55 protein-coding genes and 1 riboswitch (2 of these 56 running past the window's edge) are annotated in these 56570 nt (G+C 71.2%); of the genes, 21 read left to right on the top strand and 34 right to left on the bottom strand.

The genetic code is table 11. The features are described 5' to 3' along the window. From DK412_RS23755 to DK412_RS23735, 5 genes are all read left to right on the top strand, one after another. A protein-coding gene (locus tag DK412_RS23755; RefSeq protein WP_109973976.1) for an NADH:flavin oxidoreductase crosses the window boundary here: on the top strand, positions 1 to 79 show its 3' portion. Its footprint begins 1064 nt before the window's first position; 79 of the gene's 1143 nt are visible here — the last part of the coding sequence; its start codon lies off the left edge, out of view; its stop codon occupies positions 77 to 79. A gap of 364 nt (positions 80 to 443) precedes the next feature. Continuing rightward, the gene (locus tag DK412_RS23750; RefSeq protein ID WP_093568437.1) at positions 444 to 653 is read left to right on the top strand and encodes a cold-shock protein; all 210 of its coding nucleotides are present in this window, start codon (positions 444 to 446) and stop codon (positions 651 to 653) included. A gap of 86 nt (positions 654 to 739) precedes the next feature. Beyond that, entirely contained in the window at positions 740 to 955 is a 216-nt protein-coding gene (locus DK412_RS23745) for a hypothetical protein (RefSeq protein ID WP_109973975.1), read from the top strand. A gap of 3 nt (positions 956 to 958) precedes the next feature. Next, on the top strand, positions 959 to 1360 hold the full coding sequence (locus DK412_RS23740; protein WP_204165433.1) for a DUF6481 family protein: 402 nt from the start codon (positions 959 to 961) through the stop codon (positions 1358 to 1360). Positions 1361 to 1398: 38 nt separating this feature from the next. Beyond that, positions 1399 to 1596, top strand: coding sequence for a hypothetical protein (locus tag DK412_RS23735; RefSeq protein WP_109973974.1), 198 nt, complete (start codon positions 1399 to 1401; stop codon positions 1594 to 1596). Positions 1597 to 1651: 55 nt separating this feature from the next. On the opposite strand, the gene DK412_RS23730 is transcribed toward DK412_RS23735, so the two are convergent. From DK412_RS23730 to DK412_RS23675, 12 genes are all read right to left on the bottom strand, one after another. Continuing rightward, positions 1652 to 1897 carry a hypothetical protein gene (locus DK412_RS23730; RefSeq protein WP_109973973.1) on the bottom strand — a complete coding sequence of 82 codons (246 nt, stop codon included), beginning with the start codon at positions 1895 to 1897 and terminating at the stop codon, positions 1652 to 1654. A gap of 646 nt (positions 1898 to 2543) precedes the next feature. After that, on the bottom strand, positions 2544 to 3695 hold the full coding sequence (locus tag DK412_RS23725; RefSeq protein ID WP_109973972.1) for a heparan-alpha-glucosaminide N-acetyltransferase domain-containing protein: 1152 nt from the start codon (positions 3693 to 3695) through the stop codon (positions 2544 to 2546). Then, positions 3692 to 3931, bottom strand: coding sequence for a hypothetical protein (locus DK412_RS23720; RefSeq protein WP_109973971.1), 240 nt, complete (start codon positions 3929 to 3931; stop codon positions 3692 to 3694). The genes DK412_RS23725 and DK412_RS23720 overlap by 4 nt, the downstream gene beginning before the upstream one ends. Beyond that, on the bottom strand, positions 3931 to 6072 hold the full coding sequence (locus tag DK412_RS23715; RefSeq protein ID WP_109975454.1) for a TonB-dependent siderophore receptor: 2142 nt from the start codon (positions 6070 to 6072) through the stop codon (positions 3931 to 3933). The genes DK412_RS23720 and DK412_RS23715 overlap by 1 nt, the downstream gene beginning before the upstream one ends. Before the next feature lie 198 nt (positions 6073 to 6270). Further along, positions 6271 to 6480, bottom strand: a riboswitch (cobalamin riboswitch). Between the two features lie 99 nt (positions 6481 to 6579). Then, the gene (locus DK412_RS23710) at positions 6580 to 7515 is read right to left on the bottom strand and encodes a TAXI family TRAP transporter solute-binding subunit (RefSeq protein ID WP_109973970.1); all 936 of its coding nucleotides are present in this window, start codon (positions 7513 to 7515) and stop codon (positions 6580 to 6582) included. Between the two features lie 213 nt (positions 7516 to 7728). Continuing rightward, positions 7729 to 8655 (bottom strand): SGNH/GDSL hydrolase family protein, encoded by a 927-nt coding sequence (locus tag DK412_RS23705; protein ID WP_109973969.1) that lies wholly within the window; start codon positions 8653 to 8655, stop codon positions 7729 to 7731. Next, complete coding sequence (locus DK412_RS23700; protein ID WP_109973968.1) at positions 8616 to 9713, bottom strand: OpgC domain-containing protein; 1098 nt, start codon at positions 9711 to 9713, stop codon at positions 8616 to 8618. Before DK412_RS23700 ends, DK412_RS23705 begins: the two co-directional genes overlap by 40 nt. 141 nt (positions 9714 to 9854) lie before the next feature. Then, positions 9855 to 10238: a hypothetical protein gene (locus DK412_RS23695; RefSeq protein WP_109973967.1), complete on the bottom strand. Its 384-nt coding sequence runs from the start codon at positions 10236 to 10238 to the stop codon at positions 9855 to 9857. Positions 10239 to 10251: 13 nt separating this feature from the next. Next, positions 10252 to 11790, bottom strand: coding sequence for a peptidase S10 (locus DK412_RS23690; RefSeq protein WP_109973966.1), 1539 nt, complete (start codon positions 11788 to 11790; stop codon positions 10252 to 10254). A 402-nt stretch (positions 11791 to 12192) separates the two neighbouring features. Continuing rightward, positions 12193 to 12645 (bottom strand): DNA polymerase III subunit chi, encoded by a 453-nt coding sequence (locus DK412_RS23685; protein WP_109975453.1) that lies wholly within the window; start codon positions 12643 to 12645, stop codon positions 12193 to 12195. Between the two features lie 63 nt (positions 12646 to 12708). Further along, the gene (locus tag DK412_RS23680) at positions 12709 to 14526 is read right to left on the bottom strand and encodes a methylmalonyl-CoA mutase family protein (RefSeq protein WP_109973965.1); all 1818 of its coding nucleotides are present in this window, start codon (positions 14524 to 14526) and stop codon (positions 12709 to 12711) included. A gap of 98 nt (positions 14527 to 14624) precedes the next feature. After that, positions 14625 to 15428: an undecaprenyl-diphosphate phosphatase gene (locus DK412_RS23675; protein WP_109973964.1), complete on the bottom strand. Its 804-nt coding sequence runs from the start codon at positions 15426 to 15428 to the stop codon at positions 14625 to 14627. A 426-nt stretch (positions 15429 to 15854) separates the two neighbouring features. On the opposite strand from DK412_RS23675, the gene DK412_RS23670 reads away from it, so the two are divergent. From DK412_RS23670 to DK412_RS23660, 3 genes are read left to right on the top strand one after another with little or no spacing between them, the layout of a single operon-like run. Further along, entirely contained in the window at positions 15855 to 16547 is a 693-nt protein-coding gene (locus DK412_RS23670) for a glutathione S-transferase family protein (protein ID WP_109973963.1), read from the top strand. Next, positions 16544 to 17719 (top strand): tRNA epoxyqueuosine(34) reductase QueG, encoded by a 1176-nt coding sequence (queG, locus tag DK412_RS23665; protein ID WP_280953995.1) that lies wholly within the window; start codon positions 16544 to 16546, stop codon positions 17717 to 17719. The genes DK412_RS23670 and queG overlap by 4 nt, the downstream gene beginning before the upstream one ends. 36 nt (positions 17720 to 17755) lie before the next feature. After that, the gene (locus tag DK412_RS23660) at positions 17756 to 18592 is read left to right on the top strand and encodes an SDR family oxidoreductase (RefSeq protein WP_109973961.1); all 837 of its coding nucleotides are present in this window, start codon (positions 17756 to 17758) and stop codon (positions 18590 to 18592) included. Between the two features lie 679 nt (positions 18593 to 19271). Here the strand turns inward: DK412_RS23660 and DK412_RS23655 are convergent. After that, positions 19272 to 19736, bottom strand: coding sequence for an Lrp/AsnC family transcriptional regulator (locus tag DK412_RS23655; RefSeq protein ID WP_245447215.1), 465 nt, complete (start codon positions 19734 to 19736; stop codon positions 19272 to 19274). Between the two features lie 190 nt (positions 19737 to 19926). Between DK412_RS23655 and DK412_RS23650 the strand changes: the two genes are divergently transcribed. The 6 genes from DK412_RS23650 (at position 19927) to DK412_RS23625 (ending at position 26500) form a co-directional block, all read left to right on the top strand. After that, positions 19927 to 20181, top strand: coding sequence for a hypothetical protein (locus DK412_RS23650; RefSeq protein ID WP_109973960.1), 255 nt, complete (start codon positions 19927 to 19929; stop codon positions 20179 to 20181). A 59-nt stretch (positions 20182 to 20240) separates the two neighbouring features. Continuing rightward, positions 20241 to 21473 (top strand): 3-methyl-2-oxobutanoate dehydrogenase (2-methylpropanoyl-transferring) subunit alpha, encoded by a 1233-nt coding sequence (locus DK412_RS23645; RefSeq protein WP_109975451.1) that lies wholly within the window; start codon positions 20241 to 20243, stop codon positions 21471 to 21473. A gap of 1 nt (position 21474) precedes the next feature. Continuing rightward, positions 21475 to 22488, top strand: a complete 1014-nt coding sequence (locus tag DK412_RS23640; RefSeq protein WP_109973959.1) for an alpha-ketoacid dehydrogenase subunit beta — start codon at positions 21475 to 21477, stop codon at positions 22486 to 22488. A gap of 3 nt (positions 22489 to 22491) precedes the next feature. Continuing rightward, entirely contained in the window at positions 22492 to 23883 is a 1392-nt protein-coding gene (locus DK412_RS23635; protein WP_109973958.1) for a dihydrolipoamide acetyltransferase family protein, read from the top strand. A 3-nt stretch (positions 23884 to 23886) separates the two neighbouring features. After that, a complete protein-coding gene (gene lpdA / locus DK412_RS23630; RefSeq protein WP_109973957.1) occupies positions 23887 to 25275 on the top strand; it encodes a dihydrolipoyl dehydrogenase in 1389 nt (462 codons plus the stop codon). A gap of 538 nt (positions 25276 to 25813) precedes the next feature. After that, a complete protein-coding gene (locus tag DK412_RS23625) occupies positions 25814 to 26500 on the top strand; it encodes a hypothetical protein (protein WP_109973956.1) in 687 nt (228 codons plus the stop codon). A 1-nt stretch (position 26501) separates the two neighbouring features. On the opposite strand, the gene DK412_RS23620 is transcribed toward DK412_RS23625, so the two are convergent. Beyond that, complete coding sequence (locus DK412_RS23620) at positions 26502 to 27572, bottom strand: IS630 family transposase (RefSeq protein WP_204165432.1); 1071 nt, start codon at positions 27570 to 27572, stop codon at positions 26502 to 26504. A gap of 58 nt (positions 27573 to 27630) precedes the next feature. Here DK412_RS23620 and DK412_RS23615 point away from each other — a divergent pair, with 58 nt between their 5' ends. From DK412_RS23615 to DK412_RS30335, 4 genes are all read left to right on the top strand, one after another. Beyond that, positions 27631 to 28089, top strand: a complete 459-nt coding sequence (locus tag DK412_RS23615) for a hypothetical protein (protein WP_109973955.1) — start codon at positions 27631 to 27633, stop codon at positions 28087 to 28089. 83 nt (positions 28090 to 28172) lie between these two features. Continuing rightward, positions 28173 to 28496 (top strand): hypothetical protein, encoded by a 324-nt coding sequence (locus tag DK412_RS23610; protein ID WP_109973954.1) that lies wholly within the window; start codon positions 28173 to 28175, stop codon positions 28494 to 28496. Between the two features lie 173 nt (positions 28497 to 28669). Next, positions 28670 to 29677 (top strand): DUF3616 domain-containing protein, encoded by a 1008-nt coding sequence (locus DK412_RS23605; protein WP_245447213.1) that lies wholly within the window; start codon positions 28670 to 28672, stop codon positions 29675 to 29677. Between the two features lie 653 nt (positions 29678 to 30330). Beyond that, the gene (locus DK412_RS30335; protein WP_162596284.1) at positions 30331 to 30801 is read left to right on the top strand and encodes a hypothetical protein; all 471 of its coding nucleotides are present in this window, start codon (positions 30331 to 30333) and stop codon (positions 30799 to 30801) included. 215 nt (positions 30802 to 31016) lie between these two features. Here DK412_RS30335 and DK412_RS30330 read toward each other — a convergent pair whose 3' ends face one another. The 20 genes from DK412_RS30330 to bchF all read right to left on the bottom strand — a co-directional run bounded on the left by DK412_RS30330 (position 31017) and on the right by bchF (position 53267). Next, on the bottom strand, positions 31017 to 31166 hold the full coding sequence (locus DK412_RS30330) for a hypothetical protein (protein WP_162596283.1): 150 nt from the start codon (positions 31164 to 31166) through the stop codon (positions 31017 to 31019). Further along, positions 31163 to 32242 (bottom strand): phytoene/squalene synthase family protein, encoded by a 1080-nt coding sequence (locus DK412_RS23600; RefSeq protein ID WP_109973952.1) that lies wholly within the window; start codon positions 32240 to 32242, stop codon positions 31163 to 31165. The genes DK412_RS30330 and DK412_RS23600 overlap by 4 nt, the downstream gene beginning before the upstream one ends. Continuing rightward, positions 32223 to 33749: a phytoene desaturase family protein gene (crtI, locus tag DK412_RS23595; protein WP_109973951.1), complete on the bottom strand. Its 1527-nt coding sequence runs from the start codon at positions 33747 to 33749 to the stop codon at positions 32223 to 32225. Before crtI ends, DK412_RS23600 begins: the two co-directional genes overlap by 20 nt. 12 nt (positions 33750 to 33761) lie before the next feature. Continuing rightward, entirely contained in the window at positions 33762 to 34700 is a 939-nt protein-coding gene (bchO, locus tag DK412_RS23590; RefSeq protein ID WP_109973950.1) for an alpha/beta fold hydrolase BchO, read from the bottom strand. A 3-nt stretch (positions 34701 to 34703) separates the two neighbouring features. Then, entirely contained in the window at positions 34704 to 36434 is a 1731-nt protein-coding gene (locus tag DK412_RS23585; RefSeq protein ID WP_109973949.1) for a magnesium chelatase subunit D, read from the bottom strand. Next, complete coding sequence (gene bchI / locus DK412_RS23580; RefSeq protein WP_204165635.1) at positions 36431 to 37453, bottom strand: magnesium chelatase ATPase subunit I; 1023 nt, start codon at positions 37451 to 37453, stop codon at positions 36431 to 36433. Before bchI ends, DK412_RS23585 begins: the two co-directional genes overlap by 4 nt. A gap of 423 nt (positions 37454 to 37876) precedes the next feature. Continuing rightward, entirely contained in the window at positions 37877 to 39088 is a 1212-nt protein-coding gene (hemA, locus tag DK412_RS23575) for a 5-aminolevulinate synthase (RefSeq protein WP_109973947.1), read from the bottom strand. A gap of 44 nt (positions 39089 to 39132) precedes the next feature. Then, positions 39133 to 39915, bottom strand: coding sequence for a putative photosynthetic complex assembly protein PuhE (gene puhE / locus DK412_RS23570; RefSeq protein ID WP_109973946.1), 783 nt, complete (start codon positions 39913 to 39915; stop codon positions 39133 to 39135). Positions 39916 to 39922: 7 nt separating this feature from the next. Beyond that, complete coding sequence (acsF, locus tag DK412_RS23565; protein ID WP_109973945.1) at positions 39923 to 40984, bottom strand: magnesium-protoporphyrin IX monomethyl ester (oxidative) cyclase; 1062 nt, start codon at positions 40982 to 40984, stop codon at positions 39923 to 39925. Next, complete coding sequence (locus DK412_RS23560; RefSeq protein ID WP_048432793.1) at positions 40981 to 41280, bottom strand: hypothetical protein; 300 nt, start codon at positions 41278 to 41280, stop codon at positions 40981 to 40983. The genes acsF and DK412_RS23560 overlap by 4 nt, the downstream gene beginning before the upstream one ends. Continuing rightward, complete coding sequence (puhC, locus tag DK412_RS23555; RefSeq protein WP_109973944.1) at positions 41280 to 41744, bottom strand: photosynthetic complex assembly protein PuhC; 465 nt, start codon at positions 41742 to 41744, stop codon at positions 41280 to 41282. Before puhC ends, DK412_RS23560 begins: the two co-directional genes overlap by 1 nt. Before the next feature lie 10 nt (positions 41745 to 41754). Then, positions 41755 to 42378: a photosynthetic complex putative assembly protein PuhB gene (puhB, locus tag DK412_RS23550; protein ID WP_245447211.1), complete on the bottom strand. Its 624-nt coding sequence runs from the start codon at positions 42376 to 42378 to the stop codon at positions 41755 to 41757. Further along, positions 42375 to 43166 carry a photosynthetic reaction center subunit H gene (gene puhA / locus DK412_RS23545; protein ID WP_109973943.1) on the bottom strand — a complete coding sequence of 264 codons (792 nt, stop codon included), beginning with the start codon at positions 43164 to 43166 and terminating at the stop codon, positions 42375 to 42377. Before puhA ends, puhB begins: the two co-directional genes overlap by 4 nt. Positions 43167 to 43267: 101 nt before the next feature. Further along, complete coding sequence (locus DK412_RS23540; protein WP_109973942.1) at positions 43268 to 44674, bottom strand: MFS transporter; 1407 nt, start codon at positions 44672 to 44674, stop codon at positions 43268 to 43270. Beyond that, positions 44671 to 45372, bottom strand: coding sequence for a magnesium protoporphyrin IX methyltransferase (bchM, locus tag DK412_RS23535; protein WP_109973941.1), 702 nt, complete (start codon positions 45370 to 45372; stop codon positions 44671 to 44673). Before bchM ends, DK412_RS23540 begins: the two co-directional genes overlap by 4 nt. After that, positions 45372 to 46262 (bottom strand): ferredoxin:protochlorophyllide reductase (ATP-dependent) iron-sulfur ATP-binding protein, encoded by an 891-nt coding sequence (gene bchL / locus DK412_RS23530; RefSeq protein WP_093570012.1) that lies wholly within the window; start codon positions 46260 to 46262, stop codon positions 45372 to 45374. Before bchL ends, bchM begins: the two co-directional genes overlap by 1 nt. After that, positions 46259 to 49975: a magnesium chelatase subunit H gene (locus DK412_RS23525; RefSeq protein ID WP_109973940.1), complete on the bottom strand. Its 3717-nt coding sequence runs from the start codon at positions 49973 to 49975 to the stop codon at positions 46259 to 46261. The genes bchL and DK412_RS23525 overlap by 4 nt, the downstream gene beginning before the upstream one ends. Continuing rightward, complete coding sequence (gene bchB, locus DK412_RS23520) at positions 49950 to 51485, bottom strand: ferredoxin:protochlorophyllide reductase (ATP-dependent) subunit B (RefSeq protein WP_109973939.1); 1536 nt, start codon at positions 51483 to 51485, stop codon at positions 49950 to 49952. Before bchB ends, DK412_RS23525 begins: the two co-directional genes overlap by 26 nt. A 4-nt stretch (positions 51486 to 51489) precedes the next feature. Then, a complete protein-coding gene (locus tag DK412_RS23515) occupies positions 51490 to 52779 on the bottom strand; it encodes a ferredoxin:protochlorophyllide reductase (ATP-dependent) subunit N (protein ID WP_109973938.1) in 1290 nt (429 codons plus the stop codon). Then, positions 52776 to 53267, bottom strand: coding sequence for a 2-vinyl bacteriochlorophyllide hydratase (gene bchF, locus DK412_RS23510; protein ID WP_109973937.1), 492 nt, complete (start codon positions 53265 to 53267; stop codon positions 52776 to 52778). Before bchF ends, DK412_RS23515 begins: the two co-directional genes overlap by 4 nt. 383 nt (positions 53268 to 53650) lie before the next feature. Here bchF and DK412_RS23505 point away from each other — a divergent pair, with 383 nt between their 5' ends. The 3 genes from DK412_RS23505 to chlG form a co-directional block, all read left to right on the top strand. Then, positions 53651 to 54424 carry a cobalamin B12-binding domain-containing protein gene (locus DK412_RS23505; RefSeq protein ID WP_245447209.1) on the top strand — a complete coding sequence of 258 codons (774 nt, stop codon included), beginning with the start codon at positions 53651 to 53653 and terminating at the stop codon, positions 54422 to 54424. 80 nt (positions 54425 to 54504) lie between these two features. Continuing rightward, on the top strand, positions 54505 to 55917 hold the full coding sequence (gene ppsR, locus DK412_RS23500; RefSeq protein ID WP_109973935.1) for a transcriptional regulator PpsR: 1413 nt from the start codon (positions 54505 to 54507) through the stop codon (positions 55915 to 55917). 80 nt (positions 55918 to 55997) lie between these two features. Next, on the top strand, positions 55998 to 56570 hold the 5' portion of the coding sequence (gene chlG / locus DK412_RS23495) for a chlorophyll synthase ChlG (RefSeq protein ID WP_109973934.1). 342 nt of this gene lie beyond the right edge of the window; 573 of the gene's 915 nt are visible here — the first part of the coding sequence; its start codon is at positions 55998 to 56000; its stop codon lies off the right edge, out of view.

The following is a 56570-nucleotide window of genomic DNA, read 5'->3' as shown; positions in this document are numbered from 1 at the left end:
TTGGGGCTGGTGGCTGCGCAACTTCCGCGCCCACGAGGCCTGCATCGGCTGGCCCGCCCCGGGGGCGGTCACCGCCTAAGTGATGCGCGGCCGGGACTCGCGGAGCGGGTCCTGGGACCCCGTCCGGGCGGTCCGGCAGACGGGCGACGTCGCGCATGAGAGCAGCGTTTTACAGGATGATTTTCCGGAAATTCCTTCGCTCTCGCGTGATTTTTTAGTCGTTCCGACCGGCTCGCCTGATATTTTTTCGAGAGCCTTGCACTCTGTCGCAAACTGAATTAAATATCTGGAATCGATTGTTGGCCTGATTACCGAGCCTCTCCGCCGCGTTGTCGCCGGCGCATGCTCTGCCACTCGCTCCAAATCCGTCGATTGATCCGAGTCTTGGCGCTGCCGACGGCGTGCCGAGCTCCACCATGCGCTTGCAGATTATGGATACGACAATGACCATCGGCACCGTGAAGTGGTTCAACGTCCAGAAGGGTTTCGGCTTCATCCAACCGGATGACGGCGGCAAGGACGTGTTCGTGCACATCTCCGCCGTCGAGCGGTCGGGCATGCAGACCCTGTCGGAAGGACAGAAGGTCTCTTACGAGATGGAAACCGACCGCCGCAGCGGCAAGCAATCGGCCGGCAACCTGCGCGCCGCGTAACGCTCCGGTACCGGGATGCGGATGGTTTCGTCCGCATCTCCCGCCCTGCGCCACGGCGCAGGCCTGACCTCCATCGGATCACTTGAGTGAATTTCACGTTCAGTTCGCATTCCACCGGCGCGGCGATCGAGCCCGCGACCTTCCAGGTGCAGCAGATCTGGCAGCAGGTCGACGACCAGAGCCACGACGTCAGCCACCTGATCGACCGGACCTACCGTTATCATTCCGTCCGGGAACTCCATTGGCACCTCGCCGACCGGTTCTCGCGCCCGATCCGCTCCGTCGCCCTGAGCCGGGTCTGAGCGATGGCCAAGTTCAAGGAAGCGTCCAAGTTCAAGGAAGCGTCGCTGGGCGACCGGCTGGGCTCGGCCGCGGCGGCCCGGAACGGCGCGCTCGCCCGGTTCCAGGCGCGGCCCACCGAGGACGACCCGGCCTTCGCGGCGCGGCGCGCAGTACGCCAGGCGATCACCGCGGCACGGACCGTCCGACTGGCCGAGCGCGAGGCCGAGCGGACCGCGCTGGAGGCCGCCCGGGTGGCGCGCGAGGCCGAGGCGCAGGCCGCGGAGGCGCGCCAGCGCGAGACCGAGGCCGCCGAGGAGGCGGAACGCGCCGCCGAGGCCGTGCGGACGAATGCGGCGCTCCAGGCCGATCAGAAGGCTGCGCGCGACGCCCGATACGCGGCCCGCAAGGCGCGCCGTCGCGGGTGAACGGCGCCGCGTCGCCGGATGTCGGAAGGAGTGGCGCGATGTCACACAAGTTCAAGCTGAACCAGCGCGTGCGGATGCTGCGGACCGGATCGTCCGTCAGCCTTGCCAGCGACATGGATGCCTTCGAGGTCGTCCGGCTGATGCCGGAGGACCGCAGCGGAGAGGCCGCCTATCGCATCCGGTCGCGGATGGGCGAGCGCGCCGTGCGGGAGAGCGAGATCGTCGCCCTTCCCTGATGCGGCAGCGGACCGTTGAGGCGGTCCGCTGCGCCTGTCGATCGAAGACCTGACGTCAGTTGCAGCCTTCCTTGTGCACGGTCTTCGAGTTGCCCATGCCGTCCTCCTTGTGGACGGTCTTGGAGCCGCAATCGACGCTGCCGGTGGTGATGTCGCGGTGCTCGACGACGCCCTCGCGATGCTCGACCGCGATGCCCGGCGCCCGGTCGCGATGGATCACGGTGGTTTCCTCGGCCATCGCCGAGACCGAGAACCCGGCCAGGACGAGCGCGGTCGCACCAGCTGTGAAGACTGTCCGCATCGGTGATCTCCCTAGTTCATCTGGCGCTAACAACTTCGTCGCAGCAGAAAGGGTTCCGGCTTTCCGGGGCCGTCGGCGCGCCGAATAGCCTGGTAGGACAATCATCCTCATCGCACGGCCCGGAGGATGCAACCGCGCCCCGGCGCGGATCATCGATAGACTATCGACACCGTGCGTGGCGCGCGTGTTCGTGGCGCGCTCGCAACAGGGGTGAAACCTTGTCGGCGTGCCGGCAATAACGCGCTGCGCCTCGTCGTTTGTCCTTAGGGTCTGCTTGGGTGCGCCGATCACATTTACATCACCCGCGTCATCCCGGGGCCGCGGAGCGGAACCCGGGATCCATAACCGCCGACGGTTGAGAACGAAGCGGAAGACGTCCCGACCCATCCGGGAGCGTCAGCGGTTATGGATCCCGGGTTCCCGACTGCGTCGAGTCCCGGGATGACGTGGTGAGTTGTCGGTGTGCGTGCAGGATCGATCGACGTAACCGCTCGAATGCGCTCTGCGTGTTCTTACGGCCGAAGCTTGGATTCGGGCCGCGACGCTCTCGCCGCACAGGGTCATTCCGGGGCCGCGCAGCGGAGCCCGGAATGACGAGGTGGGTGTCAGTTCCGCCGATGAGAGACCTAAATCCGGGGCTGACTTCCTACAGATAGCTCAGCACCGGATGCCGCCCCCGCCGCTTCAGCCCCACCATCCAGCGGCACGCCCCGTAGAGCGGCAGGCTGAGGAGCGCCGCGATCAGCCAGAGCTGCGCCGGCGACCCGGCCTCGACCCTCCCTGACATGCCGGCGAAGCCGAGGGCCAGCGCGAGATGATGAAGCCCGCGCAACAGCCAGAGATGGACGACGTAGAAGAACAAGGGCGTCCCCCCGAACACCCGCAGCCAGGCAAGGCGCGCGGCCGGCAGCGCCTCGAACAGGGCGAGGAGCCAGAGCCCGAGGCCCAGAGTGAGCAGCAGGAAGCAGGCGGAGGGCGGGTACTTGGTGAGATTGAGGAAGGACAGGACCGTCGCCCCGATCGTCGGGCCGGCCTGCCAGGGCACCGGCTCGCCGTAGCCGTCGAGCCCCCGCAGCACCAGGAACCCGGCGAGCGCCGCCGCCCCGAGGGCGAGGAGCCGGCGCCGCCGGGCATCGGGATCGAGGGCGAACCACGGTCCGAGGGCGTAGCCCGCCGCCGCGACGCCGATCCAGGGCAGTACCGGATAGGAGGTGCGGGCCACCCCCCAGGGCAGGTCGATGAGGCCGCGCTGGTGCAGGATCGACCACGGCACGTAGCCGGCCTGGCCCGGCGCCAGCACGATCCCGTCGAGGAGGTTGTGGCCGAGCATGATGACGAGGGCGACCGCCGCCAGGGCGGGGCGCGGCAGCCGCAGCAGGCCCGCGAGCGCGACCATGCTGAGGCCGATGGCCCAGATCACCTGCAGGTAGAGGACCGGCGGCAGGAGCCGGCCCGTCCAGGCGAGGTTCACGAGCGTGACCTCGAGCCCGATCAGGAACAGGCCGCGGGTGAGCAGGAAGCGCGAGGCCGCGCCCGTGCCGTGCTTGCCCGCGTAGAGGCAGGCCGAGAGGCCGGTGAGCAGCAGGAAGACCGGTGCGCAGAGATGCGAGGTCAGCCGCGTCGCCACCAGGTCGGGGGCAGTGACCGCGAGGTCCATCGGATCGCGGAGCTGGGCGTGCAGGAAGACGGTCTCCCGCACGTGGTCGACCAGCATCAGCAGCATGACGAGGCCGCGCAGGGCGTCGATCGCGCCGATGCGCGGGGCGGTCGTGGGCGTAGATGTGGACGCTGACGTCATGATCCGGTCTCGGCGGCGAGGCGGGCGAGGAGCCGGCGCACGTCCGGCGGCGTCCAGATCGGGCCGCCGCGGGGCTTGCGCACCCCGCGCCGGGTCAGCGAGGCGGCGATGCCCTCGGGGGTCCCGCCGGTCTCGGCGGCGATCACCGCCAGGACCGGCGCGAGGTCCCGGCGGTAGCGCCGGGCGCGGGCGGCGGCGGCATCGCGGCCGGCATCGCCCTTGCGGAGAGCCACCATCAGAACCGCACCGACAGGGTTCCGGTGAACCGGCGCGGCGCTCCCGGATAGACCCGGAGCGCGCTGAGCGAGCTTTCGTAATACGTGGTGTCGAACACGTTCTCGACGTTCAGGCCGAACCGGACATTCTCCCAGCGGTAATAAGCGAGGGCATCGACCGCGATGTAGCCCGGCAGCCGGAAGCTGGCATTGGCGTCGCCCGCCCGCTCGCCGACGGCGCGCACGCCGCCGCCGAGGCCGAAACCCTTCCACGGGCCCGCCTGCACCTCGTGGACCGCGAGCAGGCTGCCCGAATGGCGCGGCACGTTGATCAAGGGCGCGCCGACCGGCAGCACATTGTCCTTGGTGATCACCGCGTCGGCGAAGACGTAGCCGGCCAGGACCTTGATCTCCGGCGTGATCTGGCCGGACGCGGTGAGCTCGAAGCCCTGGCTGCGGACGCCGCCGGCGGCGAGGGAGAAGCCGGAATTGTTGGGATCGGCGGTCAGCACGTTCTGTCGCTCGACCCGGAAGGCGGCGCCGGTGAGGCTCAAGGCGCCTCCGAACAGGTCGAGCTTGGTGCCGACCTCGTAGCCGAGGCCGCTCTCCGGCGCGAAGGGAGCACTCCGTGCCGCCGCGAACGCGTCGGGCCCGGTATTCGGCCGGAAGCTGGTGCCGACATTGGCGTAGAAGGAGAGCGCCTGTAGCGGCTGGTAGACGAGCCCGGCCCGGGGCGAGGCGGCGAAATGGGTCTGGTCGGTCTGGAGCCCGGTGGTCCGCTCCCGGAACGACTGCTCGAAGACGTCGAAACGCGCGCCGACGAGCGCCTTCCATTCCGGGGTCAAGCTGATCTGGTCCTGGGCGTAGAAAGCCGTGTTGGTGACCTGCTCGAATCCGTTGGTCTGGAAGGCGAAGGGCGGCAGCGGCCGGCCGTAGACCGGGGCATCAATGTCGAGGGAATAGGGCGTCTGGCGGAAGCGCGAGCGGACCTGCTGGTAGCGGGCATCGGTGCTCTCGCGCTCGACACCGAGGAGCAGGGTGTGGCCGATCCCGGCGGTGTCGAAGCGTCCGACCAGCTCGGCCTGGCCGATCGCCACGTCCCAGCGGTAATTGCGCAGGTTGCGGTCGCGCAGGACGGTGCGGTTGTCGGCGGCGATCCCCCTCACCTCCACCGCCTCGCCGGTCAGCGCGCCGGTGTTGAAGTAGGTCGCGAGCCGCATCTGCCAGTCGGCATCGAAGCGGTGGTCGACCCGCACCTGCATCGTGTCGCTGGATTGATGGATGCTCTGGCCCGGCTCGCCGAGGAAGCGGGAGATCGGCAATGCGCCGAGCTGCCCGTTGATCGCCACGATGCCGCGGTCGAACACCGCGCGGTTGCGCAGAAATTCGGTCTCGACCGTCACCCGCGTATCGGGCGTGACCTGCCAGCTCACCACCGGGGCGACGAGGAGCCGGTCGCCGTCGACGAAATCCCGGAAGCTGCTCTGGCGTCCAGCGGCGAGGTTGAAGCGGTAGAGGAGCGTGCCCTCCTCGTCGAGGCTGCCTCCGGCATCGACCGTGCCGCGGGCCTGTTCGAACGAGCCCCAGAGCCCGCCCATCTCGACGAAGCGCTCCCTCGTCGGCTGCTTGGTGATGATGTTGACGAGGCCGCCCGGGTCGCTGCGGCCGAACAGGCCGCCGCCGGGGCCCTTCAGCACCTCGATCCGCTCGATGTTCTGGGTGTCCTGCTGGGGCGGGAACCCGCGGGCGAGGGGAAATCCGTTCTTGTAGATCTCGGCCGTGGCGACGCCGCGCACGGCGTAGCCGAGGGGCGAGAGCCCGCCGAAATTGTTCTGCTGCACGATGCCCGGCGTGTAGGCGAGGACCTGCTCGGCCCGCGTCGCCGCCAGATCGGTGATGACCTCGCGGGGGGCGACGGTGACGACCTGCGGCACGTCGCGCTGGGGCGTGTCCGTCTTCGTGCTGCTGACGGCGCGGTCGGCGCGAAAGCCCGGGGTCGGGCCGACGAGGCCGATCGTGCCGGCGGCGGTGGTCGGCAGCACCGGCAGGCTCGGGCCCGGCACGGGCGGGCGCGGGCCCTCCACCACGACCTCGTCGAGGGCGATGGTCTCCTCGGCCCGGGCCTCGGGCGCCGCGGCGCCGAGAGCGAGCGCGGTCGCCAGGGTCGCACCGTACCGACGCCGGTGGGGCGCCGGGTGAGCGGACGGAACGCTGGGGGACGGCGGACGGCGTTTCACGGAGCGTACTCGACTGTTGCCGCGCGACGCGATCCGGGCGAGCGGCAGGCTGAGTCCGCGCGTCCGCGCGGCGCATGCCCGAGCGCTCCTCCGGGCCGTACCGCCCGCGGGACGTGACCGCGCCAGACGGCGCGCGCTCAAGGCAGGTCTCCTGGCTCGCGGATCGTCGGACCCGCCTGGCCTTCCCGGTGCAGGCGCACCAGTGGCCGTCGGCGGCGGGACCTCTCCGCTCACAGTTGCGGGGGCAGCCTCGGCTTCGTCCCGTCAGGACTCACCGAGTTCCCTCTTCGCCCGCGGGCTCGCGCCCCAGGAACCTTGGCGGCACCATCCATGGCAGCCCGCCCACCGGGGAGCAACATCCAGAAACGCAATGTAATAATGTTGCGATCGCTGTGGCTGCGGGATCACACTGTCCGGCAGGGCCTCCCGGCCCTACTCCCCGCGCAGGAAGGCCGCCGTCGCGGGGTGCAGCCACGCCGCCGGGACGGCGTCCTTCAAGTCGCGCGGGTCGCTCGGCCGCTCGTGCGGCAAGAGCCGGGCGAGGGCCGGCTTCGCCTTGTCGATCGCCGCGACGAGGCGGGTCACCGCGGCCGGGTCGAGGCCGGGCCGGCCGAGAACGAAGCTCCACGACCCCACCGTCTCGATCGCCGCGTTCTGGCCCGGGAAGGTGCCGGGCGCGACGGTGATGCGCCGCAGGGACGGGCTCGCCGCCAGGATCGCCGGGATCGCCGCCGCCGAGGGGCCGAGGAAGCGGGCGCCGCCCGGCGCTTCGGCCATGGTCCGGAAGCCCGGCCAGCCGGTGCCGCCGCCGAACAGGGCCGCGGCCCGTCCGTCGCGCACCATCGCCGGGCCGTCGCCGGCGTGCTCAAGGAGGATCGGGCGGATGTCGTGCTCGGGGTCGATGCCGGAGCCGCGCAGCACGGTTCGGCCCATGGCGGTGAGCCCGGAGCTCTTCGTGCCGAGGGCCACCATTTGCCCGCGCAGGTCGTCGATGCGCGTCACCGGGCTCCCCGCCGGCACCACGAACAGGCCGGGTGCGGCGTAGACCGGCGCGACCACCGTCACCGCCGGTGCGCCCTGGCCTTCGAGCGCCTCGTAGGCGTACTCGCCCTGGACGAGGCCGAGATCGACGTGGCGATCGCGCAGGAGGACTAGATTCTCGGTCGAGCCCTTGCTGGCGCGCAACTCCAAGGTGAGATCCGGATCCACCTCCCGGAGCGCCGCCGCCAGCGCCTCGCCATAGGCCGGAAACCCGCCGCCGGGCGTCGCGGTGGCGAGGACGAGGCGTAGGGGTTCGGCGGCGCGGGGGGCGGGGATCGCGGTGAGGAGGGCGATGCAGGAGGCGGCGATCAGCCAGGGTTTCAGCATTGCTTGGTGTCCTGCATTCTCTCGACGACTCTGCACCCCGCCATGTCATTCCGGGGCCGCGCAGCAGAGCCCGGAATCCAGACGCTCAGGTGATACAGGATGAAGCGAAATGTAATCCGCATTCTTCTGCAAAACCTGCGGTTCTGGACTCCGGGCTCCGCTGCGCGGCCCCGGAATGACGTGGCGGATGGAAAAATGTCGTGGAGCGATGTCTCAATTCGCCGGCACTGGCGCCGCCGCCTTTGCGGGCGCCACGTCCGGCTGGAGCAGCGAGACGGTGATCGCCCGGGTGACGTGCTCGGCCATGCAGCGATAGCCGAGATCGGCCAGGCGGAAGCCGGCGCCGGACTGCGCCGTGTCGCCCCGCGATTCGCCTTTCAGCGCGCTGATCGCCCGCGTGGCGAGGTAGCGCATCGCCTCGTAGCGCTGGACCAGGGGCACCTGCGCGCGCTCGGCGACTTTCTGGATCGCCTGGACGAACTGGCGGTAGTAATCGTCCTTGGCGAGGCTCGCGGTGTATTGCGGATCGACCAGGACCACGTCGATCCCGTGCGACTTGATCCAGGCCACGGTCTCGGCCAGCGACTGCGAGAAATCCTCGATGTCGACGCGGGCGAGCGCGTCGTTGCCGCCGACCTGCCAGACCACGAGGTCGGGCTCGATCTCCGCCACCTGGTTGCGCAGGCGCTCGGCCGCCCCGAAGGCGATCTCGCCCGACACGCCGCGGCTCTCCACCGTCACCTCGATGTCGGGCAGCGAGCGGGTGAGCGCGTCCTCCAGGCGAACCGGGTAGGTCGCGGCGGTGCCGATGCCCCCGGAATTGGAGCCGATGGTCAGGACCTGGACCGCACGGTGCTCGACCAGCGCCTTCTTCACCGCCTTGAGCTTGGCCAGGGTGTAGAGCTTGGAGCCCGGCACCCGGCACTCGGGCGAGAGGCTGGGATCGGGCGCGTCCAGCCCCGGCGCGGTGGCCTGGAGCGCCGGGATCTCGGCATGCGCCGGCTGGGCCGGTTGAACCTGTCCGGGTTGCACCGGCGCGGGTTGGGGCGTCGTCGACTGCGCCTGCACGGCGAAGCCGAGGCACGAGACCAAGGCGAGGCTCACGCCGCCGAGGAGGGACGGGGAGAGCGAGAGCGCCATTCGACGAACCATGCCGTGAACGAGAGTGAGGCCAGCCCGCATCCTACGACGAATATGTCCGTCGCGAAACCTCCCCCGCTCCAGAAACGAATCAGCTGTGCACCGAGGCTGGCGACCGAGCCGACCGAGAACACCGCGAGCGAATTGCGCCCGAGGCCGGCGAGCTGGCGGGTGAGCCAGCGCGCCCGCGGCTGAACGAGGCCGAACACCGCCTGGAAGGCGAGGAGCACGCCGAGGAAGTGCACGAGGCGCGCCGGCGACAGGTAGGACTTGTCGAAGATGAAGAGCAGCCGCGGCTCCGGCACCGCCAGGGGGTCGGGCCGCAGGTTGAACCAGGACAGGACCGCGCCGACGATCACGATGACGATCCCGAGCGGCATCAGCTTGCGGCGCCACGCCAGGAACCGCTCCGAGCTGCGCCGCCACTCGTGCGCTGCGAAGCCCAGCACCAGCAGCAGCTGCCAGCACAGCGGGTTGAAGAACCAATGCCCCTCCACCGGCCAGCTCGGGATGTTGATCTCGAAGACCAGGCTCACCGCGTAGAGCAGGGCCGAGATCCCGACCGCGAGGCCGAGATGCACCCGCGACAGCAGCACGAAGGCCGGCGCCAGGCCGAGCAGCACGACGTAGAGCGGCAGGATGTTGAAGAAGCCGAGCTGGTGCAGCAGCGTCACCCAGCCGACGGTGGCCTGGATCGGGTCGCTGAAGATCGGCCCGGCATTGTGCCACTCCACCAGCAGCGGATTGTCGAGGTAGAGGGCCGCGCCCGCCAGCATCGCCAGCGCGATGGCGGTGATGACGAGCTGCGCCCGGTACACCTCGACCATGCGCGAGATCAGCCGCAGCACCGTGCGCAGGGCCGGCTCCGGCACCCCGTCGCGCCCGCGGGTGGCGATGCCGATCGACCAGCCGGCCAGGAACACGAACAGCTCGGCCGCGTCAGAGATCCCGTACTGGGAATAGGTGTAGTTCTGGAAGACGTTGCCCGGGATGTGGTTGATGAAGATCGTGATCAGGGCGATGCCGCGCCAGAAGTCGACCGCATTCGGTTCACGCATGAGGCTCGTGGTCCCTTTTGCCGGCCTGCGGACGTCCCCGGACCGATGGGGAGTGCCTGTCGTCGTTGAATTTAGCGCATGAGGAGGCCACCGCGCATCTCCCGCGCGGCGGCCGGCCGGGATCGTGGAGGGCGCCCTGCCCTACTTCACGATCCGGTCGAGGCGGTTGTTGACGAAGAAGTACAGCTCCTTCGCGCCGGGCTCAGTGTAGAGCACCTGGACCTCGCGCTGGCCCCGCCCGCTCTCGCCGACGAGCACGTCGGTCGGCGGCTTGCCCTTCAGCCGAACCAGTTCGCACTCGGCGATGCCGGGAGCGATCCCGGTCGCGGTCGCCGGGACCGATCCGGTGCAGCTGCCGTCCGGCGCCAGGACCGGGCCCCAGGCCGGGGCGGGCGGCGGGGGCGGCTTGACCGGGGTCGCGAGGTTCACCGGCGGGGCGGCCCGGTCGGTGCTGCTGCAGCCGGCCAGAGGCAATGCCGCCGAGGCGAGTCCCATCAGGGCGATCCCGATCACCGTCCGCCGCATCGTGCCCCGCCCGTCATCGTCCGTCGTTGCCGCCCTGCCGCGCGGCCAGGGCCGTCTCGTAGAGGCGGAGCGCGTCCCCGCGCAAGGCCGCCCGCGAGGCTTTGCGGAAATAGAACATGTGGCCGCCGGGATAGACCGACAGGGAGAGGCGCGTCTCGCGGCCGTAGGGCGGGATCTGGTCGAGGATCAGCTTCGAGGCGAAGTAGGGCGTGACGAGGTCGGTGTAGCCGTGGGCGACGAGCACCCGCATCGCTCCGTCGAGGGCCAGCGCCTGGCGCAGCTCGCTCACCACCTCCGGCGGCGAGCGGCCGCCGCCCCAGTTCCAGCCGCCGTTGACCGCGTTGCTGAGGAGCTCGTAGCGCAGGTTCGGCACCCGCCAGTTCAGGGTGCGGGCGGTGAGATCGACGATGGCGCTGGTGAGCGGCGCCTGCATGGCGGAGAGGATCGGATCGACGAACCGGCCCGACGCCGCGCTCGGGTCTGGGTCCCAGCCGGTGACGCCGGTGTCGTAGGCGCTCGACACCCGCCCCGACTCGCGGTCGGCCTCGCGCTGATAGCTCGATCCGGCGACCCGGCCGGCCTGGCGGCGCACGAGCGCAGGATCGAGCCCGGTCAGCGCCGCGACGCGCTCGGTCATCCGCCCGGTGGCGGCGGCATCGGCGGGCCCGCGCAGGAGGTCGGCGAGGTAGGGCCCGGCGGCGTAGGCCTCGGCCTCCTGCATCCGGGCGGGGTCGGGCGTCTGTCCGCGCCGCTCCAGGCCGGCGGCGGCGAGCGAGGGCAGCCGCGTCACCGCGCCGAGGGGGTTGTGCCGCGGCGGCTGGAGATAGCCGAAATCGAGCACGGGCGAGAGCAGCACCAGCCCCGAGAGACCGACGCCGACATCGTCCTGGAGCTTGCGGGCGATCAGCGGCCCGCGAAAGCCGCCGTAGCTCTCGCCGAGGAAGAATTTTGGGGAGGCGAGCCGGTCGTTGGTGCGCAGCCAGCGGGCGATGGCGGCCGACAGCACGGCCGCGTCGCTCTCCACGCCGTAATAGCGCTTAGCCTCGTCGCCGGCGGCGCGGCTGTAGCCGGTGCCGACGGGATCGATGAAGACGAGGTCGGTGAAGTCGAGCCAGGTCTCGTCGTTCGGGACCGCCGTCGGCGGCATCGAGGGGCTGATGCTCGGTCCGTCGAGCGGCAGGCGCCAGGGCCCGACCGCCGCGAGGTTGAGATAGGCCGAGGCCGCGCCCGGCCCGCCATTGATCGCGAAGGTGACCGGCCGCCTGCCCGCCTCGCGCTCCGGCAGGGTGAAGGCCGTGAAGGCGATCTCGGCCTGGAGCTTTCCGGATTCGTCGACCAGCGGCAGGCTGCCGGCGACCGCGGTGAAGCTCAAGGAGCGGCCGTCGGAGAGGGTGAGGCTGTGCTGCGTCGTGGCGTCGGGCGGCAGGCGCCGGCCCTCGGGCTGGCGGGATTCCTGGCGGTTCTCCTGACGGGCGGGCTGCGCCAGCAGCGGTGACGGCCCGAGCAGCAGAGCGGCCGCGAGCGCGAGGATGCGGGTCGTGAGGTAGGTCATGACGTCTCCTCGCGGGCCGGGGCCCTGGTTCATCCAAAGGTCCCCGCTCCCTCTCCTTTGAAGATTGGGCGCGGGTTCCCCCTCTCCCCGCGGGCAGCAGGGCTGTCCGGGGAAAGGAATGGCGCGAGTTTAACCCCTCCCCCCTCTGCGGGGAGGGTGGCCCCCGCGTCAGCGGGGGTCGGGAGAGGGGAACCACGCTTCAGGATAAGACAGAGCCGTTCTGACGGGCGCCAACCTGGATCAGCGTCGCGCCGCCCCTCTCCCGCCCGGCTCCGCCGGGCACCCTCCCCCGCAGAGGGGGGGAGGGGAAACCCGCGCCATTCCTCGCCCCGGACAAGTCTGCCCACACGGTAGAGACGAGATGCGTGTCATATCGGCAGCACAGAGGACACAGATCCCGCCTCACGCCTTCTTCTGCCAGCGGCCGCGCTCGTCCTGCTGCCAGTAGGCGACGCTGTGGCCGGCCTCCTTGGCGCCCCGCCACTGCTCGCGGGCGTGGAGCAGGGCGTCCTGGTCGGTGCCGTCGAACAGGATGCAGATGCGCTGGTAGCTCGCCACGTCGTCGGGCAGGGCTGCGCCCTCGACCAGGAAGCGGATCGAGGCGCCATTCGGGTTGGCGTCGCGCAGGGTCAGCACCACCGGCTGGGTGGCGCAATCGGGGTCGCGGTCGGTGCCGTGGGGCAGGAAGCTCTCCTCCGAGAACACCCAGAGGTGGTCGTCGAGGGCCTGGAGCCGCTCCTCGCTCGTCGCCTGCACGGCGACGCGCCATTGCCGCTCCAGGGATTTCTCCAGGAGGCTCGGCAGCACCGTCTCCAGGGGCTGGCGCTGCATGTGGTAGAACAGGATCTCGGTCACGGTGCTCACGAGATAGGGCATCCCGGGCCGGACGGCACCGGCCCGGGATGCGATGTCCGGCCTTCAGGCCTTCGCCGCCTCTTGCGCCTGCCCCAGCAGTGTCACCAGGTCGCAGCCGGCATAGAGGTCGTGGGCGACGCCCGCCGCCCGCAAGGGGGCTTCGAGCTCGCCCGGCTTGCCGGCGAGGAAGAGCGTGGTGGCGCCGGCCGCCTTCAGGGCTTCGGCGGCGGGCACCGCCTCCTCGGCATAGACCGCGTCCGAGGAGCACAGGCAGGCGAGCGTCGTGCCCGACGCCCGGAAGGCCTCGACCAGGGCGGCGTGATCCGCAAAGCCCTCGTTCGTCACCGCCTCGAGGCCGCCGGCCTCGAAGGCGTTGCGGGCGAAGGTGGCGCGGGTGTTGAAGGCGCTCAAGGGTCCGAGATTGGCCAGGAAGACCCGCGGGCGCCGGCCGGTGCGGGCCAGGATCTCGTCGGAGGCCTCGCGCAGGGCCTCGTAGGGCTCCGCGAGGCGCCGGGACGGCAGCGCCCCCTCCGGCAGGGCGTCGGCGACCGGGGCTGGGCCGAGCACCGCCACGGGTGCCTCGTGCAGGTCCGGGAACTCGCTGGTGCCGGTGATCGGCTGGCGGCGGGTGGCGAGATCCGTGTCGCGGGCGTCCCGCAACGCCGCGAGGCGGCCGGCGAGCGCGCCGGAGCGCAGGCTCTCCGCGATCCCCCCTTCCCGCTCGATCGCCTGGAAGAGCGCCCAGGCCTCGGTGCAGAGCGCGTCGGTCAGCGCCTCGAACCCGCCCGCACCCGCGGCCGGATCGGCGACGCGCCAGAGGTTGGCCTCGTCGAGGAGGACGTGCTGGGTGTTGCGGGCGCAGCGGCGCGCGAAGGCGTCGGGCAGGCCGATCGCCGCGGTGAAGGGCAGCACCGTGATCGCGTCGGCCCCGCCCAGGCCCGCCGAGAATACGGCGGTCGTCGCCCGCAGCATGTTGACCCAGGGGTCGCGCCGGGTGGTGCTGCGCCAGGCGGTCTCGGCATGCAGGCGGATCGGCGCCGGCGTCAGGCCGCAGGCCTCCTCGACCCGTGCCCAGAGGCGGCGCAGGGCCCGGGTCTTGGCCACCGTCAGGAACTCGTCGGCATCGGCCACGAGCAGGAAGGCCAGGGCGGCGCGGGCGCGCTCCAGGCTGTGCCCGCCGGCCTCGAGCGCCCGCAGGGTCGCGAGGGCTCCGGAGAGGAGGCAGGCGAGCTCCAGCGCCTCGCCGGCGCCGGCCTCGTGGAAGGGGCGGCCGTCGGCCAGGAAGGCGCGGCCGGAGAAGCCCTGCGCCTCGAATTCGCGCAGGAGGTCGGCGAGACCGGGCCAGGACGGCACGGTCCCGGTGGCGGCCTGCACGGCGACCGGGTCGAGGCCGAGATCGATGTCGAGGGCGCCCGTGTCGTCGCCCCTTGCCGTTGCCAGGGCGAGGAGGGCCCTGGCGGTCTCGGGGGCCGCCGGGCCAGCATCGAGCCGCAGCCCGATCAGCGGCAGCATCACGCCGTCGAGCGCCGCCTCCAGGGCCTGGGGCCCGGGAAGACCGAAGCCGCGGGCGGCAGGGCTGCCTGCCATCACCAGGGTCAGGGCGTCGGCGCCGCCGTCGAGGTCGGTCAGCGCGAGCGCGTTGGCCTCGGCGGGATCCGGATGGTCGACCCGCTGGCTCACCCGCCAGCGCCCGGGCGCCGCGCGCCCGGGCTGGGGGGCGGCGTCGGCCGGCGGATAGAGCGGCTGGACCGGGATGCCGTCCGGCGTGCGGCGCACCAGCCGCTTGCCGAAATCGGCGCCCTTCAGCACCCCGTCCACCAGGGCACGCCACTGCGCCTCCGTGGCGGCCGGAAACGCGGCGGCGAGCGTCGTATCGTCCATGGCGGGTCCTCGTGGCGCGGGTCGTTTCCTGACCACGACATAGCCGCGCGACCCGCCCATGGTCGAGTGCCGTTGCGGGGACGTCGGTCCCCTTGTCGTCAGCCGAACACGATCAATCCGGCGAAGCCCGCCGCGCCGACGATGATGCGCCACCAGGCGAACAGCGAGAAGCCGTGCCGGGAGACGTAGTTGAGGAGCTTGCGGACCACGAACAGGGCCGACAGGAACGCCACCACGAAGCCGATGGCGATCAGCCCGACATCGTCCTTCGACAGGTTCTTGTAGTTGTCGAGCAGGTCCTTGGCGAAGGCACCGGCCATGGTCGGCATGGCGAGGTAGAACGAGAACTCGGTGGCGGCGCGCTTGCCCGAGCCCATCAGCATGGCGCCGACGATGGTGGCGCCGGAGCGCGACACGCCGGGGATCATCGCCAGGCATTGGAACAGGCCGATCTTCAGCGCCATCGGCAGCGAGAACTGGTGCACGTCGTCGTATTTCTGCTCGATCTCGGTCTCGTCGATGACGAGGAGCACGAGGCCGCCGGCGACCAGGGTCGAGCAGATGATCCAGGGGTTGAACAGGTAGAACTTGATGTACTTCGAGAACAGGCCGCCGATGATGGCGGCGGGCAGGAACGCGATCAGGATCGCCAGGATGAAGCGGCGGGCGTTCGGGTCGCTGGGCGCACGCCGCAGCAGGTCGAGCAGCTGGCGGAAATAGACTCCGACGATCGCCAGGATGGCGCCGAGCTGGATCAGCACCTCGAAGGTGTTGTTGGGCGATTCGAAGCCGATGAAGTGGCCGACGAGGAGCTGATGCCCGGTCGAGGAGACCGGGATGAACTCGGTCGCGCCCTCGACGAGGGCGAGCAGGACGGCCTTGCCGATGCTGGCGACGTCCATCACCGCACTCCCCGCTCAGAGATCATGCCACGCGCGGGCCCGCCCACCCTCGATGTCGCCGTCGTCATGTCGTCTGCTCTCGTGGTCGCGCCGCGGGCGGTCGCGACCGCGTCCGGCGGAGATTGGAAACGGGGCCCGGCGTCGTGCCGCGCTCTCGCCGGCGGTCCAGCGCCACCTCTATGGCAAGTCTGTGGTGGAGTGCCTGTGGTGAAGGGCGTGCCGGGGTTCTCACCCTCTCGGAGGAGCCTCGCACCAACAAGGTTGAGGCTCGGTTACCAGCCCCGGTCACCCGTGTTAAGGATGCCGAAAGTTTTCTATGAGCCGGTGACCGGACGTTAATCACGTCGGGGTCAATCCTGACACACACGACCCACCGCGAGCCGACCTTCAAGGCCAGCCAACAGACGAAGCGCGAAACGGCCCCGCATGGCGACGCTCCACCACTCCCCGTTCTGCCCGCATTCCCGCTTCGTGCGCCTGATCATGGCCGAGATGGGCATGGAGCCCCAGCTCGTCGAAGAACGCCCGTGGGAGCGCCGGGAGGACTTTTTGATGATGAACCCGGCCGGCACCACCCCGGTGCTGGTCGAGGAGGGCGGGCTCGCCGTGCCGGGCGGCGGCATCATCGCCGAGTATCTCGACGAGACCCGGGGCTTGGGGCTAGGCGGGTCGCGGCTGCTGCCGGAATCCCCGGCCGCCCGGGTCGAGGTGCGCCGGCTGCTCGACTGGTTCCTGCAGAAGTTCGACCAGGAGGTGACCGGCTACCTCGTCACCGAGAAGATCCACAAGCGCTTCATGACCTCGCAGCACGGCGGCGGCCCGCCGGACATGAACGCGATCCGGGCGGCGCGCAGCAACGTGCGCTACCACCTGAAATACATCGGCTACCTGATCTCGCGGCGGAACTGGCTGGCGGGCAGCCAATTGACCTATGCCGACCTCGCCGCCGCGGCGCACCTGTCCTGCGTCGACTATCTCGGCGACGTGCCGTGGGACGAGGACGAGATGGCACGGAACTGGTACGCGCGGGTGAAGTCGCGCCCCTCCTTCCGCAGCCTGCTCGCCGACCGGGTGGCCGGGATGGCGCCGGCCGACCATTACGCGGATCTGGACTTCTGACGCGCAAAGCCCCGCTCACCTCCGAAGCCCTTCGCCGTTTCCTCGAGACCCGCGCCCGGGCGCTGGGCTTCGACACCCTGGCGATCACCCGGCCCGATGCGGTGCCGGCTCTGCCCGAGCGCCTGGCCGCCTGGCTCGCCGCCTCGCACCACGGCACGATGACGTGGATGGAGGAGCGGACGGGGGAGCGGGCCGATCCGGCGCGCCTGTGGCCGGAGGTGCGCAGCATCGCGATGCTCGGCGTCAATGCGGCGCCCGACGGCGACCCGCTGGCGGCGCTCCAGGATCCGTCCCGCGGGTCGATCGCCGTCTATGCGCGGCGGCGCGACTATCACGACGTGATCAAGGGCAAGCTGAAGGAGCTGGGCGGTGCCTTCGCGGCCAAGGCCGGGGCCGGGGTCAAGGTCTTCGTCGACACCGCGCCGGTGATGGAGAAGCCGCTCGCCGCCGCCGCCGGACTCGGCTGGCAGGGCAAGCACAGCGTGCTGCTGTCGCGGGATTTCGGCAACTGGCTGCTGCTCGGCGCCATCTACACCACCGCCGAGCTGCCGGTGGACGCGCCCGAAAGCGACCATTGCGGCCGCTGTCGGCGCTGCCTCGACGCCTGCCCGACGAACGCCTTCCCGGCGCCCTACCAGCTGGATGCACGACGCTGCCTCGCCTACCTGACGATCGAGCATGCGGGGCCGATCCCGCCGGAGTTCCGGGTGCCGATGGGCAACCGGGTCTTCGGCTGCGACGATTGCCTGGCGGTGTGCCCGTGGAACAAGTTCGCGACCGCCACGCGGGAGACCCGGCTCCTCGCCCGCGAGGACCTGGTGGCCCCTCCTCTCGCCGAGCTCGCCCGGCTCGACGACGCGGGGTTCCGCACGCGCTTTGCCGGAACGCCGATCAAGCGCACCGGGCGGGACCGCTTCCTGCGCAACGTGTTGATCGCCATCGGCAATTCGGGGGATGAGGCGCTTGCCGGCGAGGCGGCGCGCCTGCTCGGCGACGCCTCGCCCCTGGTGCGCGGCACGGCGGTGTGGGCGCTCGCCCGCCTCGGGCGCCTGCCCCCCGCCCCGCCGCCCGACGAGGGGGATCCCGACGTGCTGGCCGAGTGGGCCTTGGCGAAAAACTCCGGAGTCCAGAGGGCGAGCCCTCTGGCGGGTGCAGGGCGGCACCCTGCATAAGACGGCATCTCCCGTGAGACAGGGCTTTTGAGCCACATGAACCTGTTCGTCTTCGGGCTCGGCTACACGGCCGGCCATTTCGTGGCACGCGAGCGCGCCCGCTTCGGCAGCGTCACGGCGACCCGCCAGGCGCCCGCCACCATCGACGGCGTGACGCTCCGGGTGTTCTCGCCCGACGAGACCGATCCGCGCATCGCCGACGACCTCGGCCGCGCCGATGCGATCCTGGTGTCGATCCCGCCCGATTCCGGCGCCGACCCGGTGCTGTCGGCCTTCGCTGACGCGATCGCCGCCGGCCCGGCGCGCTGGATCGGCTACCTCTCGACCATCGGGGTCTACGGCGATCAGGGCGGCGCCTGGATCGACGAGGCGACGCCGCCGGCGCCGACCCACCAGCGCACCCGCGACCGGGTGGCGGCGGAGGAATCCTGGCTGGCGCTCGGCGCGCGGACGGGCAAGGCGGTGCAGGTGTTTCGGCTGTCGGGCATCTACGGGCCGGGCCGCAACGCCTTCGAGAAGCTGCGCCAGGGCAAGGCGCAGCGCATCGTCAAGCCGGGCCAGGTGTTCAACCGCATCCACGTCGACGACATCGCGACCACGCTCGCCGCCTCCCTCGACCGGCCGCGGCCGGGGGCGATCTACAACGTCACCGACGACGAGCCCGCCCCGCCGCAGGACGTGACGGCCTACGCGGCCGAGCTCGCCGGGCTGCCGCTGCCGCCGGCGGTGGATTTCGACACGGCCAGCTTGAGCCCGATGGCGCGCAGCTTCTACGGCGAGAACAAGCGGGTGCGGAACCGGCTGATCCGGGAGGAGCTGGGGGTGGAGCTGGCCTGTCCGACGTACCGGGAGGGGTTGCGGGGGGTGATGTAGGGGGTGGCTACCGCTGATGGCGTCGCTTGTTCCTCCCAACCGTATGGACACTCTCTATGTCATCCCGGGGCCGCGTAGCGGAACCCGGGATCCATAACCGCTGATGTTCGAGGCCGAAGCGGACTGTGCTCAGTCTATTCCGGGGTCGTTAGCGATTATGGATCCCGGGCTCTCGACTTCCTCGAGTCCCGGGATGACGTGGAGAGATGGCGGTCTGTATGCCCGTACGATCGATGTATCGGTCAAACAGGCTTGCGGGCAGATTGACAGCTGTGGAGCGGGAGCAATCCTGATCCGCTGCAATGCCGATGCGTGCGGAACAAGACACTGGCCTATAGCGAAGGTTGGATACGGCTGGGATTGAGAGTAGCCGAGAGCCATTGGGGATACATTTCCTTCCGCTTCTTCCCCTTTCCCGGACGACTGGAGCGGTAGCGAAAGGAGATCCGGGATCCAGCGCAAAAAGTCGCGAAGCGTCTTTGTGTCTGCAACGGTGCAAACTTCAGAGCCGCTTCGCGGCCCTTTTCGTGCTGGATCCCGGATCTCCTTCCACTTCGTTTCAGTCGTCCGGGAAAGGGGGAGAAGCGGAAACGGAGTTGCTGGCCCACGGACCTCAGTCGCGCTGAATCTTCGCTATAGGCCAGTGTCGTGTACCCTGGCCGATGCGTCGGCGCTCATGTCACGCCTGCCGGGCGATGGCGACTGGATCGACCGAGACCTCCTGCTTCAGGGTGCGCAGCGCGAAGACCGAGCGCGACTGGCGGATACCGCGGATCCGGTAGAGCTTTTCGCGAAGGAACCGCTCGTAATGCGCGGTGCCGCTGACCGCGACCTTGATGATGTAGTCGTACTCGCCCGTCACCAGATGCGCCTCCAGGACTTCCGGGATGCGCAGGATCTCGACGCCGAAGGCCTCCAGCACCGAATCGTCGTGCTTGTCGAGGGTCACCTCGACGAAGACCACGTCGGGGATGCCGAGCGCCCGGTGGTCGAGCACCGCGACGTAGTCGCGGATCAGCCCCGCCTCCTCCAGGCGCTTGAGCCGGGTCCAGCACGGCGATTGCGACAGGCCGACGCGCTCGGCGAGGCCCGCGATGGTCAGCCGGCCGTCCGCCCGCAGGGCGCCGAGGATCCGGCGGTCCATGTCGTCGAGCCGGTGCGGCTCCGCGCCCTTCGCGGGGGCCTGTGCGCGCCCGGAACGCCTGTTCGGCGAATCTGCCTTCGATGCCATCATCTGTTCTCCGGAAGCCGGCTTTAGCGTCGAAAATCGGCGAGGACCATCCGGCCGGACCGGGCTACAAGGGAGCCAAATCAAGCGTCGCGGGAGGACGCGCATGGCTCGTGAGCAAGGCCACATCATCGAGATCCGGGCCCGGATCCTGCACGCCTTCGACGGCGTGACGCGATTGCTCGGCGAGGTCGAGCGGGCCGGATACGCCCTGCGCAACCTCGCCCTCGACGCTGAGGGCGCCTCCTCCGCCGTCACGCTGTCGATCCTGGTCCCGGACGGGACGGACCTCTCCTTCCTCGCCGCCCGCCTGTCGCGCCACCCGGCGGTGGTCGAGGCGCGGGTCGGCGCGCCGTCCTGACCTCCCCTCACCCAAGGGACTCCCTCATGCCGCCAGACGCCCCGAGCCCCGAGTCTCCCCTGAACCTGCATGCCCCTTTGAGCCTTCACGTCCCCGAGCCCGCCGTCCGCCCGGGCGGCAACCCGAGCTTTTCCGATCTCGACATCCCGGAGGCCGGTGCCGTCCGCCGGCCCGAGGTCGATGTCGCGGCGGCCGACATCCGCGACCTCGCCTACACGCTGATCCGGGTGCTCGATGCCGAGGGCAAGGCGGTCGGTCCCTGGGCCGGCTCGCTCACCGACGAGGAGCTGCTCGCGGGCCTTCGCGACATGATGAAGCTGCGCGCCTTCGATGCGCGCATGCTGATGGCCCAGCGCCAGGGCAAGACCTCGTTCTACATGCAGCATCTCGGCGAGGAGGCGGTGAGCACCGCCTTCCGCCGGGCGCTCGCGCCCGGGGACATGAACTTCCCGACCTACCGGCAGGCGGGTTTGCTCATCGCCGGCGGCTATCCGCTCGTCGACATGATGTGCCAGATCTACTCGAACGAGAACGATCCGCTGCACGGCCGCCAGCTGCCGGTGATGTACTCGGCCAAGGATCACGGCTTCTTCTCGATCTCCGGCAACCTCGCGACGCAGTACATCCAGGCGGTCGGGTGGGCGATGGCCTCGGCGATCAAGAACGACTCGAAGATCGCCGCCGCCTGGATCGGCGACGGCTCGACGGCGGAATCCGACTTCCACGCGGCGCTCGTCTTCGCCTCGACCTACCGGGCGCCGGTGGTGCTCAACGTCGTCAACAATCAGTGGGCGATCTCGACCTTCCAGGGCTTCGCCCGGGGCGGCTCCTCGACCTTCGCGGCGCGCGGCCACGGCTTCGGCATCCCGGCGCTGCGGGTCGACGGCAACGATTATCTGGCCGTCCACGCCGTGGCGAAATGGGCGACGGAGCGGGCGCGGCGCAATCTCGGGCCGACGATCGTCGAGTACGTCACCTACCGGGCCGGCGCGCACTCGACCTCCGACGATCCCTCCGCCTACCGGCCGAAGACCGAGTTCGACGCCTGGCCGCTCGGCGATCCGGTCAAGCGCCTGAAGGATCACCTCATCGCCCGCGGCGCCTGGTCGGAGGAGCGCCATCGCCAGGGCGAGGCCGAGATCCTCGACGAGGTCGTGGCCGCCCAGCGCGAGGCCGAGACCCACGGCACGCTGCATGCCGGCGGCAAGCCCTCGCCGCGCGACATGTTCGAAGGAGTGTTTTCGGAGATGCCCCCTCACCTGCGCCGCCAGCGCCAGCAGGCGGGGTACTGACATGCCGCGCCGCACGATGATCGAGGCCATCCGCGACGCGATGGCCGTGGCGATGGAGCGCGACGACGACGTGGTCGTGTTCGGGGAGGACGTCGGCTATTTCGGCGGCGTCTTCCGCTGCACGCAAGGCTTGCAGGCCCGCTTCGGCAAGAGCCGCTGCTTCGACGCGCCGATCAGCGAACTCGGCATCGTCGGCGCCGCCGTCGGCATGGCGGCCTACGGCCTGAAGCCCTGCATCGAGATCCAGTTCGCCGACTACATGTACCCGGCCTACGACCAGATCGTCTCGGAGGCGGCGCGCCTGCGCTACCGCTCGGGCGGCCAGTTCACCGCCCCGATGGTGGTGCGGATGCCGACCGGCGGCGGCATCTTCGGCGGCCAGACCCACAGCCAGAGCCCCGAGGCCCTGTTCACCCACGTGGCGGGCCTGAAGACCGTGGTCCCGTCGAATCCCTACGACGCCAAGGGCCTCCTGATCGCGGCGATCGAGGATCCCGACCCGGTGATCTTCCTGGAGCCGAAGCGCCTCTATAACGGTCCCTTCGACGGCCACCACGACCGGCCGGTGACGCCCTGGGCCCGCCACGACCTCGGCGAGGTGCCGGACGGGCACTACACCGTGCCCCTCGGCAAGGCGGCGATCCGGCGGGAGGGCAGCGCCGTCACGGTGCTGGCCTACGGCACCATCGTGCACGTGGCCGAGGCCGCCGCGGCCGAGACGGGCATCGACGCGGAGGTGATCGACCTGCGCACGCTGCTCCCCCTCGACATGGAGACGATCGAGGCCTCGGTGCGCAAGACCGGGCGCTGCGTCATCGCCCACGAGGCGACCCTGACGTCCGGGTTCGGCGCCGAGCTCGCCGCGCTCGTGCAGGAATCCTGCTTCTACCACCTGGAGGCGCCGATCGTCCGGGTCGCGGGCTGGGACACGCCCTACCCGCACGCCCAGGAATGGGCCTACTTCCCCGGTCCCGAGCGCGTCGGCCGGGCCCTGCGCGCCGCGATGGAGGGCTGACTCATGGGCTTTCGCATCGTCAAGCTGCCGGATATCGGCGAGGGCGTGGCCGAGGCCGAGGTCTCGGCCTGGCACGTCAAGGTTGGGGACGTGGTCCGCGAGGACCAGCCGCTCGCCGACGTGATGACCGACAAGGCCACCGTCGAGATCCCGTCGCCGGTGAGCGGCACCGTCGCGGCGCTGGGCGCCGAGGCCGGCCAGATGCTGGCGGTCGGCGCCGAATTGGTGCGGCTCGAGGTCGAGGGCGGGGACTCCGCGCCGGCATCCGGCGTCGCGGTGACGCCCGAGGTGGCGAAGGCGCAGGACGCGGCCGCCGGCCAGCCGGCCGCCGCCCTGGTCCCGGCCGCGGACGGCCTGGAGCCGGCCCAGCCCGCGCCGGCTCCGCAGTCCGCCGCGGCAACCAGCGTCGCCTTGGCCCCGAAGCCGGCCGAGCCGCCGAAGCCGGTGCCGGCCAAGCCCGCGGCGCCCGCCCCGCGGCCCGCCGCGGCGCCCTCCTCCGGCCCGCCCCGCCCCGCCGGCGAGAAGCCGGTGGCCTCCCCGGCCGTGCGCCGGCGCGCGCTCGATGCCGGCATCGACCTGCGCCAGGTTCGCGGCACCGGTCCGGCGGGGCGCATCGGCCACGACGATCTCGACGCGTTCCTCAACGCCCCGCCGGAGGACGCCGCCCCCGCGCCCGCCGGCCGCGTCGCCCGCACCGGCGTCGAGGAGATCAAGGTCATCGGCCTGCGCCGGCGCATCGCCCAGCGCATGGCCGACGCCAAGCGCCGCGTCGCGCATTTCTCCTACGTCGAGGAGGTCGACGTGACGGCGGTGGAGGAACTGCGCGCCGCCCTCAACCAGCGCCACGGCACGAGTCGCCCGAAGCTCACGCTGATCCCGTTCCTGGTCCAGGCCCTGGTGCGCGCCCTGCCGGACTTCCCGCAGATGAACGCGCACTACGACGACGAGGCGGAGGTGATCCACCGCCATGCGGGGATCCATGTCGGCATCGCGACCCAGACCCCGTCGGGCCTGATGGTGCCGGTGCTGCGCCACGCCGAGACCCGCGACGTGTGGAACTCGGCCGCCGAGGTGCGCCGCCTGGCGGAGGCCGCCCGCAACGGGCTGGCCGCCCGCGACGAGCTCTCGGGCTCGACCATCACCATCACGTCGCTCGGCGCGCTCGGCGGCATCGTGACGACGCCGGTGATCAACCGGCCGGAGGTGGCGATCATCGGCGTCAACAAGCAGGTGATGCGCCCGGTCTGGCGCGACGGCGCCTTCGTGCCGCGCCTGACGATGAACCTCTCGGCGTCCTTCGACCACCGGGTGGTCGACGGCTACGACGCCGCCCTGTTCGTTCAGGCGCTGAAGGGCCTGCTCGAGACGCCCGCGACGTTGTTCATGGAGGCCTGACCCGTGGGCGAGATCACCACCAAGCTCCTGGTCCTCGGCGGCGGCCCGGGCGGCTACGTCGCGGCGATCCGCGCCGGCCAGCACGGCATCGACACCGTCCTGGTCGAGGAGAACCGGCTCGGGGGCACCTGCCTGAACGTCGGCTGCATCCCCTCGAAGGCGATGATCCACGCCGCCGAGGCCTTTCACGCGGCCGTGCTCCAGGCCGAGGATGCCTCGCCCTTCGGCCTCTCGGCCGGCCCGCCGAACCTCGACTTCACCCGCACGGTGGCGTGGAAGGACGGCATCGTCGGGCGGCTCAATACCGGGGTGGCGTCGCTCCTCAAGCGCGGCGGGGTCAAGATCCTGCGCGGGCGCGGGCAGATGGCCGACGGCAAGACCTGCCTCGTCGAGACCGATACCGGTCCCGAGCGGGTGCGGGCCGAGCACGTGATCCTGGCCACCGGCTCGATCCCGGCGGCGCTCCCGCACATCCCCTTCGGCGGGCGCGTCATCTCCTCGACCGAGGCCCTGTCGCTCCCCAAGGTCCCCGCCACGATGGCGGTGGTGGGCGCCGGCTATATCGGCCTCGAACTCGGCACCGCCTTCGCCAAGCTCGGCGCCAAGGTCACGGTGGTCGAGATGGCCGAGCGGATCCTGCCGGCCTACGATGCCGAGCTGACCCGGCCGGTGGCGCGGCGCCTGGGCGCCCTCGGGATCGAGGTGCTCCTCGGCGCCAAGGCGACCGGTCTCTCGGGCGATGCGCTCGCCGTCGAGGTCGGCGGCGAGGCCCGAACGATCCCGGCGGAGGTGATCCTGGTCGCGGTCGGCCGCAAGGCGCGCACGCAGGATCTCGGGCTCGACCGGCTCGACCTCGACATGAGCGGGCCGTTCATCCGCATCGACGAGCGCTGCGCCACCTCGATGCGCAACGTCTGGGCGGTCGGCGACGTCACCGGCGAGCCGATGCTCGCCCACCGCGCCATGGCGCAGGGCGAGATGGTGGCCGACCTCGTGGCGGGGCGCCGCCGCGCCTTCCACAAGGTGGCGATCCCGGCGGTCTGCTTCACCGATCCGGAGGTGGTCTCGGCCGGCCTCTCGCCGGAGGAGGCCCGGGCGGGCGGCCACGAGATCCGCACCGGCCTGTTCCCCTTCGCCGCCAACGGCCGCGCCATGACGCTCGGCGCCGAGGACGGCTTCGTGCGGGTGACGGCCCGGGCCGACAACCACCTGCTGCTCGGCATCCAGGCGGTGGGCGCCGGCGTCTCGGAACTGGCGGCGGGGTTCGGCCTCGCCCTGGAGATGGGGGCGCGTCTGGAAGACATCGCCGGCACGATCCACGCCCACCCAACCCTCGGCGAGGCTTTTCACGAAGCGAACCTGCGGGCCCTCGGCGAGGCCCTGCACATCTGACGCGCGACTGCTGCAAGGCGGAGCCATGCGTGTGGGGCGGCCCCGCCAGCGAAGCGGGGTCGCGCTTCAGCGAGCGCAGGCGAAAGCCGGGTTCTGCCGGAATGGCGGCCAGATCCCGGTCCGCTTGGCTTCCTCGTAATACCCGTCGCACCCGGCGGCGTAACGCGGGTCCGATCGCGCCACGCAACCTTGATGAATCTCCTGGCAGGTTCGCATTCCAGCCTGTGCCGGTCGTCCTTGCTGTGCCGAAGCCCCGGTAACCGGCAGAAGGACTGCGAGCATCAGTATCGAAGCGCGGATCATCATTGCTGTCTCCTTAAATCACGCTCCAGTCGTAGCGTGACGAGCTGTTCCAGCATCCTCCATCTGGGGTATGCGCGAGGGATCTGGCCGCTCGCGGCCCGAATGGTGCGACCTCGATGGGGCGATGCATTGCGGAATGAACCGGCTCGATTGTTTCGTGCCGGCCTGGAATGGGATAGACTCGGCTTGACGCAATCCAGCCGCGTTTCCGCGGCGACGCCACATCCGGACCGGCATGTCGCTCGACGACGAACTCAGCCGCCTGATCTTGCGCATCCACGGGGTGCCCCTGGGCGATGAACCGTGGATTTCGGTGGCGAGCGCGGTCGCCGAGCGACTCGGAGCCTACGGGGTCACGGCGGTGCTGCATCGGGCGGACCGTCCCGAGGTGCTGGCCTCCGCGATGGCGGGGTATCGCGACCTACCCTTCGACCGCATCCTGTCCGAGTACGCCGAGCACTATCACGCGGAGAATCCCCAGGCCCTGTTCGAGCGGGCCCGGCCGGGGGCCGACCACTACCTCGACGGTCTCGACCCGGTCTTCACGGCAGAGAACTACCCGGATTTCTCTCGGTGGGAGGCCGACCGGATCGGCATCCGCTTCCACGCCACGGGGTATTGCCGGCCGGCCGAGGACTTGACCTACGCCTTTGCCTTCTCCGGCTCGGCGCGGACCGGCCCGTTCTCGGGCGAGCAGGTCCCGCTCTTCCACGAGCTGATGCGCCACCTGCGCCGCGCCGTCGCGACGGCCCACCGCCTCGGCACGCTCACCGGTACGGCGCCGCTCGAGAGCGAGTTCGAGGCCTATCTCGAGGGATTGCCGCAGCCGGCCGCGATCCTGCACGGCGATGGCGGGCTCGCCTTCGCCAATTCCGCCCTGCTGGCCCTGTCCAGCGCCCGTGACGGCATCCTAGTGCATTGACTCATTCGGATAGTGCAGCTTTGCCATTGACGGCATCGAGGATGGCCGTGGCCGGCTTGGTCCAGACGAAGGGCTTCGGCCTGTCGTTGTGCTCGGCGATGTAGCGGTTGATCGCTGCTTGCAGGTCGACGATCCCGCTGAAGCTGCCCCGTTTCAGCCTTCGCCGGGTCAGGGCGGAGAAGAAGCCCTCGACCGCGTTCATCCACGAGGCCGAGGTCGGGGTGAAGTGGAAGATCCAGCGCGGATGCCGGGCCAGCCAGGCTCGCACCTTCGGGTGCTTGTGGGTGGCATAGTTGTCCAGGATCACATGGATCAGTTTGCCGGCCGGCACCGCGGCCTCGATGGTGTTGAGGAAGCGCAGGAACTCGTCGTGGCGGTGACGCTGCATGCAGCGGCCGATCACGGTACCCTCCAGCACGTTGAGCGCGGCAAACAGCGTCGTAGTGCCGTGACGGACGTAGTCGTGGGTCTGGGTCTCGGGGCGACCTGGCATGAGCGATCGGCTCGGACGGGTGCGCTCCAGGGCCTGGATCTGGCTCTTCTCGTCGAGCGAGAGCACGACGGCGTGGCGCGGCGGGTCCATGTACAGGCCGACGATGTCCTCGACCTTCTCGGCGAAGGCCGGATCGTTCGAGCGCTTGAAGCTGCGCACCCGATGCGGCTGGAGGCGATGGGCATCCCAGATACGCTGGACGGACCGCAGCGAGATCCCGACGGCTTGCGCCAGGGCGCGGCCGGTCCAGTGGGTGACCTCACCGGGCGGCTCGGAGCAGGTCAGCGCCAGCACCTCGGCGACGGTGTCGGTGGAGTGGGGCGGCTTGCCGGGCGGACGGGTCTTGTCGCGCAACAGTCCCTCGACGCCTTCTTCGGCGTAGCGCTGTTGCCAGCGCCACACCGCGGGTCGGCTGACGCCGGCCTGCTGGGCGACGTCGAGGACGGAGAGGCGTTCGGCCGAGAGCAGGACGATGCGGGCGCGCTGAATATGCTTGAGGGGCCGCGCCCGATCGGCGACGATGGCGGACAGGTCCGCCAAGTCGGCGGCGCTGGGGATCACGCAGACAGTCTGAGCCATACCTCAGACTCGCATACCTCACGCCTGCCGTGAATCCTCTGAATGCGTCAATGCACTAGTGACGACGACCCAGCTGCGGCTGCTGCGGTCGGCCGACCAGCTCCGCTTCGCTCAGCTCTGCGCGGCGGCACGTGCGCTCGTAAGCGGGACGGCGGAGGGGAGCCGGTTCCTCGCGGTCGCCCGTCCGGACGGGCGGCGGCCCTACATCGTGACCGTCTCCCCGCTGGCGCTTGGCCCGGCGCGACCCGGCTTCCCGGTCCGAATGCTGGTGACCGTGACCGATCTCGATCGCGGCCGAAGGATCGCGCCCGACCACCTCGTGGCGGCCTTCGGTCTCACGCGGGGCGAGGCCGGTCTCGTCTCCCTGCTGTTCGAGAGCGGCCACCTCGACGCCGCGGCGGCAGCGCGCGGCGTCGCCATCGCGACCGCTCGTAGCCAGCTCAAGAGCGTGTTCGCCAAAATCGGCGTGACCAGCCAGGGCGAGCTGATCGCGCTCGTCGCCCGATTTGCACGGTGACCCGGGGCGCGGCCGGCGCAGGCGGCGAATCGCGCCGTGATGTGCGAGACCTTCGCTCGGTGCAGGCCTCGGAGGGACGAGGGGTGAGCGAGAAGAAGCGCCGGGCCACGGCCGCGGAGATCCGCGACCGGGCCTTCGGCGACGTGATCGAGTGGCTGGAATACCGCGTCGCGGTCTGCCGCGACGGGCTGGAGCGCTACACCGCCTCGCACGGCGCCGACAGCCGGGCCGCGGCGGCGGAGCGCGCCGCGGCGTTCGAGGCCGAGCTGATCCTGCGCGAGATCGGCAAGCTGGCGCGCGAGGCGCCCCGCACGAGGGCGTTCCGCGAGGCGGCCGAGGCGCGCCGCCGCTTCGTCGCCGCGCAGCGCGAGAGGGACGGCGGGGTGGACGCGCCGGAGGAAGCCTGACGGGTCGCCGCCGCGGCGCCGCGCGGCCCGGGCACACGAAGAATTTTCCGCCTCAGCATTGAATAGATCCGGGCCTGCGTGAAATACTGCGAAGACGGCCCTGGCTGAAGACGGGCCGCGATCCAGGGAGAATCGCCATGACGGGCCGGGGCTCGAAACGCCTGGGGAGATTCGTGTCCGTGCTCGCTCTCTGCCTCGCGGCGCAAGGCGCGCGCGCCGAGGTGAAGACCGGGCCGGTTCTGATGCATTGGGGCCCGTGCGAGGCCTCCGGCGCCGTTCCCTACCCGGCCGGCAGCTTCGGCGACCGTTTCCTGGTGGTCGACGACGAGAGCAACGCCTTGCGCGTCTACAAGGCCGACGAATCCGGCCCGCCGCTGATGCTCAAGGGCGGCGACCTCGACGCGGCGCTCGCGACCAGCGGCCGCGAGGAGCCCGCCACGGCCGACCTCGAATCGCTGGCCTGGCTCGGCAACGACTTGGTGCTGATGGGCTCCCACGCCCGCGATGCGGAAGGGCGCACCCGCGAGGCCTCGCGCCAGATGCTCGCCCTCACCGTCGGCGGCGACCCCAAGACCCCGGCAGTGACGCCGAAGGGCAAGCCGTTCCAGGGCCTGGCCAAGGCGATCGCCGACCTCGACCCGCGCCTGTCCGAGCGCATCGCCGTCGATCTCGCGACGAAGGCGAGCCTGAGCCCGCGGCGACGGGGCTTTGCCATCGAGGGCCTGAGCCCGACGCCCGACGGGCGCGGCCTGTTCGTGGGCCTGCGCAACCCGCTCAACGCCGACAACGACGCCCTGGTGGTGCCGTTCGAGAACCCGTCCGAGGTGCTGGCGGGCGGCGCGGCGCCGAAGCTCGCGAAGCCGGTCGCCCTCGACCTCAAGGGCCGCGGCATCCGCGACATCGCCTACGTGCCGGGGCTCAAGGCGTATTTCCTGATCGCCGGCGGCTCGGGCAGCGGCGGCGAGGCCGCCGACCTCTACCGCTGGTCCGGCCAAGCCGGCGAGGCGCCCTCCCGCGTGGCGGGCGTGGCGGAGGCGCTGGCTGCGCTCCCCGACTTCCAGCCCGAGGGCCTGATCGTCGCCGCGGACGGCAAGAAGGTGCAGCTGATCAGCGACGACGGCGACATCTGCCCGGCGCGCAAGCCGCAGGGCTTCCGGAGCGTGGTGCTGGAATTGGAGTGATACCAGATCCGGACGATCACTTCCGGATCTGGTATCCCAAGCCCGCACGGTTGGGCCCACGACTCCACACACCTGAGCGAATCCGGAATCTGCATTGCGAAAGCGATCCGACAGGATCGTCAAAAGCAATCAATCAGATCTCTTATGAGAGCCTGTTTGCATCGCGAGGACAGCACCAAGAGACACTTTCCTCTCCCACCCGCAACTTCATCCTGAGGTGCGAACGGAGTGAAACTCGATGAACTTCTCCTTCGAGGTCGGTCGATTTTCAATCGATTGACACCTCGGGATGAGGCTGTAGGTGGGATAATAACAATCCATCACTCAAACAGATTCTGGGACGCGGCTTGGTATATCTCACAAAACTCCAGCCGCGCTTATGCCCCATAGCGAGCGACGGCGGTGACTGGGAGCCTTTCGAGATGCTCGTGGTTGTTCTACCCGTGGTCTGACGCCTCCGCACCCCGGGCTACTGGCTTGCGGCATCCGCGCGGATCAGAAGCCAACAGGCTTGGCCTTTCAAAAATTTAGAAATTTTATATTATGATACTATATTTGCCGAGTTTGGCACGGGCGATTGCTTCCTTTGCGGAATTCAAGTTCAGCGCCTCGCCCGGGGGGGCGGAAATTTTTACGACAAAAGGAGACATCTGTTGTCGGAATTTGCACGATCAAGGGACGATCTGGCCCAAGGGACTTGGTATATCGTCCGATCTACGCTCGGTTTATGGCGCAACCAAGCTGGCGCAATTTCGTACTGCATGTTGCCGGATGGTTCGGTCGGCGATTTCGTGACCGTGCAGAAGACTAATGGGAGCAACCACATCATCGGGGTGGACAGACCTATCGATCAGGAAGGGTGGCAGTGGCAATGGCGAGGCGTTCAGCCGCTGACGATCCTTCTACGAAGCCGCTGGTGCTTCGTTGCTGGTGACGCAGAGGCTGGATGGGCGGTTACGTTGTTCGACAAGACGATTTTCACTGCCGCGGGGATCGATGTTTATTGCCGCACGCCCACCATTGGTGCACGGGCGCTGGCAGCCGCCACTTCCGCTTGTGCTGCCGACGTGCGAACCAGAGATCAGGCAGGAAGCCTCTTCGAACCCCCGCCTTGGCGAGCCTGAACGGAGGTGAAACCTCGCTCCTGTCTCAATCACAACGTATGCTGAAGATAGACGTTGTGGCTACGGCATTGCCAATTGGGAAGGACGCCACGCCTGCCTTAGCGGACCTGGGAAATGCGAGCATCAGAGAACGCCGTTTGCAAGTACTTAAATGATGGGAAAAACCGCCAGGAGATCTGATCGTCCTTTGCCGCTCGAGGATGTTGGAGACGCTGTCACCGATCCTGCATGGGCGTATCCTCCGCGAGCATCGCTGCTCTCCGCCGCCTGTCCCGCTGTAGCACGCAGAGCTGCCAGAACCCGAACCCCAGCACCGCCCCGAAGACCAGCCCGAAATCGAGCAGCGCGAACAGCGTCTGGCTCACGACGGGGCCGCGCCGCCGAACCGTTCGCGCTCGCGCAGGGTCTCGATCAGGTCGAGCACGCGCACGGCCCGCCCGCCGAGGTTCCACCAGGCCGGTCGCGAGGCAGCAGGAGGCACAGGCATCGCCGCCACCGCCTCGACCAGGAAGGCCGCCTCCGACAGGGCCGGCCGCTCGGCGCGGCGGGACGAGGACGTGAGAACCGCGCGGGCGAGCAGCCACGCCTTGCGGGCGCCCGGCACCCGGGCGCGGCGGGTGACCGGATCGAGCCCGCTGCGCGTGAGGTCGCGTCCGATCTCGGCGTAGATCAGCCCGGCGGCGCGCACGGCGGGGCGGCAGGAGGGCGGCAGCATCGCGATGCCGGATTCCGCCCGCGCGTAGAGGAGGTCGGCGGCGGCGAGCAGGCGGGCGACGACGGCGGCCAGCGCCGGGCTCGGCTCGGGACGCGCCAGGAACGCGTCGGGATCGAGCCCGGCCTCGCGCAGCCAGGATTCGGGCAGGTAGAGGCGCCCGTTGCGGGCATCCTCGCCGACGTCGCGGGCGACGTTGGTGAGTTGCATGGCGACGCCGAGGTCGCAGGCCCGGGCCAGCGCCTCGGGCGAGCGCTCGCCCATCAGCAGCGTCATCATCGCCCCGACCGAGCCGGCGACCCGGGCGGCGTAGGCGACGAGGGAGGAGAGGTCCGGGTAGCGCCGGCCCGCGGTGTCCCAGGCGAGGCCCTCGAGGAGCGCGGCGGGCAGGGCCTGGGGGATCGCGTGGCGGGTCACGATCTCGGCCAGCGCCCGGTCGGCGGCCGTATGGGCGGGCCGGCCGGCATAGGCGGCCGCCAGGCGCGCCCGCAGGCGCGGCACCGCGTCGGCCCGGGCGCCCGCCCCGTCCACCGCGTCGTCGGAGAGGCGGCAGAAGGCGTAGAGCCCGTAGGCGTCGCGGCGCACCGCCCGGGGCAGCAGCCACGAGGCGGCGTAGAAGCTGCGCGAGCCGGCCCGGATCGCCGCCCGGCAGGCGGCGTGGTCGGCGGCGCGGGCCAGGGACGCGGCGAAGGGCGTCTGACGACGCGCATCAGGCGAAGACGGCTGCATCCGGCACCACGCGATCGAGGATCTTGGAGGAGGAGAGCACGCCCGGCAGCCCGGCCCCCGGATGGGTGCCGGCGCCGACGAGGTAGAGGTGGCGTACCGCGCCGCATCGGTTGTGCGGGCGGAAATACGCGCTCTGGGTCAGGATCGGCTCGAGGCCGAAGCCCGAGCCGCGGAAGGCCAGAAAATCGTCGGAGAAATCCTGCGGCGTCGTCACCCGGGAGGTGACGAGGGACTCCGACAGGCCGGGCAGCACGGTCGCTTCGAGGCGTGCGGCGATGCGCTGCCGGAACGGTTCGGCGAGCCGCGCCCAGTCCTGCCCACCGGCGAGATTCGGCACGGGAGCCAGCACGTAGAACGCGTCATGGCCCGGCGGCGCGACGCTCGCGTCGGTCGCGGTCGGGCGGTGCAGGTAGAGGCTCATGTCCTCGGCCAGCACCTTGCGGGAAAAGATGTCGTCGAGGAGACCGCGATAGCGGGGACCTAACAGGATCGTGTGGTGGGCGAGATCCGGATAGGTCCGCCGCGTGCCGAAATACCAGACGAACAATCCCATCGAGGAATGCGCCCGGTCGAGCCGCCGCTCGCGCCAGCCTTGCGCCTCCGGCGGCAGCAGGTGCAGCGCCGTCACGGCCGAATCGGCGTTCGACACCACGACATCGGCGGGGACCTCCGTGCCGTCGGCCAAAGCCACGCCCCGCGCGGTGCCGTTCGTCACCAGGATGCGCTCGACCTCGGCGCCGCAGCGCACCTCGCCGCCCTGGCCCTCGATCAGGCGGACCATCCCGCGCACCAGGGCGCCCGTGCCGCCGAGCGCCGAATGCACGCCCCAGCGCCGCTCCAGGGCGGCGATCAGGCAGTAGAGCGCGCTCGCCCGGAACGGCGAGCCGCCGATGAGGAGCGGGTGGAAGCTGAACGCCGTGCGCAGGCGCTCGTCGCGGAACACCGAGGAGACAAGGCCGTACACGCTGCGATGGCCACCGATCCGCAGGAGGTCGGGGGCGATGCGCAGCATGTCGGTGAGGCGCCCGAACGGCACCGCGCCGAGCTGCTCGAACCCGACCCGGCACAGCTCGTCCGAGAGCGCCATGAAGCGGTCGTAGGCGGGCGCCTCGCCGGGCGACAGGCGCTCGACCTCGGCACGCATCGCCTCGGCCTCGCCGCACATCGCGAAGGTGGTGCCGTCGTCGAAGCGGATGCGGTAGAACGGCCGCATCGGTACCAGCGTCACGTCGTCGGCGAGGGATCGCCCGCAGAGCGCCCACAACTCCTCGAACAGGAACGGCGCGGTGACGATGGTCGGCCCGGCATCGAAGGTGAAGCCGTCCTGCCGGTGCACCCGCGCCCGCCCGCCGGGCTGGTCCAGGCGCTCGAGCACGCTCACCCGGTAGCCCCGCGCGCCGAGCCGGATCGCCGCCGCGAGCCCGCCGAAGCCGCTGCCGATCACCACCGCACGGGGTCTGCGCCGGGCGGACGTGACCCGCGGCGGCGCCTCGTCGATTGTCAACATAAGTTGACACTATCATCGCGAGCCGGGCGGGTGGCAAGCGGGAAAGTCGGTGGCAGGCTCCGCCTGTGCCGAGGCTCCCGGCTGAGCCATCCCGGCCCGGATCAGCTCGGCCACCACCTCCGGCTTCTCCTCGTGCGCCAGATGCCCGAGGCCGCGCAGCAATTCCACCCGCGCCCGGCCGCCGAGCCGGTCGGCGAGGCCGAACGACACCTCGGGCGCGATGGTGCGGTCCTGCCCGCCGACGATCAGCAGCAGCGGGGCCTTGAGGCGCGGCAGCTCGCGGTCGAGGGGGATCAGGTCCCAATGCGCCATCATGCCCAGCGCCCCGGCGACGTGGCCGGGGGTCTGGAACAGGCGGCGGTAGAGGTCGAGGCCGGTGCGGTCGAGGGTCGAGCCGGTGCCGTGGATCAGCCGCTCCACCGCCGCCCGGTCGGCCGACCAGGCGAAGACCCGCGGCGTCACCGGGTTGAGGAACAGGGCGCGGGCCATCGCCGGGAAGATGAAGCCGGCCATGCCCGGAAAAGGTTTCAGCGCGGCGTTGAGCCCGACGAGGAGGCGCGGCGACACGACACCGTCGAGGCAGAGCCGGGCCAGGATCGCCGCCCCGGCGGAGTGTCCGACCGCGACCTCGGGTGCCGCGCCGAGGACCCGCAGGAGGTCGCCGAGGGCCCGGGCCATGCGCGGCAGCGAGGGCGTCGGCAGCGGATCGGTGAAGCCGTGGCCCGGCAGGTCGGGGGCGATGACCCGGAAGTCCCTGGCGAGGAGCGGCAGCAGCCCGCGCCAGGAATGGGTCGCCGCGCCGGTGCCGTGGACGAGGAGCAGCACCGGGCCCGTCCCCGCCTCCTGCACGTGCCAGGTCAGGCCGCCGGCGGCGACGAAGCGGCTCGCCTCGCGGTTCGGCCATTCGCGGCCCTCGCGGGCGAAGGTGGGCCTGTCGTCGGTGGGAGGCATCGGTCAACCCGGCGGGGCGGCCTCGCGCACGGCCCGGGTCAGGCGCGCGGCGTCGGCCTGCGGCATGGCGAGGTAGCGCGCGGCCATGGCGGCGGCGAGCGCCCGGGCCGACTCCTGCGGGCGGGCGGCGGTGTCGATCACCAGGGCGCGGGTGCCCGACGCCGCCAGCGCTCTTGCCGCGCTGAGCGCGTCGGCGCCCGCCTGGGCCCGGCCCGGCGCACCCGAGCGGGCGACGTTGGCGCGGCCGTCGGTGAGGAGCAGCACGGTCGCGCTGCGGCCGGCCCGGCGCTCGGCGGCGGCGAGACGCCCGGCCGCCTCGATTCCGGCCGCGAGCGGCGTGCCGCCGCCGCCGGGAAGCGAGGCGAGGGCGCGCTTGGCCCGCACCAGCGAGCGGGTCGGGGCGAGGAGCAGGTCGGCGCCGCTGCCGCGGAACGCCACCAGGGCGACGCGGTCGCGCCGCACGTAGCACTCGGCGAGGAGCGACTCGACCGCGCCCTTGGCCTCGGCCAGCCGCTCCAGGGCGGCGGAGCCGGAGGCGTCGACCGCGAAGATCGTGGTGGTCTCTCGCTTCTGCACCAGGCGGCGGATGCGCAGGTCGTCGGCGGTGATGCGCAGGCGCGCCTCGGCCTCGCCGCGGCGCAGGCGCTGCCAGGGTGCGGCGGCCCGCAGGGTCTCGATCAGGGCGAGGCGGCCGTGGCGGGGATCGCCCGGCCTCGCCCCGACCGCACGCCCGCGTCGCGCCGATGCGGCGGCGCCGGCGCGGCCGGCCCCGGGATTGCGTGTCCGGACGCCCTCGCCGGCGAGCAGGCGGGCGAGGAGGCCCGGCGGCAGGCCTGCCGCGACGGCCGCGAGGACGCGGTCGTCGAGGACCTGGTTCTCGGCCGTCCGGTCGTTCTCCTCCCGGTCCGCCGGTTCGGCCTCGCTCGGGTCGGACGGGGGTTCGGACGGCGCCTCGCTCCCGCCATCGGGCCAGGCGCGGGCCCGGGGCGCGAGCACCAGGGCGACGGCGGCGGCGAGATCGGGATCCTCCAGGGCCGTGCGTCCGAACAGGGCGGCGTGCAGCCGGGCCACCCGCAGGGCGAGGAGCGGGGCACGCAAGGACGCGATGCCGAGGCGTGCCGCGAGGACGCAGAGCGCCTCGGCTGCCTCGGACGGGCCCTCGGGCCGGGTCGCACGGGCAGCCGCGAGGTCCGGGAGCGGCGGCGCGGTCGCGACGGCCCCGAGCGGCACGGCGTCGAGGTCGAGATGGAGGGCCGCCCGGTCGGCGAGGCAGGCCGGAATCGCCTCGTCCTCGCCCTCCCCCTCGTCGAGGAGCACCAGGCCGAAGCGGGCCGGGTGCCGGGTCGCGATCCCGTCGCGGGCGACCTCGACGGCACCGGTATCGAGCGCTTGCGCGATCCGCGCCGCGGTGCCGGGGGTCAGGCGCTCGGCCATCGGCACCACCACCACCCCGCCATGGCTGCGGGCGATCAGCCCGGGCTGCGCCACCGGATGCCCCGCCGCCAGGGTCGCCGGGAGGTCGAGCCCGCCGAGGAGCGCATCGTCGGCGATGCCGGCGGGCAGGCGCGTCACCGGCGTGCCCTCCGGGAGAAGGGCGCGCAGCCGCGCGAGCCAGGCCTCGCGCACCGGGCCGGGCCGGGCCCGCACGACGACGCTCGTTCCCGCCGGATCGATCGCCGCCAGGGATGCCGCGAGGCAGGCCTGGGTCCAGGCCGCGTCGGGCGCGGCGCTCACCCGAGCACCTCGGCGAGCGCCCGGGCGATCCGCGCCTCGGAGCCGGCCTCGTCGAGAGGGTTGCGGCGCAGGCGGTGGCTCAGACCGCTCGGGGCGACCTCGCGCAGGTGGTCGAGGGTCACGGTGCCGGCCCCATCGAGGCTCGCCGAGGCGCGGGCCGTGCGCATCAGGGTCAACTCGCCGCGCAACCCGTCGGTGCCCAAAGCCAGGCACAGGCGGGCGGCGGCCTCCAGCACAGCGTCCGGCACCACGACCTCGGGCAGGTGGGCGCGCGCCGCCAGGATCGCCTGCCCGAGCCGCGCCTCCTCCGCCGACCATTCGGCCGCGAAGGCGGCGGGATCGCGCTCGTAGGCGTCGCGGCGGCGCACGATCGTCACCCGGCTCGCGAGGTCGGTGGGCGTCGTCACCGTGACGGCGAGGCCGAAGCGGTCGAGGAGCTGCGGGCGTAATTCGCCCTCCTCCGGGTTGCCGCTGCCGACGAGGACGAAGCGCGCCGGGTGGCGCAGGCTCAGTCCCTCGCGCTCGACGGTGTTGACGCCGGAGGCCGCCACGTCGAGGAGCAGGTCGACGAGGTGGTCCTCCAGGAGGTTGACCTCGTCGATGTAGAGGAAGCCGCGGTTGGCGCGGGCGAGGAGCCCCGGCTCGAACGCCTTCTCGCCCGCCCCGAGCGCCCGGCCGATATCGAGGGCGCCGACGACCCGGTCCTCGGTGGCGCCGAGCGGCAGGTCGACCACCGGCACCGGCACGGTCTTGACCGTGAGCCCCTGCGCCCGGCGCGCCGCGCAGGACGGGCAAAGGGAGGCGGCATTGACGGGATCGCAGGCGTAAGGACAGCCAGCCACCGCCCGCATCGGCGGCAGCAGGGCGGCGAGCGCCCGCACGGCAGTGGACTTGCCGGTGCCGCGATCGCCGAAGACCAGCACCCCGCCGACCGCCGGATCGACCGCCGCGACGAGGAGCGCGCGCCGCATCGCGTCCTGCCCGACGATGGCCGAGAACGGATAGGGCGGGCGCGGCATCGCCTCGGGATGCGCGGCGGGATCCACGACGGTCGGCGTCGAGAAGCCCGGCTTGGGAGCCCGCCGGGACAGGGCCGAGTGGGTGGGGGCCACGGTTCGCGTCCTCGAAGGGTGGAGGTTAAGGGCAGGATCGGCCAGGGCGACGGGATTGTCTAATAAAATTGACGGTTTGTTTGGGTGACAGACCTGTGTCGTCATTGCCTGACAGACCGTGACTGTCGCGCGCAGAAGAACCCTCCCCCCTCTGCGGGGGAGGGTGGCCCCTGCGTCAGCGGGGGTCGGGAGAGGGGCGGCGCGACGCCGATCCAGGTAGCGGCCTTCAGAACGATTCAGGCCTATCCGGAAGCGTGGTTCCCCTCTCCCGCCCGGCTCCGCCGGGCACCCTCCCCCGCAGAGGGGGGAGGGATCAGGAAGCGTCGCGTCCTACGCCGCCCGCGCCAGCCCGATCCGTCCCCAGATCGCCCCGAGCGCCCGCGCCAGGTGGTCGATGTCGGCGTCGCTGTGCAACGGCGACGGGGTGATGCGCAGGCGCTCGGTGCCGCGGGCCACGGTCGGATAGTTGATCGGCTGGACGTAGATCGCGAACTCGTCGAGCAGCGTGTCGCTGATCTGCTTGCACAGCACCGGATCCCCGACCATCACCGGCACGATGTGGCTCGGATTGTTGAGGAGCGGGATGCCGATGCTCGAGAGCCGCCGGCGCACCGCCGCGACCCGGTCCTGGTGTCGGGCGCGCTCGACCCCGCTCGCCTTGAGGTGGCGGATGCTCGCCGCGGCGCCCGCCGCGATGGTCGGCGGCAGCGAGGTCGTGAAGATGAAGCCCGAGGCGAAGCTGCGCACGAAGTCGCAGAGCGCGCTCGATGCCGCGATGTAGCCGCCCGAGACCGCGAAGGCCTTGCCGAGCGTGCCCTCGATCACCGTGAGGCGGTGCATCAGCCCCTCGCGCTCGGCGATGCCGCCGCCGCGGGGCCCATAGAGGCCGACCGCGTGCACCTCGTCGAGATAGGTCATGGCGCCGTGGGCCTCGGCCACGTCGCAGAGTTCGGCGATCGGCGCGATGTCGCCGTCCATCGAGTAGACGGATTCGAAGGCGACGAGCTTCGGCAGCGTCGGATCGACGAGGCGGAGCTTGCGGTCGAGGTCGTCGGGATCGTTGTGGCGGAAGATGTGGCGCTCGGCACGGCTGGAGCGGATGCCCTCGATCATCGAGGCGTGGTTGCCCTCGTCGGAGAACACCACGCAGCCGGGCAGCTTGGACGCCAGGGTTCCGAGCCCGGCCCAGTTCGAGACGTAGCCCGAGGTGAAGAGGAGCGCCGCCTCCTTGCCGTGCAGGTCGGCGAGTTCCTGCTCCAGGAGAACGTGGTAGTGGTTGGTGCCCGAGATGTTGCGGGTGCCGCCGGCACCGGCGCCGCAGCGGTCGATCGCCTCGTGCATCGCCCCCGTCACCGCCGGGTGCTGGCCCATGCCGAGGTAATCGTTCGAGCACCACACCGTTACCTCGCGGGTGCCGTGCGCGCCGTGCTGCGTGGCGTAGGGAAAGCGCCCGGCCTGCCGCTCGAGATCGGTGAAGATCCGGTAGCGTCCCTCGCGGTGGAGGCCCTGCAGGGCCGAGGAGAACATCGCGTCGTAGTCCATCGAACGTCCCCTTGTACGGTATTCTTGTGGTGGTGTTCCTGTGCTTACGGAGCGGCGTCGGCCCCGGGGCGGCGGGCGGGCAGCCCCCAGCCCCAGAGCGCGGCGGAGGGCAGCGGCAGCATCAGGAAGCCGTGCTCCAGGATGGCGAGGGCCATCAGGGTCGCCATCATCGTGTGGCCGGAGCGCTTGAAGGCCGAGGCGCTCTCGGTCACGGCCGGGTGCAGCAGCACCAGGAGGAAGCCGGTGGCGAGGATCATCGCCACCGGGAACAGCGCGTTCATCGGCGCGCGGCGAAAGAAGCTGCCGAGATAGCGCAGGTGCTCGGGCAGGAACTCGGCGTTGAGGTTGCGCACGCCGAGGAACAAGTTGAGCCGGGCGCTGAGATTCATCCCCCACAGCACCAGGTAGGTCCAGAGCGCCATCCGGTTCGGGCAACCCGCCGTCAGCCAGAGGATGGCGACGAACCCGAGGATGATCGCCGCCTCGTGCCAGAGGTTGGTCGCCGCGGCCGCGCCGAATCGGGCGAGCCCCCGGTCGGTGGCGAGCCCCGGGGTGCGACGGGGACCGGCGAGATAGCCCATGTAGAAGGCCATCTCCTGCCAGCCCCAGACGATCAACGCCGCCGTGAAGGCCGCGTAGGCCCCCGCCTCGCTCTCTTGGCGTCCGCTCCAGGCGACGACCCAGAGGGCGGCAGCCAGCGCCAGCGTCGTCGCGCCGAAGCTCCAGGCGTGGGTGCGGCGTGGCCGGTGGTTCAGCCAGAGGATCGCCCCGGTCAGAAACCACCAGATCACGACGGCGTAGAGGATCGGCGCGGCGTAGTCGGACATGCGGGCGCTACCAGGCGGGGCTGAGGCGGATCTGCGCGGGCATCGGGTTGGCCTTGGCCGGCATCGCCATCAGCCGCCCGAAGGCGAAAGCCGCCTTCGCGGCGTAGCCGGTATGCTTGAGCTTGCCGACGATGCCGCCCTGCGCCTTCGCCTCCTCGATGCCGCGGGCGCAAGAGAGCAGCCGTTCGAGGCCGACCCGGAAGCCCGGATTCTCGATGTCGAGGGTGAGCGGAAACACCTGGCGCGAGATCTCGGAGGTGATGGCGAAGACCTGGAAGTCGTACTCCTTCGGGTCGACCCCGAGCGCCTTGTGGAAGGCCGGCCGGCATTGGTCGCGCACGTACATCGTGCAGAAGACGGCCAGCAGGAAGAACTTGATCCAGTAATAGTTGATGCCGGTGAGCAGCTTCGGGTTGGCGCGCATCAGGAGCGCGAAAGCCTCGCCGTGGCGGAACTCGTCGTTGCACCACTTCTCGAACCACTTGAAGATCGGGTGGAAGCGCTTGTCCGGATGGCGCTCGAGGTGGCGGAAGATCGTGATGTAGCGGGCATAGCCGATCTTCTCCGAGAGATAAGTGGCGTAGAAGATGAATTTCGGCCGGAAATGGGTGTACTTCTTGGCCTTGGTCAGGAAGCCGAGATCGATGCCGACGCCGAAATCCTTCAGCGTGTCGTTGATGAAGCCGGCGTGGCGCGCCTCGTCGCGGCTCATGAAGCCGAACAGCTCGCGGATGTCCTTGTTCTTGGCGCGCTTGCGCATCTCGGCGTAGAGCACGCAGCCCGAGAACTCGGCGGTGATCGACGACACGAGGAAATCGAGGAATTCCTTGCGCAGCTCCGGGTCGAGGCCGGACAGGTCGAGGTCGAAGTCCGAGTTGCGCACGAAGTGGCGCTTGTTCGGATCGCTCCGCATCTCGGCGATCAGCACGTCCCACTCGGCCCGCACCGGCTCGATGGTGGTGCGGTCGAGTTCCTCGAAGTTCGTGGTGTAGAAGCGCGGGCTCAGGAACGTCGTCGCCTGCGCCGACTGGGTGCTCTCGTTCGGGCTCTTCAGGGTCGTCGCGCTCATAGCCGCGTCCTTTCCGAGAAGCTGACTTCGTAGAGTTCGGTGAGCTCGAAATGGCCGGCGATGCGGGTCCACAGGCGCTCGACGGCGCCGGCGCGCACCACGGTCGCGGTGCGGCGCACCACGATCCGGTCGCCGTAGGGCACCGAGGTCGGCGCGTCGTGCACCGTGACCTCGTCGCCCGGGGCGATGAGCAGTCCGCCGTCCAGCGTGACGTGGGCGTGCAGGCTCTCGGCGGTCTGCTCGATCTCGACCGTGCACGGCACCTCGATGCGGCGTCGGCCGCCCAACCAGTGCATCACGATGCGCCCCTCCCCTGTTCGAGCAGCCGCGCGAAGGCGGCCGCATTGCCGAGCCCGAAGGCTTCGAGGTTGATCCGCCGGCCGGTCGCGACGTCGTCGAGCGAGAGCGTGCCGTTGTCCCAGCGGGTGAGCCGGAACGGCGGGGTCCGCGACAGGCCCTCGCGCAGCCGCGCCTGGGCCATCACCCGCAGGGTGGCGCGCAGGAACCCGTCCTCGCCGGGCTGCACCTCCGCGACGAGGCGGCCGTCCGCGGCGTTGCGGAGATCCACCCGGCCATCCGGCCGGTCCTCGACCGTGAGATCCAGGACCTGGACGGCCTGGGCCGGGGGCATCTGCGTGGTGCCGATTCCGCCGAACCGTCCGATCGCCACCGCCGCCAGCGAGAAGGCGACGAGGAGGCCGGCATTGCGCAGGAGGACCCGCGGGACCGGAATGTCACCACCTGCGAGATTTTGCGCCATCCGCCCCTCCCTAGTGGCCCGCCGCCGCGAGGCGGCCGGGGAGGACGGAGGCGGTCTCGGCGGCGGGCGGCAGGGCCTGCACCGGCTGGCCGTTCGCCTCGGCGAGCGCCGCGGCGATGCGCTTGGCGACCGCCTCGGCGTCCGGCACGCAGCGCAGCATCGGCTCGGGCCGGGACAGGCGCCAGGGCCGGGCATGCGGCCAGAGATGCAGGTAGGCCAGCCGCACGCCGGGCTTGAGCCGCAGCGGCAGGTCGCCGCTGCCGTCGCTGAGCCGGCGGAAGGCGGCGCTCTCGATCTCCTTGAGCGGGAGATTGATGTCCATCTGGAGCGCGATGCCGATGCGCAGCATCAGCCGCCGGTCGGTCAGGGTGTAGACCGTGGTGCGGCGGGCGCCCCAGGCGAGGAGGAACAGGATCGCGAGCGCCAGCGCGCCGGCGAGCAGGACCGGCCAGGCCGCCGCGGTCCGCCCGGCCGAGACCGCCTGGTAGAGCGCGAGCCCGCCGAAATAGACCGCCACGAGATCGACGTGGAAGGCGCGGCGCGCCAGGCTGAGGAGCATCGGGCGGCCCTGCCACAGCAGGCGCTCGCCCTTCGGCAGCGGGCCGGGCAGCCCGTGAGGAAGAGCGTCCGTCACAGCAGCGGCTCCTGGCGAGCGTCGGTGGCGTAGAGCGTGCCGGCGCCGTAATAGGCGATGACCCGCTCCTCCTCCCGAAGGGTGATGCTGTCGGGGTCGCGGTGTTGGGGCACGCCGGCGAACTGACGGGCGAGCAGGGCCGCGACGACGATCTTCTTCTCCCGGCTGAAGCGGTGCAGGTCCGCGAAGGTCACCGGGATCAGCACGGTGCGGTCGCGGGCGCCCTCGATCTCCATCTCGTAGTAGCGCGGCAGCGACTCGCCGCGATCGACCCAGATCTCCGTGACGGTGCCGGCCAGCACCCCGTCGGCGCCGTAGACCGGCAGGCCGCGCGGATCCGGATCGTCCGCCGAGACCGTGAACTCGTCGGCGACGCGCATCGGCACGATGCGGGTCTTGCCCTCCCAGGTCAGGTCCGGCCGCTCGGCGCGCAGGGCGTAGGCGCCGGGGCCGACGCCGTCGGCGAGGCGGGAATCGTCGGTCGAGGTCGGGACGATCGGGGCGCCGGGCCAGGGTTCGAGCTTGACCGCCCTGAGTTCGCCGACCGGCCCCTCATGCGGGCGCGGCGCCAGCACCGCCGAGCCGTCGGCGATCAGGAAGGTTTTTGGGGACGGCAGAAAGAGCCAGTCCCAGCCCTTCAGGCCGCCATGGGTCTCGGATTCGAGCGGGTAGCCCTCGCGGCGGTCCTCGCGGCGCAGGTAGAAGACGAGACCCGCGAAGAAGATCCAGAAGGCGTAGAGCACCACTTGCGCGACGTCGAGATAACCTGTGAGGGCACCCTTGGGCATAATGGCCTCCTTCCAGAGCAGTTTCTGACGAACTGGACACCGGTTCGCGGAAGAAAATGCAGCAAAATCAAAAACTTAGAGTGGCGCGCGTGCGCGCTGCTCTAGGACAGGGCCGGACGGGCGGTGAGCGGGGCGCGACCGGGCCGGCGCACCAGCGGCCCGATCGCCACGAGGGTGGCGAACAGGAGCCCGATCTCGATGTGGTAGACGACGAGGTAGCCGGTGGAGGCCTCTGCGAGCGCCTCGCCGAGGCGGCCCGAGACCGCGAGCGCCGAGCCGAGATCGCGCAGGATGCCGCTCGCCGCGATGGCGAGGCCCGCGGCGCAGGCCTGCACGGCGCCCCAGGCGCCGAGCGCCAGCCCGGTCTGCTCAGCTTGCGCGCCCGCCATCGAGGCGGTGAGCGTGCCGTGGGCGAAGAGGCCGCCGCCGACGCCGATCAGCGCCACGCCGCAGGCGAAGAGACTGCCGGAGCTCAAGGGCGCGGCGAAGACCACCGCCGAGAAGGCCGCGATGCCGACGACCGCGCCGGCCGCCGCGACCCGGAACGGATCGCCGCCGCGGTTGAGCCAGCGCGCCGCGGTGATGAGCCCCGCCCCGCCGCCGACGGCGAGCACCGCGGTCAGCGCGGTCGTGGCGGCGACCGGCAGGTGCAGGATCTGGCCGCCATAGGGTTCGAGCAGGATGTCCTGCATGCTGAACCCCGCCGTGCCGAGCCCGGTGGCGATCAGGCGCCGGCGCGCCTGCGGCTGGGCCGCGTAGGCCTGCCAGGCATCGCCGAAGCGGCGCGGTGCCTGGGCCTTGCGGGAGGTATCGCGCGGCTCCTGCTTCCACAGGGCGATGCCGTTGAGGATCAGCGTCGCGAGCGCCGCGCCCTGGATCACCTGGATCAGCCGGATCGCCGAGAAGGCGTGCAAAGCCAGCCCGAACACCACGGCGCTCGCCATCATGCCGGCCAGCAGCATGGCGCAGAGCAGCGCCACCACCTTCGGGCGGGCATGGGCCGGCGCGAGGTCGGTGGCGAGCGCGAGCCCCACCGTCTGCGTGGTGTGGAGGCCGGCGCCGACGAGCACGAAGGCCAGCGCCGCCGCGGCTTGCCCGATCACGATCGGCCCGGTCGTGTCCCCCGACAGGATCAGCAGCGCGAACGGCATGATGGCGAAGCCGCCGAATTGCAGCAGCGTGCCGAACCACAAGTAGGGCACCCGCTTCCAGCCCAGCACCGAGCGGTGGGTGTCGGAGCGGAATCCGATCAGCGCCCGGAAGGGAGCGGCCAGCAGCGGCAGCGCCAGCATCACGGCGACGATCCAGGCCGGCACCTCGAGCTCGACGATCATCACCCGGTTGAGGGTGCCGATCAGCAGCACCGCCGCCATCCCGACCGTGACCTGGAACAGCGACAGGCGCAGGAGCCGGCCGAGCGGCAGCTCGGCGGTCGCGGCATCCGCGAAGGGCAGGTAGCGGGGCCCGAGCGCGGCGAGCGCCCGGGCGAGGCGGTGGGCCGTGCTCATCGGCGCGCCAGCTCCAGGGCGTTCGAGAGGTAGAAGCCGGAATCGACCCGGCGGCTGCGGGCCACCGTGAAGGGCGCGAGGCCCGGATCGGCGGCGATGCGGCGGCGTAACGAGCCCTCGCCGACCGGCTCGATCGCCGGCGCCCGGTCGCCGCGGGGGAAGAGGCGGCCGGCGGCGTGCATCACGGTGAGCAGCGGGGTGCGCGGCGCGACGGTGAAGAGGAGCGAGGCGTCGGTGCGGCGGGCGAGCGCCGCCAGCGCCCGGACGATGTCGGGCGTGCGGTAATGGATCAGCGAATCCATCGCCACGACGTGGTCGAAGCGGCCCCACCCCTCGTCCAGCATGTCGCCGACCTGGAAATCGAGGCGGCCCGGGAGCCGCAGGCTCGCGGTGCGCTCGCGGGCAAGATCGACCAGCGTCGGCGACACGTCGACGGCGACGACCTCGGCGCCGCGCCGCGCCGCCTCGACGGCGAGCGCGCCGGTGCCGCAGCCGGCATCGAGCAGGCGCCGCCCGGTGAGGTCGGCCGGCAGCCAGGACAGGAGCTCGGCCCGCATCGCGTCGCGGCCGGCCCGCACGGTGGCGCGGATCCGGCTCACCGGCGCGTCGGAGGTCAGCCGCGCCCAGGCCTCGACGGCGGTGCGGTCGAAATAGGTTTCGAGCTGGGCCCGGCGGGTGGCGTAGGTGGAGCTGGTCATCAGTCGAAGCCCAGGAACTCGAACAGGTCGCGGTCCTTCATCGGCACCGCCGGGAGCGGATCGACGCCGGCCCAGAGCTGCTCGGCGAGCTGCAGGTACTCGGCCTGCACCGCCAGCAGCTCCGGCGAGGGATCCATCTCGAACAGCGTCGCCTTCTTCAGGCGCGAGCGGCGCACCACGTCGAGATCCTGGAAATGCGCCAGGCGCTTGAGGCCGACCGCGTCGTTGAACCGGTCGATCTCGTCGGTCTTGGCCGAGCGGTTGGCGATGACGCCGCCGAGGCGCACGCCGTAATTCTTCGACTTGGCGTGGATCGCCGCGACGATGCGGTTCATCGCGAAGATCGAGTCGAAGTCGTTGGCGGTGACGATCAGCGCCCGGTCGGCATGCTGGAGCGGCGAGGCGAAGCCGCCGCAGACGACGTCGCCGAGCACGTCGAAGATCACCACGTCGGTGTCCTCCAGAAGGTGATGCTCCTTCAGGAGCTTCACCGTCTGCCCGACGACGTAGCCGCCGCAGCCGGTGCCGGCGGGCGGTCCCCCCGCCTCGACGCAGCGCACGCCGTTATAGCCCTCGACGACGAAGTCCTCGACGCGCAGCTCCTCCGAGTGGAACTGCACCGCTTCCAACGCATCGATGACGGTGGGCGCCAGGCGCTTCGTCAGCGTGAAGGTCGAATCGTGCTTCGGGTCGCAGCCGATCTGGAGCACGCGCTTGCCGAGCTTCGAGAACGCGACCGAGAGATTCGACGAGGTCGTGCTCTTGCCGATGCCGCCCTTGCCGTAGACGGCGAAGACCTTGGCGGTCTCGATGCGGATGTCCGGGTCGAGGGCGACCTGGAGGCTTCCTTCCTCCCGCCGCGGCACGGGGTTTCGGATCGCGATGTTCATGCGGCAGCCTCCGCGGTGATGCCTTCGAGCCGGTCCTCCAGGGCCTCCTCGGCCCGGTCGAGGGCGGCACGGGTCTCGGGGTCCGGGGTCCAGAAGCCGCGCCGATGCGCCTCGATCAGGCGGTGGGCGACCTTGGCCGAGGCGGCGGGGTTGAGCGCCGCCATGCGCTCGCGCATCGCCTCGTCGAGGACGTAGGTCTCGGTGATGCGCTGGTAGATCCAGGGCGCGACCTGGTCGGTGGTGGCCGACCAGCCCACGGTATTCGTGAGGTGCTGGTCGATCTGGCGCACGCCCTCGTAGCCGTGGCCCAGCATCCCCTCGACCCATTTCGGGTTGAGCATGCGGGTGCGGGTCTCCAGCGCCACCTGCTCGGAGAGCGAGCGCACCCGGCCCTCGCCGCGGGTCTGGTCGCTGATATAGACGGGGACCGCATTGCCCCGGGCCTTCGCCACGGCGCGGGCCATGCCGCCGAGCCCGTCGAAGTAATGGTCGACGCTGGTCACCCCGACCTCGACCGAATCGAGGTTCTGGTAGGCGAGGTCGACCTGCGCCAGCACCGCCTGCATCAGGGCGCGGCGCGGCTCCGGCTGGCCGGTGCGGCCATAGGCGAAGCTCTTGCGGCGCGAGAACGTCTCGCACAGCTCGGCCTCGTCCTCCCAGCGTCCGGAATCGACGAGGTGGTTGAGGTTGGCGCCGTAGGCTCCTTCCGCGTTGCTGAAGACCCGGAGCGCCGCGGTCTCGATGTCGATCCCCTGCGCCGCCTGATGGGCGAGCGCATGCTTGCGCACGAAGTTCAGCGCCTCCGGCTCGTCGGCGGTGGCGGCGAGATAGGCGGCTTCCGCCAAAAGCTTCGTCTGGAGCGGCAGCAGATCGCGAAAGATGCCCGAGAGGGTCGCGACCACGTCGATGCGCGGGCGTCCGAGATCTTCGAGCGGGATCAGCACCGCGCCGCAGAGCCGGCCGTAGCCGTCGAAGCGCGGCGCGGCGCCCATCAGCGCGAGGGCCTGGGCGACCGGGGCGCCTTCGCTCTTCAGGTTGTCGCTGCCCCACAGGACGAGCGCGATGCTCTCCGGATAGGTGCCGCCATCGGCCGCGTGGCGGGCGAGCAGCCGCTCGATCTGGACCCGGCCGTCGGCCAGCGCGAAGGCGCTCGGGATCCGGTAGGGGTCGAAGCCGTGCAGGTTGCGCCCGGTCGGCAGGATCGCGGGCGAGCGCAGCACGTCCCCGCCGGCGACCGGGGCGAGGAAGCGGCCGTCGAGGGCGCGCAGCAGGGCCGGGATCTCGTGGTCCTCGGCGAGCAGCCGGTCGGTCTCGGCCAGCGCCCGGAAGGCGGCGAGCGTCGCATCGTCGGCGGACAGGCCCGCGACCGCGATCGCCTCCTCCGGCGCGGCGCCCCCGACCAGCCGGGCGATGCCGGCGCGGCCCGGCGCGAGGCCGTGGATGGATTCGGCCAGCGCCAGCAGCAGGTCGACCCGCTCCTCCGCCGGGGTGCCCTGCCCCACCACGTGCAGGCCGTGCGGGATCAGGGTGTGTTCGAGCTCGACGAGCCGCACCGACAGGGCGGCGATGCGCTGTTCCGCACCCTCGCCCCATTCCTCGCCCTCGGCGAGGTCGAGCGCGAGCGCCTGGCCGTGGATGAGGATCGCGAGCTTTTCCCGCTCGGCCGCATCCTCCGGCGGCAGGGCGCGGCGGCGCTCCAGCGACGCCTTCAGATCGATGAGCCCGCGATAGAGCCCGGCCTGGGCGAGGCTCGGGGTCAGGTAGCTCACGAGCGTCGCCGCCGCCCGGCGCTTGGCGAGGGTACCCTCCGACGGGTTGTTGGCGGCGTAGAGGTAGATATTGGGCAGCGCACCGATCAGCCGCTCGGGCCAGCAGGCGGCCGACAGCCCGGTCTGCTTGCCGGGCATGAATTCGAGCGCCCCGTGGGTGCCGAAATGCAGCACGACGTCGGCGCAAAAGTCCTCGCGCAGGTAGCGGTAGAAGGCCGAGAAGGCGTGGGTCGGGGAAAAACCCTGCTCGAACAGCAGGCGCATCGGGTCGCCCTCGTAGCCGAAGGCCGGCTGCACCCCGACGAAGACGTTGTCGAAGTGGGCCCCGAGCACCAGGATCCCGCCGCCGTCGCTCTGGTGGCGGCCCGGCGCCGGGCCCCACTGCGCCTCGATCTCGGCGAGATGCGCCTCGCGCCGCACGTGCTCGTCGGCCGAGATGCGGTGGGCGACGTTGGCCGGCGTGCCGTATCGGGCGGCATTGCCGTCGAGCACCCGGGCGCGCAGGGCCTCGACGCTCTCAGGGACCTCGACGGAATAGCCGTCCGCCTCCAGGCCCCGGAGCACCCGGTGGAGTGATTCCCACACCGACAGGAAGGCGGCGGTGCCGGTGGCGCCGGCATTCGGCGGGAAATTGAACAGGACCACCGCGACCTTGCGCTCGGCCCGTGCGCGGGACCGCAAGGCAACGAGCCGCGCCACCCGGTCGGCCAGGCGAGCCGTTCGCTCGGGATGCACCGCCATGTCGCGGGACTCAGCCCCGCCGGCGGCGCGGCCACCGAACACCATCGGGGCGGTTGCGCCATCGAGTTCCGGGATCGCCACCATCATGGTCGCCTCGACCGGCGACAGGCCGCGGGCGGAGGCCTCCCACTGCTCCAGGCTCTGGAACTCGACCGCTTGCGCCGCGAGGTAGGGCACGTCGAGCCGCGCCAGCATCGCGCTCGCGGCGGCGGCGTCGTTGTAGGCCGGCCCGCCGACGAGGGAGAAGCCGGTGAGCGACACCAGCGCGTCGATCGCCGGCCGGCCGTCGCGCAGGAAGAATTTTTCGACCGCCGGGCGGTTGTCGAGCCCGCTGGCGAAGGCCGGCACGACCGTGAGCCCGCGCGCTTCGAGCGCCGCGATCACCCCATCGTAATGGGCGGTGTTGCCGGCGAGCACGTAGGAGCGCATCAGCAGGAGGCCGACGCGGCCCCCCTTGCCGGAGGCCGGCAGCCAGTCGAGGCGTTCGGTCACGCGTTCGGCAAGCCGCGGGTGGTAGAGGCCGGTCTCCGGATAGGCCAGGGGCTCGGCGGCCGTGAGATGCCGGCGCCAGGCGGCGCGCGGACCGGCGGCGTAGCGGCCGGCGAGGAAGCGCACGAGGTTGACGACGTTCTCGTCCGAGCCGGCGAGCCAGTATTGCAGGGTCAGGAAATAGGCGCGCACGTCCTGGGCCGAGCCCGGGATGAAGCGCAGGATCCGGGGGATCTGGCGGATCAGCGCCATCTGGCGCGCGCCGCTGCCCTGGGTCCCACCGGGGCCCGACTTGCCGCGCAGGCGCTTCAGAAAGTCGAGCGCGCCGCGCTGCGACCCGTCCATGGCGAAGCGGTTCATCCGGGTGGTGCGCACGACCTCGGCCGCCGAGAGGCAACCCACCATCGCGTCGCAATGCGGGCGGCGGGCGAGCAGCGCCGGCAGCACCGCCCGGACGTGCTCGTCCATGAACAGCATCGCCGCGAGCACGATGTCGGCTCGCGCGACATCGGCCCGGCAGGCCTCGAGGGCCGAGGGGTCGGTCTCCCACTCGGCGGCGGCGTGGAAGCCGAGGACGAGGGTGGGCGCCGTCTCCGCCAGCACCCGGCGCGCCCGCTCCACCGCCCCGGCGAGGTGGTTGTCGAGGGTGACGATGACGACGCGCAGCTCCGGCAGCGCGCTCACCCTCTCACCGGCTGAAATGCGCTTTGGCATCGTACAGGGTCTCGACGGTGATGAGCGGGAGCGCCCGCTCGCGGGCGAAGCGTTCGGTGTTGTGGCGGGCCTTGCCCCGCACGAAGAACGGGACCTTCTTCAGCTCGCGCTCGGCCTCGATCGACCAGACCACCGGCACGTCGGCGGTGACGGGCGCCGCGACGAGGACCGTCGCGGCCTCCTCGCGCGGCCGGCCGCCGAGGTGAGAAGGGGCGACACCGTCATGGAATTCCGGGTCGTCCCGGAACATCGCCAGCAGGTGCTCCTCCAGCCCCATCATCAGCGGGTGGACGAAGGTGTCGAACAGGACGTTCGCGCCCTCGAAGCCCATCTGCGGCGCGTGGCGGGCCGGCACGTCCTGCACGTGCATCGGCGCCGAGATCACCGCGCAGGGGATGCCGAGACGCTTGGCGATGTGGCGCTCCATCTGGGTGCCGAGCACCAGTTCCGGCTGCGCCGCCGCGATCGCCGCCTCGACCGCCAGGTAATCGTCGGTGATCAGCGCCTCGATGCCGTGGGCGGTGGCTTCCGCCCGCACCTCGCGGGCGAATTCGCGCGAGTAGGTGCCGAGCCCGACGACGGAGAAGCCGATCTCGCGCGAAGCGACCCGGGCCGCCGCGACCGCGTGGGTGGCGTCGCCGAAGACGAAGACGCGCTTTCCCGTCAGGTACGTCGAATCGACCGAGCGGGAGTACCAGGGCAGGCGCGAGCCTTCCCCGTCGAGGACCGGTACCGGATCGATTCCGGCGAGCGCCGCCACCGCCTCGACGAAGGCGGTCGTGCCCTTCACGCCGATCGGCGTCGTCTCGACGAAGGGCTGGCCGTGGGTGCGCTCCAGCCATTGCGCGGCGCTGCGCGCGACTTCCGGATAGAGGACGACGTTGAAGGCGGCGTTCCCGAGGCGCCCGAGATCGGTCGGCGTGGCGCCCAGCGGCGCCACGACGTTCACCACGATGCCGAGTTCCCCGAGGAGCCCGCGCACCTCCCGCAGGTCGTCGCGGTGGCGGAAACCCAGCGAGGTCGGCCCGAGGATGTTGCAGCTGGCCTGGATCCGGGCTGGGTCGGTGCGCGGGCCGGCGAGCGTCCGCACGACGCGGTAGAAGGTCTCGGAGGCGCCCCAGTTCTCCTTCTTCTGGTAGGCCGGCAGCTCCAGCGGGATCACCGGGATCGGCAGGCCGAGCGCCCGCGACAGCCCGGCCGGGTCGTCCTGCAGCAGCTCGGCGGTGCAGGAGGCGCCGACGATCATCGCCTGCGGGCGGAAGCGGTCATAGGCGGCGGCGACCGCCTGCTTGAAGATCTCGGCGGTGTCGGAGCCGAGGTCGCGGGCCTGGAAGGTGGTGTAGGTCACCGGCGGGCGGGCGCCGTGCCGCTCGATCATGGTGAAGAGCAGGTCGGCGTAGGTGTCGCCCTGCGGCGCGTGCAGCACGTAGTGCAGGCCGCGCATCGCGGTGGCGACCCGCATCGCACCGATGTGAGGGGGCCCCTCGTAGGTCCAGAGCGTGAGCTGCATGGTCCTAGCCCTCCAGCCGTGCGCGGCGGGCAAGCGGTCGGGTGAACAGACCGGCGAGGTCGCCGGCCTGCTCGTAGCCCTGGATCGGGGTGAACAGGAGCTCGATCGACCACTTGGTCGCGAGGTCCTCCGCCTCCAGCGGGTTGGCGAGGCCGAGGCCGCAGATCGTGAGGTCGGGCCGGGCCGCCCGGCAGCGGTCGAGCTGATCGTCGAGGCTCTGCCCCTCCGTCACCACCGTGCCGCCGGGCAGCAGCGCCAGGTCCTCGGCGAGGTGGCCGCGATGCAGGTAGGGCGTGCCGACCTCGATCAGCTCCGCCCCCATTTCCCGCGACAGGAAGCGGGCGAGCGGCACTTCGAGCTGCGAATCGGGGAAGAAGAACACCCGGCGCCGGCTGAGGGCCGCACGATGCGCCTGGAGCGCCCGCGCGGCCCGGGCGCGGCCGGCCTCGGTCACCGCGACGAGGCGCGACGGCGGGATCCCGAAGGCGCGGGCGGCCGCCGCCAGCCACAGGGTCGTGCCCTCGGCGCCGAGCGGGAACGGCGCCGCGATGCGGGTCGCGCCCCGGTTCTCCAGGGCACGCGCCGTGTCGGTGAGGAAGGGCTGGGCGAGGAGATAGCGGGTGTTCGGGCCGACCGGCGCCCGGTCCGCCGCGCGGCGCCCGGGCAGGAAGCGCACGTCGGCGATACCGAGATCGGCGAACAAGCGCGCGAACTGGTCCTCGACCACGTCGGCCAGCGCCCCGACGACGAGGAGCGACTGGTCGGAAGAGTCGTTTTGGGCGCCCCGCGGCAGATCCGGGACGAGGGAGGCGAGGCAGGCATCCTCTCCTTGAGTGAACGTCGTCTCGATGCCGCTGCCGGAATAGCTGAGCACCCGCACGTCCGGGGCGAAGCTGGCGGAGAGCCGCGTCGCAGCGCGGCCGAGATCGAGCTTGATCACCTCGGACGGGCAGGAGCCGACGAGGAACAGGAGCTTGATGTCGGGCCGGCGCTCCAGCAGGCGGCGCACGACGCCGTCCAGCTCCTCGTGCGCGTCGGCGAGGCCGGCGAGGTCCCGCTCCTCGATGATCGCGGTGGCGAAGCGCGGCTCGGCGAAGATCATCACCCCGGCGGCCGACTGGATCAGGTGGGCGCAGGTGCGCGAGCCGACGACCAGGAAGAACGCGTCCTGGATCTTGCGGTGCAGCCAGACGATGCCGGTCAGCCCGCAGAACACCGCCCGCTGGCCGCGCTCGTGGCGGATCTCGGGGCCACAAGGGACGGGGGACGCGAGGGGAGTGGCGAGCGCCGTCATCGGGCGACCCCCACGGCATAGGCGGGGGCCTGCAGCCGGGCGGCCCGCAGCTTGAGCAGGAACTGGCCGGCATTGACGAGGTAGCTGGCGTAGGCCGCGAGCGCCAGCAGCATCAGCCCGGCGGTGCCGAGAGCCCCCGTCGCCAGCGCCACCAGGTAGGCGGTGTGGAGCGCCAGCACCAGCATGCTGACCACGTCCTCCCAGTAGAAGGCCGGGGCGAAGAGGTAGCGCCCGAACACCGCCTTTTCCCAGAGGGAGCCGGTGACCATGATCGCGTAGAGCGCGAGGGTCTTGGCCACCACCGAGGCGTTGGCGAGAGCGACCCCCTCCCCAGTCGCCAGCGTGCGCGAGACGAGGGCGAGGCTGATGAGGAAGATCGCGAACTGGAGCGGCGCCAAGACCCCCTGGACCAGGGTCCAGGGTGAGGCGTCCCGGCGGCGGCGCTCGGCTTCGCTGTAGAGAAACGGCCGGTCCGTGGACGTCGCCATCGCGCCTGCCCTCACCTGTCCGACCCGCGTTGGCCGCGGATGCCGATGGAGGAAACCTAGGGCCGGCGGCGCCGGAGTGTCAACCTAAGTTGACAGTTGAATGTGATGACAATCCGGGGAGGGTCTCACGAATGCGCCTTGCGGCGCGCCGCCGAGGCTGTATCCTGGAATGAATCCGGATGACGCCGCCCCACAACGGCGCTCCCAAGGTAGAATACCCGACACAAGGTCGAGAAAACTCGATTTTCCTGAGCATCGGGGAGGTGCCGGTGGGAGATCAAGCACAGTCCGGCACATTGCCCGGCGATAGGCCGGGCCCGCGTGACCGCGCGTTTCGTGATCGGTCTACCCTCGACATGAACTCCGGGGGAGTACAAAGGCGCTTGCGCTGGCGGGACGATCTCGCTCAGGTCGTCGAGGCCGAGATCATTCCCCGGCTGATGCTCGCCCACCGCAGCGAACGGCCGGTGCGCCGTTTTCCGGCTCGCCTGAGCGGGGCCGACGATATCGGCCGCCTCGGCGCCCTGCTGCTGCTGCCCGAAGACCGCGACGTGCTGGCGGAGATCCGCGGCCTGATCGCGGACGGCATGAGCCTCGAGGAGGTGCTGACCGGGCTCCTCGCCCCCACCGCCCGGCATATCGGCCGGCTGTGGGAGGAGGACCTCTGCGACTTCGTCCAGGTGACGACCGCGATGGCCCGCCTGCGCCGCCTCGTCCACGACCTCGAGACGCTGTCCCTCGACCCGCATCCGGTCGATCCGGCGAGCCGGCGGGTCCTGCTGGTGCCGGCGCCGGGCGAGACCCATACCTTCGGGTTGACGCTGGCGGCCCACTTCTTCGCCGAGGCCGGCTGGGAGGTGACGACGAGCTTCGACCCCCATCTCGCCGACGCCCTGGAGCGCCTGCGGACCGAGTGGTTCGACGTGATCGGCCTGGCGCTCTCCTGCGACGTCTGCCTCGATCGGCTGGTCGCGGCGGTGCCGGTGCTGCGGCGCGCCTCGCGCAACCGCGACCTGCAGGTGATCGTCGGCGGCCCCGCCTTCCACGGCCGGCCCGACCGAATCCGGCTCGCCGGCGCCGACGCGGTCGTCGACGATGCGCGCGATGCACCCGGAATCGTGCAAAGCTTGCTTGATCTGCGGATTAGAGCCTGCTGAAAGACCTGTTCGATACGGTCGGCGTGTGTTGGTGACCCTTGAACAGACCCCTGAGCCCTGCTGCGAAGGAATCGTTCGCGGTGCTGCGAGACGCCGTCTCCCGCCTCGATCCCCGGATGACGGGTAGCCTCGTCGCTGCCGCCAGCGACGTGTCCCTCGTCGTCGACGGCGAAGGCGTGATCCGCGACGCCGCCTTCGGCGCCGACGGCCTGTACGAGGAGGCGGGCGACAGCTGGCTCGGCCGGCGCTGGATCGACACCGTGACGGCGGAGAGCCGGCCGAAGGTCCTGAGCCTGATCGAGGACGCCGCCCCCCACGCGGTCACGCGCTGGCGCCAGGTCAACCACCCCTCCGCGCAGGGCGGCGTCGACGTGCCGATCCGCTACGCGGCCCTGCGCGTGCCCGACGACGACCGCATCATCGTGATCGGCCGGGATCTCCGGGCGCTCTCGGCCCTGCAGCAGCGCCTGACCGAATCGCAGCAGGCCCTGGAGCGCGACTATGCCCGCCTGCGCAGCGCCGAGACCCGCTACCGCGTGCTGTTCCAGCTCGCCGGCGAGCCGATCCTGATCGTCGATGCGGGCACGCGCCGCGTCACCGAGATCAACCCGGCCGCCGCCCGGCTCCTCGGCCGGGCGGTCAAGCGCATCGTCGGGCGCGACCTCGTCGACCTGTTCGAGCCCGAAGGCGCCCGCGCCGTCCAGGCCTTGCTGGTGGGCCTGCGCCTCACCGGGCAGGCGGAGGATCTGACCGCCCGCCTCGCCCAGCGGCGCGGCGAAGCGCGGGTCTCCGCCACTTTGTTTCGCGAGGAGGCCGGGATGAACATCCTGGTCCGCCTCGCCGCCCTCAATCCGGCCCCGCATCCGGTGGCGCCGCGCTCGGGCGCGCTCGAGGTGATCGAGGCGATGCCCGAAGGCTTCGTCGTCACCGACCGCGACCGGCGCATCATCGGCGCCAACGCCGCCTTCCTCGACCTCGCCCAGCTCGCCACCGAGCATCAGGCCAAGGGCGAATCGCTGGAGCGCTGGCTCGGGCGCGAGGGCACCGAGATCGCCGCCCTGTTCACGACCCTGACCGAGCACGGCTCGGTGCGCCATTTCGCCACCGTGGTGCGGGGCGAGTTCGGCGCGCTCGACGAGGTCGAGGTCGCGGCGGTCTCGGTGCCGGGCGGCGACCGGCCCTGCTTCGGCTTCACCCTGCGCACCCTGCCCCGCCGCGTCGCCGCCGTGGCGCCGGGCGGGCGCGAATTGCCGCGCTCGGTCGAGCACATGACCGAGCTCGTCGGCCGCGTGTCGATGAAGGCCCTGGTGCGCGAGACCACCGACCTGATCGAGCGCCTCTGCATCGAGGCGGCCCTGCGCATCACCCACGACAACCGCGCCTCGGCGGCCGAGATGCTGGGCCTCAGCCGGCAGGGCTTCTACGCCAAGATGCGCCGCTACGGCCTCGGCGACCTCGACGGAACGGAAGAGGCGGATGACGGCGCTGAGTGAGCGCGCACGTCTTCGCGACGGCGTGGACGAGAGTGTAAAGCGCGCTTGACACTCGCCCGGGGCCGTCCCACCCTCGCGGCATGACGACCGAGCCCCTGACCAAGCCCCTGATCGCGCCCCCGGCGGGACCAGTACCCCGGGCGCTTCTGGAACTGCTCAAGCCGATCACCTGGTTCGCCCCGATGTGGGCCTTCGCCTGCGGGGTGGTCTCGTCGGGAAGCCCGGTCCAGGGGCGCTGGCCCGTGGTGATCGCCGGCATCCTGCTCGCGGGGCCGCTGGTCTGCGCCACCAGCCAGGCGGCGAACGACTGGTTCGACCGGCACGTCGACGCGATCAACGAGCCGAACCGGCCGATCCCGTCGGGCCGCATTCCCGGCCGCTGGGGCCTCTACGTGGCGATGGCCTGGACGGTCCTGTCGCTCGCGGTCGCCGCCCTGCTCGGGCCCTTCGTGCTGGCTGCGGCGATCTTCGGGCTCGCCCTCGCCTGGCTCTACAGCGCGCCGCCGGTGCGGCTGAAGCGCGACGGCTGGTGGGGCAACGCGGCCTGCGGCCTCGCTTACGAGGGCCTGCCCTGGTTCACCGGCGCCGCCGTGATGGGCAGCGCCCTGCCGGACGGGCGGATCATCGGGCTCGCCGCCCTCTACAGCCTCGGC

Source organism: Methylobacterium sp. 17Sr1-1 (assembly GCF_003173775.1).
Lineage (GTDB): Bacteria > Pseudomonadota > Alphaproteobacteria > Rhizobiales > Beijerinckiaceae > Methylobacterium.
This window is presented reverse-complemented; position numbering and strand designations above follow the sequence as displayed.

Coding starts and splice junctions, on each gene's coding strand:
- DK412_RS23750 (WP_093568437.1), top strand. CDS start 444: ATGACCATCGGCACCGTGAAGTGGTTCAACGTCCAGAAGGGTTTCGGC.
- DK412_RS23740 (WP_204165433.1), top strand. CDS start 959: ATGGCCAAGTTCAAGGAAGCGTCCAAGTTCAAGGAAGCGTCGCTGGGC.
- DK412_RS23735 (WP_109973974.1), top strand. CDS start 1,399: ATGTCACACAAGTTCAAGCTGAACCAGCGCGTGCGGATGCTGCGGACC.
- DK412_RS23730 (WP_109973973.1), bottom strand. CDS start 1,897: ATGCGGACAGTCTTCACAGCTGGTGCGACCGCGCTCGTCCTGGCCGGG.
- DK412_RS23725 (WP_109973972.1), bottom strand. CDS start 3,695: ATGACGTCAGCGTCCACATCTACGCCCACGACCGCCCCGCGCATCGGC.
- DK412_RS23720 (WP_109973971.1), bottom strand. CDS start 3,931: ATGGTGGCTCTCCGCAAGGGCGATGCCGGCCGCGATGCCGCCGCCGCC.
- DK412_RS23710 (WP_109973970.1), bottom strand. CDS start 7,515: ATGCTGAAACCCTGGCTGATCGCCGCCTCCTGCATCGCCCTCCTCACC.
- DK412_RS23705 (WP_109973969.1), bottom strand. CDS start 8,655: ATGGCGCTCTCGCTCTCCCCGTCCCTCCTCGGCGGCGTGAGCCTCGCC.
- DK412_RS23700 (WP_109973968.1), bottom strand. CDS start 9,713: ATGCGTGAACCGAATGCGGTCGACTTCTGGCGCGGCATCGCCCTGATC.
- DK412_RS23695 (WP_109973967.1), bottom strand. CDS start 10,238: ATGCGGCGGACGGTGATCGGGATCGCCCTGATGGGACTCGCCTCGGCG.
- DK412_RS23690 (WP_109973966.1), bottom strand. CDS start 11,790: ATGACCTACCTCACGACCCGCATCCTCGCGCTCGCGGCCGCTCTGCTG.
- DK412_RS23680 (WP_109973965.1), bottom strand. CDS start 14,526: ATGGACGATACGACGCTCGCCGCCGCGTTTCCGGCCGCCACGGAGGCG.
- DK412_RS23675 (WP_109973964.1), bottom strand. CDS start 15,428: ATGGACGTCGCCAGCATCGGCAAGGCCGTCCTGCTCGCCCTCGTCGAG.
- DK412_RS23670 (WP_109973963.1), top strand. CDS start 15,855: ATGGCGACGCTCCACCACTCCCCGTTCTGCCCGCATTCCCGCTTCGTG.
- DK412_RS23660 (WP_109973961.1), top strand. CDS start 17,756: ATGAACCTGTTCGTCTTCGGGCTCGGCTACACGGCCGGCCATTTCGTG.
- DK412_RS23655 (WP_245447215.1), bottom strand. CDS start 19,736: ATGGACCGCCGGATCCTCGGCGCCCTGCGGGCGGACGGCCGGCTGACC.
- DK412_RS23650 (WP_109973960.1), top strand. CDS start 19,927: ATGGCTCGTGAGCAAGGCCACATCATCGAGATCCGGGCCCGGATCCTG.
- DK412_RS23640 (WP_109973959.1), top strand. CDS start 21,475: ATGCCGCGCCGCACGATGATCGAGGCCATCCGCGACGCGATGGCCGTG.
- DK412_RS23635 (WP_109973958.1), top strand. CDS start 22,492: ATGGGCTTTCGCATCGTCAAGCTGCCGGATATCGGCGAGGGCGTGGCC.
- DK412_RS23625 (WP_109973956.1), top strand. CDS start 25,814: ATGTCGCTCGACGACGAACTCAGCCGCCTGATCTTGCGCATCCACGGG.
- DK412_RS23620 (WP_204165432.1), bottom strand. CDS start 27,572: ATGGCTCAGACTGTCTGCGTGATCCCCAGCGCCGCCGACTTGGCGGAC.
- DK412_RS23600 (WP_109973952.1), bottom strand. CDS start 32,242: ATGCAGCCGTCTTCGCCTGATGCGCGTCGTCAGACGCCCTTCGCCGCG.
- crtI (WP_109973951.1), bottom strand. CDS start 33,749: ATGTTGACAATCGACGAGGCGCCGCCGCGGGTCACGTCCGCCCGGCGC.
- bchO (WP_109973950.1), bottom strand. CDS start 34,700: ATGCCTCCCACCGACGACAGGCCCACCTTCGCCCGCGAGGGCCGCGAA.
- bchI (WP_204165635.1), bottom strand. CDS start 37,453: ATGCCGCGCCCGCCCTATCCGTTCTCGGCCATCGTCGGGCAGGACGCG.
- hemA (WP_109973947.1), bottom strand. CDS start 39,088: ATGGACTACGACGCGATGTTCTCCTCGGCCCTGCAGGGCCTCCACCGC.
- puhE (WP_109973946.1), bottom strand. CDS start 39,915: ATGTCCGACTACGCCGCGCCGATCCTCTACGCCGTCGTGATCTGGTGG.
- acsF (WP_109973945.1), bottom strand. CDS start 40,984: ATGAGCGCGACGACCCTGAAGAGCCCGAACGAGAGCACCCAGTCGGCG.
- DK412_RS23560 (WP_048432793.1), bottom strand. CDS start 41,280: ATGCACTGGTTGGGCGGCCGACGCCGCATCGAGGTGCCGTGCACGGTC.
- puhC (WP_109973944.1), bottom strand. CDS start 41,744: ATGGCGCAAAATCTCGCAGGTGGTGACATTCCGGTCCCGCGGGTCCTC.
- puhA (WP_109973943.1), bottom strand. CDS start 43,166: ATGCCCAAGGGTGCCCTCACAGGTTATCTCGACGTCGCGCAAGTGGTG.
- DK412_RS23540 (WP_109973942.1), bottom strand. CDS start 44,674: ATGAGCACGGCCCACCGCCTCGCCCGGGCGCTCGCCGCGCTCGGGCCC.
- bchM (WP_109973941.1), bottom strand. CDS start 45,372: ATGACCAGCTCCACCTACGCCACCCGCCGGGCCCAGCTCGAAACCTAT.
- bchL (WP_093570012.1), bottom strand. CDS start 46,262: ATGAACATCGCGATCCGAAACCCCGTGCCGCGGCGGGAGGAAGGAAGC.
- DK412_RS23525 (WP_109973940.1), bottom strand. CDS start 49,975: ATGCCAAAGCGCATTTCAGCCGGTGAGAGGGTGAGCGCGCTGCCGGAG.
- bchB (WP_109973939.1), bottom strand. CDS start 51,485: ATGCAGCTCACGCTCTGGACCTACGAGGGGCCCCCTCACATCGGTGCG.
- DK412_RS23515 (WP_109973938.1), bottom strand. CDS start 52,779: ATGACGGCGCTCGCCACTCCCCTCGCGTCCCCCGTCCCTTGTGGCCCC.
- bchF (WP_109973937.1), bottom strand. CDS start 53,267: ATGGCGACGTCCACGGACCGGCCGTTTCTCTACAGCGAAGCCGAGCGC.